The sequence below is a fragment of the Aequorivita sediminis genome, assembly GCF_032080575.2.
GTDB lineage: Bacteria > Bacteroidota > Bacteroidia > Flavobacteriales > Flavobacteriaceae > Aequorivita > Aequorivita sediminis.
Genome location: NZ_JAVLSO020000009.1, coordinates 57,672 through 100,336, shown reverse-complemented (window position 1 = coordinate 100,336; position 42,665 = coordinate 57,672). Strand labels below are relative to the sequence as shown.

Annotated in this window: 26 protein-coding genes (1 of these 26 only partly in view); 22 read left to right on the top strand and 4 right to left on the bottom strand. The window is 33.7% G+C overall.

Going from position 1 to position 42,665, the window contains the following annotated elements; genetic code table 11:
• The first annotated feature begins 447 nt into the window (after window positions 1-447).
• The 12 genes from RT250_RS12285 (at window position 448) to RT250_RS12230 (ending at window position 16,672) form a co-directional block, all read left to right on the top strand.
• Window positions 448-2,463, top strand: a complete 2,016-nt coding sequence (locus RT250_RS12285; protein WP_313115091.1) for a hypothetical protein — start codon at window positions 448-450, stop codon at window positions 2,461-2,463.
• Window positions 2,464-2,465: 2 nt separating this feature from the next.
• Window positions 2,466-3,401, top strand: coding sequence for a hypothetical protein (locus RT250_RS12280; RefSeq protein ID WP_313115090.1), 936 nt, complete (start codon window positions 2,466-2,468; stop codon window positions 3,399-3,401).
• A 13-nt stretch (window positions 3,402-3,414) separates the two neighbouring features.
• Window positions 3,415-5,958, top strand: a complete 2,544-nt coding sequence (locus tag RT250_RS12275) for an Hsp70 family protein (RefSeq protein WP_313115089.1) — start codon at window positions 3,415-3,417, stop codon at window positions 5,956-5,958.
• A 12-nt stretch (window positions 5,959-5,970) separates the two neighbouring features.
• Entirely contained in the window at window positions 5,971-6,657 is a 687-nt protein-coding gene (locus RT250_RS12270) for a hypothetical protein (protein ID WP_313115088.1), read from the top strand.
• A complete protein-coding gene (locus RT250_RS12265) occupies window positions 6,658-8,700 on the top strand; it encodes an Hsp70 family protein (protein ID WP_313115087.1) in 2,043 nt (680 codons plus the stop codon).
• On the top strand, window positions 8,684-10,459 hold the full coding sequence (locus tag RT250_RS12260) for an AAA family ATPase (RefSeq protein WP_313115086.1): 1,776 nt from the start codon (window positions 8,684-8,686) through the stop codon (window positions 10,457-10,459). The genes RT250_RS12265 and RT250_RS12260 overlap by 17 nt, the downstream gene beginning before the upstream one ends.
• A 2-nt stretch (window positions 10,460-10,461) precedes the next feature.
• Window positions 10,462-11,001, top strand: a complete 540-nt coding sequence (locus tag RT250_RS12255) for a hypothetical protein (RefSeq protein ID WP_313115085.1) — start codon at window positions 10,462-10,464, stop codon at window positions 10,999-11,001.
• Window positions 10,991-11,299, top strand: a complete 309-nt coding sequence (locus RT250_RS12250; protein WP_313115084.1) for a DUF6804 family protein — start codon at window positions 10,991-10,993, stop codon at window positions 11,297-11,299. Before RT250_RS12255 ends, RT250_RS12250 begins: the two co-directional genes overlap by 11 nt.
• Before the next feature lie 659 nt (window positions 11,300-11,958).
• Window positions 11,959-12,630: a hypothetical protein gene (locus tag RT250_RS12245; protein ID WP_221442765.1), complete on the top strand. Its 672-nt coding sequence runs from the start codon at window positions 11,959-11,961 to the stop codon at window positions 12,628-12,630.
• A gap of 580 nt (window positions 12,631-13,210) precedes the next feature.
• Complete coding sequence (locus RT250_RS12240) at window positions 13,211-14,080, top strand: DUF4238 domain-containing protein (protein WP_313115082.1); 870 nt, start codon at window positions 13,211-13,213, stop codon at window positions 14,078-14,080.
• A 106-nt stretch (window positions 14,081-14,186) separates the two neighbouring features.
• Window positions 14,187-15,062, top strand: a complete 876-nt coding sequence (locus RT250_RS12235) for a hypothetical protein (RefSeq protein WP_313115080.1) — start codon at window positions 14,187-14,189, stop codon at window positions 15,060-15,062.
• A 191-nt stretch (window positions 15,063-15,253) separates the two neighbouring features.
• Window positions 15,254-16,672: a DUF8370 family protein gene (locus tag RT250_RS12230; RefSeq protein ID WP_313115078.1), complete on the top strand. Its 1,419-nt coding sequence runs from the start codon at window positions 15,254-15,256 to the stop codon at window positions 16,670-16,672.
• Between the two features lie 250 nt (window positions 16,673-16,922).
• On the opposite strand, the gene RT250_RS12225 is transcribed toward RT250_RS12230, so the two are convergent.
• Complete coding sequence (locus RT250_RS12225; protein WP_313115077.1) at window positions 16,923-17,195, bottom strand: hypothetical protein; 273 nt, start codon at window positions 17,193-17,195, stop codon at window positions 16,923-16,925.
• A 400-nt stretch (window positions 17,196-17,595) separates the two neighbouring features.
• On the opposite strand from RT250_RS12225, the gene RT250_RS12220 reads away from it, so the two are divergent.
• From RT250_RS12220 to RT250_RS12175, 10 genes are all read left to right on the top strand, one after another.
• Window positions 17,596-18,597 (top strand): helix-turn-helix transcriptional regulator, encoded by a 1,002-nt coding sequence (locus RT250_RS12220; protein ID WP_313115076.1) that lies wholly within the window; start codon window positions 17,596-17,598, stop codon window positions 18,595-18,597.
• 60 nt (window positions 18,598-18,657) lie between these two features.
• Entirely contained in the window at window positions 18,658-19,920 is a 1,263-nt protein-coding gene (locus RT250_RS12215) for a DUF2130 domain-containing protein (RefSeq protein ID WP_313115074.1), read from the top strand.
• 12 nt (window positions 19,921-19,932) lie between these two features.
• On the top strand, window positions 19,933-22,956 hold the full coding sequence (locus RT250_RS12210) for a hypothetical protein (protein WP_313115073.1): 3,024 nt from the start codon (window positions 19,933-19,935) through the stop codon (window positions 22,954-22,956).
• A 4-nt stretch (window positions 22,957-22,960) separates the two neighbouring features.
• Entirely contained in the window at window positions 22,961-28,870 is a 5,910-nt protein-coding gene (locus RT250_RS12205; protein WP_313115071.1) for a DEAD/DEAH box helicase, read from the top strand.
• Window positions 28,871-28,936: 66 nt separating this feature from the next.
• Window positions 28,937-31,441, top strand: coding sequence for a restriction endonuclease subunit S (locus tag RT250_RS12200; RefSeq protein ID WP_313115070.1), 2,505 nt, complete (start codon window positions 28,937-28,939; stop codon window positions 31,439-31,441).
• 2 nt (window positions 31,442-31,443) lie between these two features.
• Window positions 31,444-32,334, top strand: a complete 891-nt coding sequence (locus RT250_RS12195) for a hypothetical protein (protein ID WP_313115068.1) — start codon at window positions 31,444-31,446, stop codon at window positions 32,332-32,334.
• A 16-nt stretch (window positions 32,335-32,350) separates the two neighbouring features.
• Window positions 32,351-33,832, top strand: coding sequence for a type I restriction-modification system subunit M (locus RT250_RS12190; RefSeq protein WP_313115066.1), 1,482 nt, complete (start codon window positions 32,351-32,353; stop codon window positions 33,830-33,832).
• Entirely contained in the window at window positions 33,829-34,941 is a 1,113-nt protein-coding gene (locus RT250_RS12185; RefSeq protein ID WP_313115065.1) for a restriction endonuclease subunit S, read from the top strand. Before RT250_RS12190 ends, RT250_RS12185 begins: the two co-directional genes overlap by 4 nt.
• A 2-nt stretch (window positions 34,942-34,943) precedes the next feature.
• A complete protein-coding gene (locus RT250_RS12180) occupies window positions 34,944-35,531 on the top strand; it encodes a hypothetical protein (RefSeq protein ID WP_313115064.1) in 588 nt (195 codons plus the stop codon).
• A 124-nt stretch (window positions 35,532-35,655) separates the two neighbouring features.
• Window positions 35,656-39,096, top strand: a complete 3,441-nt coding sequence (locus RT250_RS12175) for a DEAD/DEAH box helicase family protein (protein ID WP_313115062.1) — start codon at window positions 35,656-35,658, stop codon at window positions 39,094-39,096.
• 982 nt (window positions 39,097-40,078) lie between these two features.
• Here the strand turns inward: RT250_RS12175 and RT250_RS12170 are convergent.
• The 3 genes from RT250_RS12170 to RT250_RS12160 form a co-directional block, all read right to left on the bottom strand.
• Entirely contained in the window at window positions 40,079-41,398 is a 1,320-nt protein-coding gene (locus RT250_RS12170; RefSeq protein WP_313115061.1) for a type II toxin-antitoxin system HipA family toxin, read from the bottom strand.
• A complete protein-coding gene (locus tag RT250_RS12165) occupies window positions 41,352-41,669 on the bottom strand; it encodes a helix-turn-helix domain-containing protein (RefSeq protein ID WP_313115059.1) in 318 nt (105 codons plus the stop codon). Before RT250_RS12165 ends, RT250_RS12170 begins: the two co-directional genes overlap by 47 nt.
• 504 nt (window positions 41,670-42,173) lie before the next feature.
• Window positions 42,174-42,665, bottom strand: partial view of a P-loop NTPase family protein gene (locus RT250_RS12160; RefSeq protein ID WP_313115057.1) — the 3' portion only. It continues 246 nt past the right edge of the window; the window shows 492 of its 738 coding nt (coding positions 247-738); its start codon lies off the right edge, out of view — the gene reads right to left on this strand; its stop codon occupies window positions 42,174-42,176.

Below are 42,665 nucleotides of genomic sequence, written 5' to 3'. Positions count from 1 at the left end.
CGACTTGTCATCATAATGTCCTTAATTTCTTTTCTTATTATAATTATTTGTTTGTAACGTTTTTGGGGATTCTTGGTGTTAAATTCATATTATTTAGGTGTAATTGTTAATAAATATTTAATAAGATAAAGGTGTCCATAATGATATTTATTTTATGTTTGAAATCAAAATTGTTAAAATTTTATGATAATGATATGTGGAATATAAATGGATTCACTATGATTTACATTGATAGTTTCGATAAATAAATGTTATAGTTGTTATAACAAAAGCGAATTGTAAGAGCATCACATTTGGTTTTTGCCGAAACACAAAGCCAACGCTGAAAAAACCAAAAGAGCTGTTTTTTGCCAACGCTCGACCGAAAAATGAACAGAATGAGGAAAACCGTAAAAAAAGACATAGAATGAATGTTATTTTTAGGAACTTAAAGCCAACCGAAGAAATATGGAGTTAATACAAAATAACCCTTATCGAATTGCAGGTATATTGACAAATGCAACTTTAAGGGAGCTTGAACGGAATAAGAGTAAATTCCACAAATACATTGAAGTTGGTAAAGAACCAAAATCAGATTATGATTTTGAACTACTTGGTTCTGTTAAAAGAACAAAGGAAAGTTTAAAAGCTGCTTTTTCGAATTTAGAGCAAAGCCAAGACAAAGTAAATTATGCCTTGTTTTGGTTTTTAAATGCCAGTCCATTTGACAACACCGCAATTGAATATCTGAAAAATGGTGATGAAGAAAAAGCAATTGAAATTTGGGAGAAAGTAACAAAAGACAAGGATGTTAATTCCAAAAATTTCTCTGCGTTCAACAATTTAGGTACCTACAAACTTTTAAGCAGAGATAAATCTGATATTAAAACAGGGATTGAAGCTAAAATTAAGCTTATTGAATCAGAATACTTTGAAAGTTTTGTCCATTCTGTTGCAGATGAAACTTATACAATTGACAATCAAAAACAATCTGAAAAATTGATTGATGAATTGCTGACGCAATTCAAAAACCAGTATTCAAGTTCAGAAACATTGCAATTGTTTAGCGGATGCAACGGAACTACTCAAAAGTACCTTTCAAAAAAGTTTACAGAAGAACCATTACATAAAATCGAAAGCCAAATTGAGAGTTGTAAAAAGAAACGAAAAGCAGACAAAGGCAGAGCTTATGAATTTGGTTTAAAATTATTCACAAACACAAAGGACGATTTATCACTTCTCAAATCATTACTTGGCACAAGCGACTTAAAGTACAAGGCAATTGCCGACCAATTGGCAAATGAAATAATGCAATGTGGAATTGATTATTTTAATGAAAGTCAAGAAAATGACTCAAGTGAAGATTTCTTAAAACAAGCCCAGGAATTAAATAAGACAGCGTTGTCAATTGCGGTTGGAAAGTTAACAAGAGATAGGGCAAAAGATAGTCTTGCCACTCTTGAAGAGATGAAAGACCGAGAGGTCGCACAAGCAATTGCCTTATTACAATCAGTGAAGGATGCTTATGAAACTAATGAGCAACAAATCAGACAACAAGTTAAAGAGCTGAAAGAGAGTGACCCATTGATAAGACTTGGTCACAGAACTATTAACCAGTCCGCTGTTGAAGATAATATCAAGAATTCTATTGATTGGGGTAAAGTGAATGAATTACTAAAAGAAATTTTACCCGATGATAGTTTAGAACGAATTAAAGCAAGTACTAAAAACGAACTCAAATCTGAATTTACTGAACTAGCTATTTGGCTTAAAGAGTATTCTCAAAGTAATTCTGTGATTAGCAGAATCATTGATAAATATAAAAGAATACCACCGAAACTATCCTTCAAAATTGTATCGTCTGAAATAACTAACACCGATAGCAAACCACTTTACACTAAGTATATACGATACATTGGTTTGAACCTATATTTGGATGTAACAAGCGATATGTCTGTAACCTTTTATCTTAAATATATAAACCCAAATGGCAGTCTTAAAAGGAATTCCAAATCTTCTCCAAAAGGATATTCCCAGTCCGTAACAAAAACTATAACTAAGCAAACTAGCAAAGTGATTTTACCAGGATGGGGAAATTCAGAAGAATGTACTTATGATATCGGAGAACATCGAATAGAAGTTTATGTAGATGAATATTTGATTCACACCAAGAAGTACACAGTTGATTTAGCACCATCTGAAAGGTTAGAGAAAGAAATAGCTAGTGCAGAAAAGAAACTAAGGGAGATAAATCAAACTGAATACTACGAATCCGAAATCAGGTCTGCCAAAAATGAAATGAGCGAAATTCAAAAATTTAAATTGTTCAGAGGAAGCTCGGAAAAGCAAAATCAAATTCAAACACAACAGAATAAAATTGACAAGCTTACTCAGCAATCAAAAGACGAGAAGAAAAAAGATATCCGAATTCAGGAAGAAAAAATCTACAAACTAAAAATGGAGCTTTCAGCAGCTAAATATTAACTATGAAGAAAATTTTAATTATAGCGCTCTCTTTTGGAGCAACTAATCTTTTTGCTCAACAGCAACAAGATTCAACTCTAGTTAAGGAAATACCGACCATAAAAAACAACGTATTTCAGCAACGACAAGAGATTGATGCTTTAACTAAAAAGTTGAACAGCCAAAATTATACAATTGGAAAGCAAAGCCAAGCTATTTCAACTTTGCAGGAACAGAATAGCAGCCTTAATACTTCAATTGATAGTTTAAGTCAACTCATACAAACCAACAGCCAAAATATTGTAACCAATTCCAAAGAGCTTGGAACTAAAATCCAAGAAACAGGACAAAAAGCGGACACTCAAATAGCCCAATTGGATAGTAGTGTAGAGAAAAACAGACTGTATTGGATTATTGCCACTTTGGCTACACTTTTATTAGGTGGTTTGGTTTATTGGCTATTAGGCAAACGCATTAAATCAAGCAAGACAGATGTCGAAACCCAAATCAGAAATACCAAAGCTTCACTTGAAGAAGAAAGTGTGAAATTGGATAACAAATTGGTAGAAGTTTTAACCAAGCAACTAGAAGTAATTAAATCAGATCAATCAACTAATAAGCTAACAAATGAGAGTGACCATTCATTAGTTTTAAAAGTAGCAGACAGATTAACGGCTATGGAGACCAACCATTACAGAATGGACCCAAAAACAAAAGGACTAAAACAATTGGTTCGTGCTGTAAAAAGCATTAAAGAAAATTACCTGTCAAGTGGTTATGAAATAGTAGAAATGATAGGGCAAGAATATAAAGAAGGTCTTAATGTTACCGCTAATTTTATTCCAAGTGAAGAAATTGAAACAGGGAAAAGAGTAATTACAAGAATAATAAAACCTCAAGTAAACTTTAACGGAAAAATGATTCAAGCTGCACAAATAGAAGTTAGTGTAGGTGAATAAAAAAATAATAAGTATGAAAAGAACAACAGTTGATTTTGGAATAGATTTAGGAACCACGAATTCGGCCATTTCAAAAATGGAAAACGGGAACCCTGAAAGTATTAGAACACAAACGCTAAAAGACACAATGCCTTCTTGTGTTTACATTAATAGGAGAAAAGCAATTCAAGTTGGTGATGCCGCATTTAATGCGTTAAAGAACGAGAAGTTAAATGCAATGAAAAATTGGGATAGTAGTAAAGATAATTCTTTCATTGAGTTTAAGCGGACTATGGGTTCTGATGCTGTTTATGAAAGTTCAAATGCTGAACGCTCCTTTTCTTCTATTGAATTATCTGCTGAAGTATTAAAAACATTAAAATCTTTTGAAAAAGATGAGAATATTAATTCTGTTATAATTACTGTACCAGCAGCCTTTAAAAATAACCAAATTGATGCAACAAGAGAGGCAGGGAAAGAAGCGGGTTTTGACCAAGTAGGTATCATCACCGAACCAGAAGCTGCTGCCTGGGTATATGGAATGAATTCAGAAAACAAAGATGGTTTTTGGTTGGTGTTTGATTTTGGTGGTGGAACTTTTGATGCTGCCCTCCTGAAAGTTACAGATGGCATTAGACAAGTAATTGACACCGAAGGAGACAACTATTTGGGCGGTAAAAACCTAGATGAAGCTATTGTAGATGAAATAATTCTTCCTTACTTAAAAGAAAACTTTGTTATTGATGAATTACTTGAAGATAATAACAAAAGGAATATTTTACGAGCTGCGATGAAATTCTATGCGGAAGAAATAAAAAAACAACTTTCTTTTAATGCCGAAGCAAGCATATTAACCAATTTAGGAGATATACCTGGAGAGGACGATGAGGGCGAAGAATTTGAGCTAGACTTTACTGTAACAGAAACTGAGCTAGAAAAGGCCATTGGCCCTGTATTTCAAAAGGCTATTGATATAAGTAATAAATTGCTAGAAAGAAATAATCTAAGTGGAGATAAATTATCGGCTTTAATATTAGTAGGTGGTCCAACCTATTCACCAATCTTAAGAAGAATGTTAGAGCAACAAATTTGCAAGCCAGATACTAGTGTTGATCCTATGACAGTTGTTGCAAAAGGAGCTTCAATTTATGCTTCTACTATTAAAAAAGATGAAACAACCACTATAATAGATACTTCAAAAATACAGCTTGATGTTACATACGAATCTACTTCTGTTGAGGAAGAAGAATTTGTAACTATGAAAATACTTGCAGATAAAACCGAAGGAGAAATTCCTGAAAAAGTATTTGCAGATATTTCAAGAGATGATGGTGGCTGGTCTAGTGGGAAAGTAGAAATAAATGTTATTGGAGAAATCTTCACTGTTCAGCTTGAAAAAGGAAAATCAAATAGTTTTACTACTACTTTATATGATGATAAAGGAAATAAGCTTGAATGTGAACCTGCTAAATTTAATATTATACAAGGAGGAAAAGGTGGTAGTGCTGTACTACCTCATAATATTGGCATTGAAATACAAGACATATCTTCAGGACGCTTGCAATTTAAGACAGTTACTGGTTTAGAGAAAAGTAAGCAGCTTCCAGCCTCTGGAAATCTTTCAAAATTAAAAACACCCCGACAAATAAGGCCTGGGATGGATGAAGATTATTTAGAAATCTCTATTTACCAAGGAGAGCACGGATGTGAGAGGTCAAGAGCTATACACAATCATCACGTAAATACTATTTTAATCACTGGAAGTGATCTGCCTTCATTACTACCAGAAAATAGTGAAGTAGATATCGAAATGAAAATTGATATTAATCAAAAAATCACCGGTTTAGCTACATTTCCGCATTTAGCATTTACCTATGAGTTTGAATGTGAAACAAAAGTAGATTCTGTAAATAATTCAAAAGCAGATTATTTGGAAGCTGAGATTTCAAAGGCAAAGAGGGACATCAACAGTTTAAAATCAAAAGGCATAGATTCTTCGGATTTAAAAAATTCTGAAAAAGAAATAGAGGAAATAGAAAATCACTTTAATAAAAATAAAGAAGCAGCAGACACACAGCAACAAACCATTGAAAACTTAAGAAAAACATTAAAAACAATTGATAAACTAATTGGTGATAGAGAATGGCCTGAGCTTGAAAAAGAGTTAAAAGATGCTTTTCATAGCTTGGAAGAGGTCAATAAGAAAAAAGGAAATGAACAAACAACAAAATTAGTAGAGAGCATTCGCCCTCACGTTGAACAGGTTATTATAGAGAAGGATACAAAACACGCACCAAAACTTATCGAAGAAATTAATCAAATTTCATTTGAACTTGAAAGGCTCGAGCATTTAATAGGTTTTATATTTTATATGGATAGCGAATTTGATTCCATTAATTGGAGAGATAGAAATGCGGCTAGGCATTCTATTGAGAGAGGAAAGTCCGTTATTTCTGAAAGTCCGAGCATTGATAGACTACAACCTATTATAAACAATCTAGTAGATAATGGCGACTTTGGGAAAGGTGGTTCTGATGGAGGACCAAATGTTCCTGTAGGAGGAACTCTTAGAGGATAAAAATTCAAATTTATGCAATTAAAAACAACGTTATTCCTGTCGCTTTTTTGTTTCGCTATTTTTCTTTCTTCCTGCGAAAGTGATGCAGAAAGAAAACAGCGTTTAGCAAAAGAAGAGCAGCAAAGAATTGAATTGGAAGAAAAGCGAAAAGCAGAAGAAGCTGAACGTGCATTTCAATTAGAGCAAGAACGCATTGAGCAAGAGAAGCGTGAGGAACAAGAGCGTATTGCCAGAGAAGAGCGTCTTGAAAAAGAAAGAAAAGAAAAAGCCATCTATGATAAGTATATCAACAATTCTTTGAGTACAGGGGCTACGCCATATTCTCGTTATTATGGTGGCAATTCAACTTGTAATGATTACGGTTGTTCACAAATAAAAGTAAGAACGAGTAACTCTGATGTGATTGTTACCATAAAAAAGAATGATAAAGTTGTTAGACACGGCTACATTAATTCAGGAAGCAGTTATACGTTCTCATTTCCAAATGGTACTTACCAAACATTTTTTTACTACGGTAAAGGTTGGAATCCTGATAAAGAAATGAAAGGCGGTAAAATGAAAGGTGGTTTTATTACCAACGAAAGTTTTGGAAAGGATGACCCTCAATCTTTGAGCAATAATATTTTAGAATATGAGCTGATTTTACAAGAAAATGGAAATTTCAGCACTCGACCTAGTAACCCAGATGAAGCGTTCTAGATGAAACTAACCCACGCCATACATATAGGATTTGATTCCACTTCGATTGCTAAAATGAAAGATGGAGAGCCTTGTATAATCAAGTCTGACACTATGCGAGATGAGATTCCTATGTGTGTTTACGTGAACAAAAAAGGGGCAATTCAAGTTGGTGATTCGGCATTGAATGCTCACAAGAGAGATGCATTAAAATCTCAAAAAGGTTGGAATTCTTCATCACAAAATTCATTTGTAGAGTTTACGAGAACATTAGGCACCGATAAAACTTATTACAGTTCAAATGCCAATAAAGCATTTACTTCTGAAGAACTTTTAGCAGAAGTCATCAAATCACTTTTATCCTATGAAAAGGAAGAGGAAATAAATGCATCAGTTATTACTGTTCCAGATGACTTTAAATATAATCAAAAAGAGGCGGTGAGAAATGCGGGTGAATTGGCAGGCTTGCAGCAAATTGAACTCATTCAAGAATCTATCGCTGCATCATTATCCAATGGTTTAGATATAAACAAAAAAGACGGGTTTTGCTTGGTGTTAAATTTTAAAAGTAAAACCTTTAGTGCTTCACTTCAAAAAGTCTCTAATGGTATTATAAAAGTTATCGATACTGAAGGAGATAACTATTTAGGTGCTGTTAATTTAGATTTCGCTATTGTAGATAACATCATCTTGCCCTATTTACAAGAGAACTATAGTATCAATTCTTATTTGGAGAATGATGAAAAACTTCAATCGCTAAGACGGTCACTCAAGCATTATGCAGAAGATGCAAGAGAAAAAATGAATCTCGAAGAAACTCATTGGATAGCTTCAGATTTAGGTGACATTCCAGGAGAGGATGATGAAGGCGAAGAATTTGAATTAGACATTACCGTAACTCAAAATGACATTGCCAGAGCGGTATCGCCCGTTTTCCAAAAAGCAATTGATGTTAGTTTAAGTCTATTGGAAAGAAACAATCTTAAAGGTTCTTCATTAGATTCTTTAATTCTTGTTGGTGGTTCAACGTTTTCACCCGTTTTGAGGCAACTATTGGAAGAACAAATCTGCAAACCTGACACAAGTGCCGACCCAATGACAGTAGTTTCAAAAGGTGCTGCCTTGTATGCATCAACTGTAGATGTTTCAGATGAAGTTAGCGAACAAACCAGAGACAAAACAATGATTCAGTTAGAAGTTGGTTATGAACCCCTAACTGTAGAGGAAGAAGAATTTATAACGGTAAAAATTTTAGATGACAAAACCATAGGAGAAATTCCTGAAAAAGTTTTTGCAGAAGTTACCAGAGCTGATAAAGCTTGGTCAAGTGGAAAAATTGAAATTAGTAATGTTGGAGAGGTAATAGAAGTTCCCATCGTGAATAAAATGAAAAATTTATTTCACATTACTTTGTTTGACGAAACAGGTAAATCCTTAGAGTGTGAACCGAATAATTTTACAATACAGAAAACGGGGGGTATTAGAAGTGCAACTCTTGCTTATAATATTGGAGTTGAAGTTGAAGACAAAAAAACAGGTAAACTCATATTCAGAACTATTAAGGGATTAGAAAAAAACCAAACTATTCCTGCAATGGGAACCATAAATGGATTTAAAACAGAAAAAGCTTTTCGTCCAGGTGTAAAGTCTGATTTCATTAAAATTCCAATTTATGAAGGTGGACACGGAGCAGAAGGTACAAGAACTGTTTTCAATGAACACATCACTGACATAATCATCAGTGGAGCTGACTTGCCTTGTCTTCTACCTGAGAACAGTGATGTAGGTTTAACGATAAACGTTGATAGGTCGGAAAAAATAACAGTTATGGCTTACTTTCCATCTATTGATTTTTCAAAACAAGTAAACATTCAAAGACAATCTTCTTCTGTTTCTCTTGATAAAGTAGAAGACTTGCTTTTTGAGTTAACAGAAAACGAAGTTCTATCAAGTAGTGAATTTCAAAACTATTTTGAAAGGCTGTCCGAACTAAAGAATAGAAATGATTTAGACACACTTGTATTGATACAAGAAGAATTAAAAAACTATGGCAGGAAAGCATAACCACATACTATCCAAAGATCAATCCATTAATGATAAATACAAGGTGACTTTCTTTCTCAAAAAAGGAAGCTATGCCGAAACTTATCGTGTAAAAGACCAAGAAGGAAATACCAAACTATTAAAACTGTTTACGTTCTCAAAATTGCATAGAACTCAATTTGATGAAAATGGTGATGTTTTAGAGATTGAGGTTTTAAAGAAAATCAAGCATCCCAATTTGGTTAAATACTGTGATAGTGGCGAACTTCTTTTAGGTGGTCAAAAATATGCTTACGCAATTCTTGATTTCATCAGTGGTGAAACCTTGGCGGACAAATTAAAAAGAGAACAAACCATTAATCTGTATGAAGCTAAAGACATTATTTCAGGTGTTTTGAACGGATTAAATTATTTACACGCTCTTGATAATCCAATTATCCACAACGACATTACGAACTTGAATGTGATGATAGATTTATCAGGTAAAGTTGCGATTCCTAGAATCATTGACTTTGGATATGCTCGTTTTTTAAGTCAATCGAACAAGGACTTTTTAAAGGAAGGTTTAAATCCATTTTATCAAGCGAATGAAGCCTTCAATAAAGTATTTTCAATTCAAAGTGATGTGTTTTCGGTTGGTGCATTATATTATCACTTGTTAGAAGGTTTGCCGCCTTGGTTCGTTGAAATTTCAAAGTACAAAGCAGAACCCATAAAGTTAGAAGATGCTGTTATTGAAGAACGAAAAAAGCCTTTAAATTTTTCGTCAGTTACAGACCAACAAACCCAAAACATAGTCAGTAAAGCTTTACAGCCAAATGCTGAAAATCGTTTTAAGAGCGTTAAAGACTTTATTAAATCAATAAACGGAGAAATGGAAGTGCAACAACTTTCATCACCGCAAGAAGTGTCTAAACCGAAACTAAAGGAAATTAAAAAAGGAAAAGGGTTTTCGGCAATCGCAGGAATGCAGGAACTGAAAGACACTATCCAATTGGATGTAATTGATGCATTAAACGAAAAAGAACGTTATGCAGAGTATGGCTTGACCATTCCAAATGGAATGTTGCTTTATGGCCCACCAGGTTGTGGTAAAACCTTCTTTGCCGAGCGAATGGCAGAAGAAATAGGGTTTAATTTTTATCAGTTAAAGCCATCTGATATTCAGAGTAAGTATGTAAACGAATCTCAGGAGAAAATCAAGAACCTTTTTGATGAAGCTCGTGAAAATGCACCAAGTATCATTTTCATTGATGAGTTAGATGCAGTTGTTCCCAATCGTGATAACTCGAATGTAAATCATATGAATACAAGTGCTGTAAATGAGTTTTTAGCACAAATGAATAACTGTGGAGATGATGGCATTTTTATAATTGGAGCAACTAACAGACCTAATTCAATTGACCCAGCCATTTTGAGAGCAGGAAGATTGGACAAAGTAATTTATTTGCCACCACCTGACCTTGAAGCTCGTGAGTTAATGTTTAAACTCTACTTGGAAAAAAGGCCAAGAGAAGTTGGTTTAAACTACTCTGAACTTGCAAAAGCAACAGAAAACTACGTTTCAAGTGATATAAAATTCCTTTGTGATGAAGCGTCAAGAAAAGCACTAAAAATGAAATCAAGAATTTCCAAGGAAATTTTACTTGATACCATAAACAATAATAAGCCTTCAATTAAGCTAGATGAGTTGCAAAGCTATATCGCAATAAGAGCAAAAATGGAAGGTTTATCAGAAAATAATAATGACCGACCAAGAATCGGTTTTAAAAACAATTAGATATGGAAACATTACATTTCAATAAACTATTGCTCAAGACTGCATTTTCTTGTATGGCTTGTGATGGCGATATTGACAAACGTGAGGTCAAACTTATTAAGCAATTACAAAAGGAACGTAAAACCTTTGGAGAAATTGACATCAATGCCGAATTAGACACTTTGTTACTTGCTATCAATAAAGACGGTCAACAATTTTTAAAAGATTATTTCAATGAGCTTACAACTACTGAATTAACAGAAGCAAATGAACTGAAACTTATTGAAGTTGCAATTGACACAATTAAAGCAGACGATAAAGTTGAATACAGCGAAATCAAGTTTTTTAAAGTTATTCGTTCAAAGCTGAAAATTGACAACGAGCCAATTCTTGATAAACATCCAGATTTTGAAGATTATTTGGAACAAGATATTATTACTGCTTCATACTTATCAAGGTTGCAAGACGACTTTTTTGACACTCATATTTCAAATGAATTTGAGTTGATAAGTGAAATTGATGATGATATTTTTGATAACGTTAAAGACAAAAATGAAGAATAGTGATGCTTTGATAAAGATTGCTCTAGCAATTCTGCTGTTTTTGTGCCTATTGGATATGCCGTACGGATATTATCAATTTGTCCGTTTTGTTGCCCTAATTGGTTTCGGAATATTAGCATACAAAGCAAATGAACAGAAACAGAAAACAGAAATGATTATTTACGGTGGACTTGCCCTACTCTTTCAACCATTTTTTAAAATAGCACTTGGGAGAGAAATGTGGAATATCGTAGACGTGATTGTCGGAATTGGACTTATAGGAAGTTTGATTATGAATAGAAAGAAAAGCCCGCGCTAAAAGCCATACACATTTGCAATTCGCCCCAGCCGACACACAAGCCAAAAATTGCAAAAGAGTATGTCTTTGCCAACGCTGACAGACAGAAAAAAAGAAAGTACGACCGCACAACAATGGTAACCGTTGCACAACCCCTATAATTCTATTGTAACAAAATTGATTTAAGCCGCATTGAGCAGCTTTATTTTTTTATGGGTGTGAGGGAAACCTTATGTTTTTAATTGAAAGAATTTGTAAATTAGTTGGGTTGTTGATTGTGTTATGGTTGAAGGATGCTAAATCATCCTTTGGGAATAGTTTTAGAGGGATTACAGGAATAGGGAAGGGAACGCGTGGGGACTCGCACATTAGCAGGGGGCTTTTAAAGGAACTTATACGACAAATTACAATCAATTTATAGATGAAGATACTCGATTAAAAAGTAAAGATATGAACGATTTAAAAGTTGTTTGGACACCTGAAAAAATAATCTTTGCTGATGGAACAACTTTTGAATAAAATCTATGACAACAGTGGCGATAAGCAAAGTTAAGAGCTAACCCATTCAAGTACTCATAGCCGAGGTCTTTATAGGCAAGCTAAATTATTTGCCGGTCCTAAAATGAACAAACTATTATACACAGAAATCGATGATATTATTAAAATCCTTGTACCCTTTGTTGTCTAAATCAAAAGCTAGTGATAATAGAAAAGCTAGCGATTTAACAGACAAAACCGAAAATTATATTGGGTTGGACTCAAATAAAATTAAGTTATTACAAAAAAAATATAACTGTGATGACCAAGAAGAATTAGTTATTAAATTGCAGGAAAAGGAATTGTATAATGAGGAATTTACGGAAGAAGAAAAAATTTTTTATGACAATCCTGAATGGGAATTTATAAAAAGTATTGCGGAACTGGGTTTCATTCTATATAGAGAACATCAATACGGTAAGTCGGTAGCTATAAACGAATTAATAGAGGGCTATTACCAAATTCACTTAGATGAACATCAAAATCCTTTCAAAGAATTAATAAATTTTACTCTGAAGTATTTTGATAGGTTTTTTGTTGAAAACCCAATAGAGGCTGAGAAATTATTAAAACATTCATTTCCAACTATGCACTTATATATTAAGCGACAAATTTCCACCCAGAAAAGCGAAATAACAAGTAGGGTTCCCATTGATGAGCAAAGAGCATTTGATGAGTTTTTAATCTTTTGCAAAAACGCTTTTTGTTCGCATTATCCAGATAAAACTATTCGGGACGAACGAATAAAATATAATTTCAAAATTTTTCATAACAGCTTAATTCAATTTATCGATGCTGAAGAAGCAAACTTATAAAATGTCAGCCCACAACATATGTGTATAAACTTTAGCATTCAAATGTCGCATAAAATTTGCTTCTTTTTAGCCCATTTGTTGTCATAAAATATAAACATAGACACAGCTATGCTTAGTTTTTCTTCCTAAACTGAACTAAAAATAATTCAAATTTTTCATACAACTTTTAAAAGTTAAATTGGTATAAGTGCCGGAGGGGGTGTGTTTGATTATTAGTTTATCCTGTATTTGTTGTTTTGGATTGGCAATTATAAGTTTTAGGTGAAATTTTACCTACCCTTCCGAACTTTGATGTATTCACTACTTGTTGTTATAAAGTCCTTAATTTTTTTCTTATTATAATTATTTGTTCCTAACGATTTTTGGGTTTGTTGGTGCTACATTCATATTATTTAGGTGTAATTGTTGACAATTATTGGATAGGTTGTGGTTTCCCGTAATAAAGTTTAAATAATTTATGTTAAGTTTGAATGTGATAGTATTATAATATCTTGTATATGCGATATATACGCCATGAATTAATATAATGCTTCGGGTATACTTATGTTGGCAAACATTTGACTCACTCAACTCAATCTGAATGAAAAATCTATCTCGGAAACACCATTATTTACCTGTTTTTTACTTGAAAGGTTTTGCTAAGGAATCAAATAAATTTAAAATCTATAATGTTCAGGATAAAAGGTTTATTAAAAAAGGTAAGGAGTTTTCACCAAAATCTTACTTCTATGAAAAAGATGGAAACACAATAAACTTCACAGGATCTAAAAACGATTTCTTAGAAACTGAACATTATAGCCATTTTGATAATAATATTGCAAAGCTATTTGAAAAGATAAACTCATCCAGTAATGGCAATCGATTCAATATAGATGAAAATGATATGCCCGCTATAAATCATTTTGTCAGTTTAATGTATTGGCGTTTACCTCACAGAATGGAAGAATTGAAAAGCATTATAAAAAATAATAATTTAAATACTTTAGGTTTTGCAATAAAGGATTCCAATGGTATTAAGGATAAAAAGGTTGAAGAAGAGTTTAAAAATAGTGAGCCTTTTTTAAAAAGCTATAAGTATTGCAATTCATTAATTGATTCAATGAGAGGATTTGATTGTAGAACGCCATATACAATTTTAGAAACCACAGATAAATCTCCATTTCTATGTTCTGATAATCCTGTGATTTTTGAGATGGACATCCTGCCAAAAGTTTATGAAGATGATTACCTATTTCCGTTATCTGGAAATAGATTATTTATAAAAACTAATAAGACGAAAAATTTTCCGGCTTATTTAAGATTTATGGTAGATACTTTAGTCTATAAACAAGCTATGAAATATGTAAGCTGTACTGATGAAAGATATATTGATAAATTAGAGAATAACTTTGAAAAATCTAACATTTCTGTTAACGATTTAAGAGCAGATATATTTAACGTACTCAAATGAAAGGTTACAGAACACAATAATAACCGCAAATTTAGATGTATGGATATCTCCAATGCATTTACAACCATCTTTACTCATCAATTGATGAGAATAAACGCAAATTAAAATGAAAAATATAACACCTCTTCTTATAATAATACTTTTCACAAGTTGCAATTCTAACCATAAAGAAAATAAAGTTTCTTCTGAAATAAGGACTGATAATGATTTAGGCAAATTAAATTTAAAAGGAAGTGTAAAGTCCATCAAACAGATTCCTTATGACGCTTTTGATATTTTTGGTGAATTACAAAAGGGTGAAGTCAATAACGTTGGTAGTACTTATTTTTTTCTAGAATTCAATGAATACGGAAATGAGATCGAAAAACTATATTACAATTCAGATGGTACTGTTGACGATAAATGGATTACTAAATACGATGAGGAAGGAAATGAGATTGAAAATAATAATTTTAGTTCTGATGGGAGTCTCTTATTGAAGCTAATACATAAATTTGATAATAAGGGGCACCGTATCGAAAGTAGTACTTATAATTCAGATGGTCGTGTTAATAGTAACTCAACTCATAAATATGATGAAAAAGGAAATTATATCGAATCTATATCACATATTTCTGATGGTTATTCTGCTAAGAAAGAAACATATAGTTACGATGATAACGGAAATGTGATAGAAAAAAACGGTTATGAAGCGGATGGTAGTCTAAGATTTAAATTCTTATTTCATTATGATGATAAAGGAAATAAAATTGAAGATAATTACATCACGTCTGATCACACTAGAAACTCAACTTTTAAATATGATAATAAGGGAAATGTAATAGAAGAATTGGAAAGCATCAATAAAAGTGAGAGTATACTGAATAAATACACTTATGAATACGATGAAAAGGATAATTGGATTAAAAAAGTTGTTTATAAAAATCTTACTCCAACTGTTATATTGGAACGAGATATAGTGTATTATGAATTAAATGAGTAATATATGAAACTGTGAATATCCGTGTAACTAAAAAACGTTTGCCAACAAGAGTATAAACGCAATAGCGGAGCTAGTGCTTTACTAAAGTAATTTTATAAATTAAAAGACAGTTATAAACCCAAAAGCAAGTGTCAAAATCCCGCTACAGCGCTTATACCAAACGTTATGTGTAAGCCAAGAAAAATCGAGATATGCCAAGAAAAATCAGTAATTTATTAAATGTATCAAGCGAAGGTTTGAGCGAAAAAGGCGTTTTCGATGGTTTCATCGACATTGACAGTAGGTTGCACGTTGACCCAAGTTTGTTGGTCATTAGTAAAATTCCTGAATTTAAGAACTCACATAATACTTTTGAAAAATACTTCAATGACGTTTTAAAACTTGTTTCTCATAGCCAAACTCGGAATGACCGATTTTGGAATGAGGCAAAAAAAAAATTACAATTTAAGGAAATTGGAAATACCGCTTTAGGATATTCGGATAGCGGAACAGGAGGAAACGCAATCGGAGAAGTTTTAGCAGGTAGAATTTTAGACACCGTTTCACTTCTTTCAAAAGCAGGAGTTAATGACCCTGCGATTTTTGAGTTGGTGGGATTAATTGAAAAAGGTATTGGTGCTGACAGAATAAGCGATATGACTATCGAGATTTTAATTGATAATTTCTGTTTATATACCCAAAGGATTGCAAAAGAATTAAATGCAAAAACCAAAAAATTCATAGTCAAAAAAAACATGTATGAACTTCCTTATGACACCCAAAATGGTAAATTCATAATTTTAGTTCCAAAAGATTTGCTAAATAATTTACCAATTGCTGTTGATTGGGATGATATAGATAGAGTTTGTAAATACAACGAAGAACTACGAGAAAAAATCAATGAATTAATTGGAGCTTCTTGGAAAAAAGCAATTCGACTTCCAAAAGCGGAACTAAAAAAATTATTTTTAGAATATCCTGAAATATTAAAAGACTTAATTAGGCAATACAGAGAAAAACCGAGAAAGGCATACGACTTCATAAATGACCCGTTAGGAGAAATAATTTGGGCGGAACTTTCCGAGAGAGCATCGGAAGAATATCCAATGAATTTAGCCAAATATCGACCGATAACAGCAAATAATATTTTAGTGGTGGTAAAGTTGATTTGTAATCAATTCGGTTCGTTAATTGAAAATAATGGTTGGTTCGACTACTTATATAATGACAAAGGACTATTAAAACCCGAACGAGCACCTCAATTACTTTTCTTCGGTATAGCGGAAGTTTATTGTATTGCCAATAATTTAGATTTAAGCAGGGAAACAAATGCTGGAGTTGGGTCATTAGACTTCAAGGTCTCACATGGCCACAACGCAAAAGTTAATGTAGAATTAAAATATTCCACCAATCCTAATTTAGTAAGCGGATTTGAAAAACAACTGCCAACTTATAATAGAGCAGAAAAAACCGATACAAGCATTTACCTTATCATAAAAACAAAGGGAAATATGAATAAGATTAAGGAAATTCAACAATTAGCGGACAAACAAAAAGCAGAGGGAAAAAGAATTCCCGAAATTATTATAATTGATGGAATGAAACAAGTGTCTGCCAGTAAACGCAAGTAATGCCTACACATAACAATGGTAACCGTTGCCCAACCCCTTAATTCCATATAAAACGAACCTATATAAGCTGTTTTTAGCGGCTTTGTTTTTATGGGTGTGAGGGAAACCTTATATTTTTCATTGAAAGAACTTGTAAATTAGTTGGGTTGCTGATTGTCTTATGTTTGAAGGATGCTGAATAATCTTTTGGAATTAGTTTTAGAGAAATAAGAGGGATTTGGAAGGGATACAATCGTGCACCAGTTGCTGGCTATTTATGGTCCCGACAAGGGCAGCTATACATTTTTAATATAAAGGAATAGCTGCTTAGTATACCCTTTTCGGGATGTTTTGCGAAACAAAGCGGAACGACTGACGAACACCTATTTTCCAATAATAGCTCTGGGGGTAGTTGTTTGGTGATGTGTTTTAATGAGGTTTTTGAGTTTTCTGTCATTTTATAGGCTTGTCTTCCTGTGATTTGTAAATCTTTTACGTTTTTAATGGTGGTTTCCATTGCCACTATGTTTAATAGTTTTCTCATTTAATCTGGGTAGAGGTTCGGGGCTTTTGACTTTAAAAAGCTACTGAAATATTTTATGTGTTTTATTTCTTTGATTTCATTCAATAATATGGAGTGTTTCTAACGCAAGAAAGCGAGGAATTGAGTTAAAATGAGTTTGTTTATTTAATATCATAAAAAAATATAGGACAAATTAATACTATTAATGGTTATTTGAATTGGATTGAGGTTTCCCGTAAAGATGGTTTGATTATGTTTTTTTATATTTGGAAGAATAAAATTAGAATTATTCACTTTAAACTATTATTCCAATGTGTAGTGTAATCGTATGTTTTGTTTGAATGATTTATACCGTTCAAGCAAAGTTTTCTGATTTTAACTTTTCCCAACAGTAAATCAAATAATTATTTTATTAATATTTATGGCAACCAACCGACATGCCCAAATTCGCTACACTATATTAGATCGCTGTTTTAGTAATTTCAATCGATTATACACTTACGATGACTTGTTAGATGCAGTTAATGATGTTTTGTATGATCTAGGAACTGAAGGCATAAAACTTCGTCAATTGCAGTATGATATCGAGCATATGAAATCTGATGCGGGATGGGCTATCGAATTAGATGAGACCATAAAAAATGGTCGTAAAAAAGCATTTCGTTATGTGGATAAAGATTTTTCAATAGCGAATCATCCCTTAAATGTTAATGATTTGGAGCAATTGGAAACCACCATCGCCATATTATCACGATACAAGAATCGAGCAGAGTTTAATTGGTTGGAAGAGCTTATTCCTCGAATGGAGCAAGCTTTTAAGTTCGTTGCAAAGGGTGACAATGGAATTGTAAGTTATCAAGAAAATTTAGATTTAAAGGGTCGTGAGCATATTGGTACACTATTTAATCTCATCTTAAAGCGTAAACAAATTAGAATTTCTTACGAGCCTTACAGAAAACCTCAGTTTTCTGTGGTTGTTTTTCCGTATCATGTAAAGCAATTTAACAATCGGTGGTTTTTGTTTTGCTACACTAAAGAGTTTCAGTCGATTTCAAATTATCCTTTAGATCGTATTTTGAGCATAGAGGAATTAGTAGATGGCTTTGAAGCGAGTACCATTAATTGGTTAGATTATTTTGACGATATCATAGGGGTTACAAAACCGGAAGTGGGTACGTTAGAAAAGATCCATTTGAAATTTTCTGAACAACGTATTGATTATGTATTGACCAAGCCGTTACACGGATCCCAGAAACAAGATAAATCTGACAAGGATGGACGAACGGTAACGATTGAAGTTTTTCCTAATAACGAGTTGTATCAGTTGTTGTTGTCATACGGTGCTGATGTTGAAGTGTTGGCGCCTGACGTAGTTAGAGAAGAAATCGCTTTAAGAATCAAAAATATGAATACTATTTATTAACACGCAAATGTATTGCATGGTTGGGTTTCATCTTTGTATGGAATTTAAAAATGATAATCTATGAAATCACAAATCACATGTCCAAATTGCGAAACTTCTATCGATGTTAATGATGTTTTAAAAAATCAGCTAGAACACAGTATCCGGAAAGAATTTGCACTCAAAGAAGTTGAGGTTAAAAAAGTATTGGATAAAAAGGCAGAGCAATTAGCTCAAGAAAAAACAGAGTTTTTAAAGCAAAAGGAACAAGCTGCCGAAATTTTTCAAGCGCAATTGGATAAAGAGCTTAAAACCAAGCTTGCTGCAAAAGAAGAGGAGCTTAAAAAGAAACTACAATCTGAAAGTGATGAGCAACTACAGGCTTTAAATAAGGAGTTGGATGAGAAGTCCGAAAAACTCAAGGATTTTAATAAGAACATAGTTGAAATCGAACGTCTAAAACGTGAAAAGAGTGAACTAGCAGATTCCATAAGAGCAGAGCAAGAAAGGGTATTTAATGAGAAATTGGATGAAGAGCGTAATAAAATTAAAAAACAAATTGATGACTCCAACGAATTAAAAATAAAGGAATTTGAGAAGAAATTAGCCGACCAGAAGAAGCTAATGGAGGAGATGCAACGGAAACATGAGCAGGGATCTATGCAATTGCAAGGGGAGGTGATGGAGTTGGCTATTGAGGAATGGCTAGCCAATCAGTTTCCATTAGATACCATTGATGAAATAAAAAAAGGGGCTAATGGTGCTGATTGTCTTCAAATTGTGAACACCAGGGAATTACACAACTGTGGTACTATATATTATGAAAGTAAACGTACTAAAGCATTTCAACTAGGTTGGATTGAGAAGTTTAAAAATGATATCCGCGATAAGAATGCTAATATTGGTGTTTTGGTTACAGAAGTAATGCCCGCAGATATGGACCGGATGGGGATGCGAGATGGAATTTGGATATGTACTTATGAGGAGTTTAAAGGGTTAAGTTCGGTTTTGCGTCATGGAATAATACAATTGAGTAGCGCTCTAGTATCTCAGGAAAACAAGGGTGATAAAATGGAAATGCTTTATGATTTTTTAACCAGCAATGAATTTAAATTGCAAATGGAGGGGATTGTTGAAGGTTTTTCGCAAATGCAAAGTGATTTGCAGAAGGAAAAAAACGCTATGAAACGCATTTGGAAACAACGAGAGAAACAAATAGATAAAGTGGTATCAAATACTGTTCACATGTATGGATCTATCCGCGGCATTGCTGGAAACGCCGTGCAATCTATTCATGCGTTGGAATTAGATAGTGAAACTTTAGAATTAGATACTAATATTTAATAACCTGAAATTATGAGCTTTTTTCCATCACTTCTTACTAAGAATGAATTGTCTTCTCATGATGGCCGGCCTTTATGGCGGTATTTTTTAAATGAGCAAGATTTCGAAAATTTACGTGAGACGTTGCAGTTCGCAAAACCATATAATATAGATGCTAGAGATGCAGCTTTATATTATGCCGAATGGTGGAAACGTAATTATGATGGAGGAATTCCAAAAATAGAAACTGTATTTGACTCAATAGGTGGTAATTTTCAATATCTCTATGATTATAATAAATTTTACAAATTAGCAAAAAAAGGGGGTCAAATGCTAGGCCTTAAGTGGATTGTTAAGCAAAACACTTTACGTTTTAAAACGCTGCTGCTCCAGGGTGGGCTGCCATTAACACATATTAGTAAAAATGAAGGTGGCTATTTAAACTTTTTATTGGCAGTTCTAGAAGAACAGCCAGAAACTATAGAAGATTTCATTTTTCAACAACATATTATCAGCCATTTACCTGCTTCTAGTCAAAATGATACTGTTTATGAAAATTGTTTTGAGATTGTTCGCTCGATACTTAATAAGGAAAGTGTTTATGATGATTTATTAAACTCAGATGATACGTTAAAGACTATTTCTGGTAAACTTAAGATACGTGCTAATGAATTAGAAAGAAAAACCAGACTTACAAAACCGAAAAATTATTGGTTGATGAGGAAAATTGATGATGCGGTAAATATTCATTTAACGCTTGGTCTAGCCTCAACTTATACAAAAGAAGCGCTTGGTAGTATTTTAGGTCTTGACATTAAGGAAGGAGAATATCAATTCTATCTAAATGACAAATTAATCTGTGTTTTTAGAAAATTATACTCAGGTAATTATAAAACGGATTGGTACAATCACGATAGTCATAATTGGGATGGTGATGACGCACTTTCAAACGCTTATGTGATAGTTGATGGTAATAAGTACGAGGTTCCAGATTTTATTCAAATAACACCTTCACTTGACGAGCCTTCTCTCTGGTCTCGATACTCTGAAAATGAATGGCGTTTAATAAAGGGAAATGGTAGTACAGACAAAAGTGCAGCGGTTTTAATGCCTTTAAGTTGGTCTTCAGAAGTTGAGAGTGGAAGGGTCAAGGTTCTTGATGGATATATGAATTGGTTAGAGTTTGAAGGGGAAGTACTAATCCAAAATAGTGAGGAAGAAAGAAAATATTTAAGCGATGTTGAATCCTTTGATTGGACAATTGAAAGTAAAAAACCTAGATGGATGCAACGTTCTAACATGCCGGTGGTTCGAGATTCATTTAGGATATTTCTATATGATGCTAGTAATAAAATAGTTCCATCTTCAAAATATGAAGTTTGGGTAAAGGCTCATAAGTTTAGTATGGACTGGGAGAAATTATCTGATGTGAAAATACTACCAGTAGGCTGTATCAATGTTAAGATAGAGATGAATGGTTTAACCGCTTATGATTTAGTTTATAATATTGGAAACTTGACTTTAGAGCTCATAGAGGCTGCTATTGATAGTGCAGAACTTGTAGTAAATGGATTAAATACTTTGGACTTTAAGCTATATGAAACTCCATTGTTTGATGTCAGTTGTAGTTCAAACAGGTTTGCTCTAAGAGTAAACACGGAGCATTTTAAGATTCCTACTTTAGTAAAGGGGGCTATAGGAATTCGTTCTCAAAGGAAGCTTCATTTTCAGATGGTATCACCTTTTCGAGGAATGGCATTAGTCGATAGGGAGGGTAACATAGTAGAGGAATACGAAAACCTTTCTTTAAAAAACTTATATGGGTTACGGCTCTTAACAACCCCAGGGAAACAAACAATTCTATCAATAAGAAATAAAGTGAATTCGGATGTAAAGATTTCTAAAGTGATTACACAAACCTATCAACCTTTAATAGCGTATAGAGATGAAATGGTTCGATTGTTTTATTTAGGCGATGCTATGGATCATAAAAACAGGGTGTGTTTAGAGCTAAAGGAAGGTAGCAAGCAAAAGAGCTATGATATATCTGGTTTTTCACATAGGTTAGATTTAAACGAAGAAGATGGAACGATTCAACTTTCACATTTAGAAAACACTTTAGAATTATTGGCAATTCCTATAAAGGATTCATTAATGGATATCACTACTGTTCCTTTATTTAGAGAGGGGCTGTGTTATCAAATTCCTCAATACCAAGATGTAAAACAATGGATTGTTATTTCCTCAAAGGAAGATGGAAACCAATTGATGCCTAGGTTTGTAAATACTGATCCGAATTATGCTGGTATGGAAAAGGAAGAAAGAATTAGAAACTATGGGGAACAACTTCTTAATAGTTTTTTTGATGCTATTATTTGGCAGCAGCTTTTGGCTTTTTATACAATTTGTTCTAAAAATGGCTATGACATACCCTTTTCAACTTTCGATCAATTTAGAGCGTTGGTTTCAAATTCGAAAGTAGCCGCGAAAGCATTTTTATTTATTAGTGTAAATCAAGTGGATCAGGAAACTCTGTTGCAAAAGGACCTTCCAGAAATGGAAAAAGACCTAGGGATGTGTTTCCATTGGATAGCAAGGGGAGATTGGGAAAGCGCTTTAAATGATATAAGCGAGTTCTATGGAGGCGAATATTTTCAATCTTACCTAGAGTTAATTTCTAGTTATATGCAAGAGAATGGATTTGGAGAGGTATTTAGTGTAATGATGGGAAATAATAATCAAGTTGGAACTATTTCTCATATGCGAATTAATGAACTCCGGTCTCGTCTAGGGCAAAGAGTTCTTGAAGAACTTCCAATAAACGTGCCTAGAGTAACAAGCGAATATAATATTCCAATCAAAGAACATAGCCGGGTACAACTTTTAGTAAACTCCCCGATAGCGGTAGCCGAATCCATAAAGGATGTACCAACTCAATACCCCATATGGGGAGTTAATACACTAGTAAATACCATTAGAAGAAATATCCAATACAGTCAATTTATAAGTCCTGAATTTTATAAAGAGACAATTTTACACGTACTAAACACTAACTAATCTGATGAATTTTAAAGAATTTTATACTAAAACAGAAAATCGATTAACAGATTCTATTCTATCGCTTTGGGCAACTGGTGATAAGGAAATGCAAGATTATTTTAAGTTTTTGTTGGAAGAGGAGCCAATAATGGCGGAAGCTGTTTTTCAAAATACATTCCCTTGGGAGCCAGGTGAAATTACTTTTGGAGAGTCAACCTCAACTTTTAAACAGGAGTTTATCGATGCATTAGATAAAATTAAAGACGAAGATTTTAAATTTCCTAAAGATAGGAGGCCTTATAAGCATCAACTAAAAAGTTGGGATGCCTTATTGAATAGGAATAAATCTATAGCTGTTACTACTGGAACCGGTTCTGGTAAAACTGAATGTTTTATGTTGCCGGTATTGCAGGATATTCATGAAAATTGTAGAGAGCAACAAGGTGTTAATGCTATTTTTCTTTATCCATTAAATGCATTAATTGCTAGTCAAAGAAAAAGAATGCATGCGTGGTGTTCTGCTCTGGGAGGAATTAATTATGCTTTATTAACTGGGGAAACTGAAAACACTATTAACTACAATGTTGGCGAAAGAGCTCTACCTCAATTACTTTCAAGATCACAAATTAGAGAAACACCGCCTCAAATTTTATTTACAAATCCGACGATGTTAGAGTATATGTTGGTGAGAAATGCTGACGTGCCGATTCTAGAAAAATCGAAAGGTAAATTACGTTGGATTCTTTTGGACGAGGCGCATACATTAACAGGTTCAAAGGCAGCAGAAACGGCTCTTTTAATTCGTAGAGTTGCAGATGCTTTTGATGTAGATATAGATAATTTAAGATTTGCAATTACTTCCGCCACTGTTGGAGATGGTAATGGTGAGCAATTAAAGAAGTTTATGTCAGATTTGTGTGGTATTGAAACGGATCAAATAGAGGTGATTTCTGGAGAAAGAGTAAACAATCAAATAAAGGATACGGATATTCAAGAACTTTCCCCAGTACTTACTAAAAATAACATTAAGATCTTAAGGGACGAGATATTAGAAAAACAAGCTTTAAGGCAAACTGAAATAGGCGACAAATTAGGAGTTAAGGATCCAATGCAACAGTTAGAAATTATAGATGTTTTAGCAGAGCAGAGGATAAATAATCACAATTTGCTTCCTGTAAGAGGCCATTTTTTTACACGAGGTATTGGTGGTGTTTATGTATGTACAAATTCTGAGTGTGACAAGCACAAGGAGAATAAGCCTAAGAATGCTTTAGGAACCATGTACACCATTGCAGGAAAGAAATGTAGTTGTAATTATCCTTTGTTGGAATTAGTTGCATGTAGATCTTGCGCTAATTTAATGCTAGAGGGTGAAAACGTTAAACATAAAAATGGGAAAAGCGAAATTAGGCAGAAAGCAGGAGTTGGGCACGAAGCCTTTCATTTAGATGATGATAATCATGAAGATGAAGTAGAGTCTGACGAAAATGATGGAAAGTCAGATGGGATAGTGCATATAGTGAGGAGAAGAGAAAACCAGAAACTGCACAATATTGAATTATTACCATGTGGTATAGATAAGGATAGTCTGATACTATCTGGAGAAGACTGGTGGGTTGCTGATAATGGTAGATGTCCACATTGTAATTCACAGAATGGAAATCCAATTCATTTTCGTGTATCATCAGCATTTACCAATAGGATTTTAGCGGATATTATTTTAGACCAAACACAGACTTCTAATAATAAGACGCCACAGACGCTCCATGAAGGAAGAAAATACATTTCATTTACAGATAGTCGACAAGGCACAGCTAAAATTTCTGCATTTATAAATATAGATAGTGAAAGTGATTGGATTCGATATCAGGCCTATCATTTTTCATTGAATAGATTAGCATCAAATAAGCTTGATGCAAGTCAGGAGGAACTTCTTAAGGCTAGAGCAGCGCTTATAGAGCAATTGGACAACGCAATGCCTTTTATGAAAAAAGGATATCAAGAACAACTTAATACTATAAATAATGAACTTGATAAAAAAGGAACGACTTCAAATATAGAAAGCAGGTCTTCCTGGAGTGATGTGATTGATTATATAACCCCAAAGAAAGACTTTAAAACCTTATTCGATAAGGCTGCAAGAGGCGAAGATATTAAGGATAATAACCGCACTTATGCCACTTCCTTATTGTTTGATCAATTTGCAAGAAGAAAGCCGAGAGAACGCTCACTAGAGAATTTGGGATTATTAAATTTAGTTTACCCAGCTTTAGATAATGTGACTTTGCCAGAAGCCGCAGAAAGATTGAAGATAACCATAGAAGAATGGAGAGACTTATTGAAGATAGCTGTAGATTATTCTATTCGCTATCCCTTTCATATTATCTATGATGATTCATTAAGAAATTTTTCTTCTGCTTTTCATCGTTCATTTCCTATATATCCTAGTGATTCTGATGAGCCAAATGCTAAAACATGGCCGCAGTATAATTCTAATAGCATTACTCAGTCACGTTTAGTTTTATTGATATGTGCTGGCTTAGGATGGCATTCAAAAGAAGATATTACAAAAGATAGAGAAGATGAAATAAACGAGTTGTTAAAGGCAATTTGGGTAGTTCTCCGTTCAAATTTGTTAACCTTTGATAATAATGGATATAAACTAAATCTTGTAGAGAAATCTAAATTTGAAATTGCAGGTGTTGAATATTTGTGTCCGGTAAAACGAAGACTGTTAGATAAGGTATTTAGAGGGTATTCGCCATGGTTAAAAGGACATTTGACTCCTGAAAATATAGCACATTATCGAATTGATACTATTTATAATAATCAGTTTCCCATTTATCCATACCCTTATCATTTAAGCGAAAATAATGAACCAGTCGGTAAAGATCTTGTTGATAAATGGCTTGAGGAAAATAGTGTTATATCAAGAGATAAAGGTTTGTGGAATAACCTTCATGAACGAATTTTTTCTTCCAACTCCTTATTTTTAGCTGGAGAGCATTCTGCTCAACAAGATGATAAGCGCCTGAAGCAATTGGAAGCTCAATTTGAAAAAGGGGAGATTAACGTTTTAAGCTGCTCAACAACTATGGAAATGGGAGTTGATATTGGTGGGATTTCTGCTGTGGTTATGAGCAATGTACCTCCAATGCCCGCAAATTATTTACAAAGAGCTGGGCGTGCTGGTAGGCGGGCTGAGAATAAATCTATGGCATTTACATTTTGTGCTCCCAACCCTATTGGACTGCGAACTATGAATAATCCGAAATGGGCATTAGATCATAAAATTGCTTCGCCCAATCTAAAATTTGACAGCAAGAACATAGTTGAGAGACATGTTAATTCTCTCATGTTTGGAATCTTTGTTCGTCAAGGTGTAAATGAGCAAAGAGGGCTTAATGTTATTGAGAATTTAGAAAATTTCTTTATCGCGGGAGCTCCAACCGTAGGTCAATTATTCCTTAATTGGTTAGAGGCTTTAAATCCAGAAGACTATAAAATGTCATTAAATAGAATAGTAAAGGACACTCCTCTAGCAGGTATAAATGCAAAACAATTAACACGCTTGGTTTACGATAACTTTAGAAAATTATCATTTGATGTTAGAAAACAATTAGAGGAGTTTGATCTAAAGTTAATAGAATTAAACGCGGAGTTTGGAAATAATAGTCCGGCATATAAAGCGGTGACCTATCGTAAAAAGCAGTTTTTAGATAAATTTGTTTTAACCTATCTAGCAGAAGAAGGCTTTTTGCCAAATGCAGGATTGCCAACAGGCATTGTAGAATTTGATAAAATAACAATAAAAGATCTCGGTAGAAATCGAAACAGGTATGCAAGTAATCCAAGTTATACCATTGAAAGGGCTTTGACAGAGTTTGCACCTGGAAACAATATCTTAATTGATGGTCTTAACTATAAGTCATCGGGAATTGTAATGAAAAATAATCGTGGACAAACAGGTAATCGCACCTTGATTCAAGCTTGTACTAATTGTGGTTATCAAAGAAGTGTCGATTCCTTTAGAGAAGATGAGGCCTGTCCAGAATGTCAGGAAAAACATACATTTTCGGGAGTTGATTTAGATGGTCATAAAGGACGTTTTACGGAATTGGTAGAGCCGGCAGGTTTTGCTGTTGATTTGTATCAAACACCAACTAGAGTTATTTCAGAAAAATCCAATGCACAATATTTAGAGCCTTTATTACTAAACATTACCCCTTGGAAGAAAGATCAAAGCAGTTATTTAGATTTCAGGTTGAGTAACGATGAAGAGCATTCGGAAATATTGTTCTATAATATGGGGGTAGGAAAGGGGTTTAGCTTGTGTTTAGATTGTGGTCGCGTAGAGACTTCGCATGAAAAATTACAAGGCCATAGGCGTTTAAGAGGAGGGAGAAATGAAAGGGATGAAAGTTTTTGTAGCGCTAATACTGTACGTGACGACATTATTTTGGGAAACAGGTTTAAAACTGATTTCACGGAGATTCGATTAAAAAATAAGAGTGGGGCTTTTGTTAATGATGAAAAACTCGCATATTCTTTAGGTGTTATATTTACTAAAACCTTATCTAGCTATTTGGCTATTAATGAAAATGAGTTGGGGTTTGGAGTTAAACGTTATAAAAATTACCGCACAATATTTATTTATGATACTGCAAAAGGCGGGGCTGGCTATGCTTCGCAGTTTCCTATGTACACCGATGAAATTTTAAATGAAGCGTTTAAAGTTTTGTTTAATTGTGATTGTCAATCGGCTTGTACAAAATGCTTAGTGGATAGATCAACTCAATGGCACATAGAAAAATTGGATAGGGATATAGCAGCTTCGTGGATTGCGGATGCATTAAAAAGTAGCATTCCGCAAGACCTAAGGGATATTAGTCCTGATGTTAGTGGAATATTCGGAAATCTTGGAAGTGAAATTTCTCGTATGGATTATCATTTTGGAATTAAGGAAATGAATATTCACGTTAATAATGAATTAGGTAATTGGGAACTTGACAACCTATCATGGTTGGAAAATGTGAAGCGAAATGGCACTAAAATAAATCTCGTTATTGAAGGAGATATAACCTACTCTAACAACCAAGATAAAATATCTGCTTTCCGGTTGTCTCATTATTATGGATTGAAACAAGCGTCTAAAAATGCAGGTTCAAAATATCAAATTCATTTATCCCTGTTGTTGAATGATGGGAAGGTGATTAGTTATGTTTCTGAAGCTGATTTTGCAAATCTTGATAGTGCCTGGGCAGTTAATTTAGAAAGTAGCTTTTACAAATTATCAAAAAGTGAATTGCCAGAATATGAATGTTTAGAGCTTCCTGATTTATCTAGCTTAAGACTTTTTGAGGCTCGATTAAGTACAATTCCTCTCCATACTAAAAGTAGTGATCTTGCTAAACTCATGTTGGAAAATTTAGATAATGTTTCAGAGTTTTTATCTAAAATTAAGGGCAAGGAATTTACAGTTTCTTACGAGGATAAGTTTAATCAATCTGAATTTTCGTTGCGATTATTATTGCAGTTTATTGAGGAATTTCAGAAACAAGCTGATATCACTGTTTCAAATTTAATAGTACATTTTGAAAAAGGAGCTTTTGAGAAAAATAGATATCCAAGTTCTATTACTCATAATTATGCTGATTCAGAAGATTATAAATATGATCTTCAGGAACTTTCAAAAACGGGTGGTTTTGAAGTTGACTCAAAAGAGGAGTTGCATTTACCACATTACAGAGTTTTTAGTTTTAAATCAGGTAGCTTTTCTTTTGAAATTAGGATAGATGGAGGGATTGCTCATGGTTTAAGACCTGTAGATTATTTAAAGTCAGAAGAAATGACTTATGAGAACACTTCTTTTAAAATTCGAAAATATGTTAATCACGATATTATCTATAATATAAGTTTAGAAAATAATTAAACATGCAGATATGTTGCATAGATTAGTGTTTAATTTGCAGAGTAAATAATTTAGGAAAAGACAAAGATGACTTTACACGAAGCAATAGAATTCATATTACAAGAATCTGGACGTCCTATGTCTTCTAGGGAAATTGCTGATATTATAAATAAAAGTAAACTGTATTTACGTAGAGATGGCAAATCGGTATCAGCATCTCAAGTAAGTGCGAGGGTTGGCAATTATGAAAAAGTATTCGTAAAAGATTCGGGTAAAATTAAACTGCTGAAAGATGATTATGTAAGCTTAAAATTACAAAACTATAAGAACAAATTGAAGTACTTAGTTGGTTCTTCCAATCATCATAGTATAGGCGGGAAAATGGCAATTCTAATTGATGCATTAGAGGCTTTAAAATTTGAATCGAATAAGGAGAGTGATTATGATTCAAATGACTCACAGGTTTCAGAACCCGGTGCAACCTATAGATCTGCTTTAAATAGAGATAAATTTAAAGTGGCATTTCGACTTTGCAATTGGTACTTATCGCAGGACTCCAGTTTTAGAGTGATTTTGACAGCACAATTTGTATCTGTATTATCTGGTCTGAATTGGTTTCAGAAAGGAAATCACATCTTATCTACAGAAGTCCCAAACAGTAATCATTTTCTTTTAAAAATAGTTGGTGATAATCCTAAATCAAACTTTAAGATTGATAATAAACAATCTCAAACACACGAGTTTAATGAGGATCTTATCGATAGTAAGCTAAATTGCCAAGTTGAGGATTTTATTAATGAAAACAACGTTGATTTTCAGGTTAACTCGAAGTCTTGCGAAACAAAAATTATTATTCCATCTTTTAATAAACGATTGAAAAATAATGGCACCAGCGTGTTTGAATCACTGTTTACCCATTTTAAAAACTTTAAAACTCAATATGATAAAATAATTTTAATAATTCCAGCTTCTGCACTTACATCACTTCGGAAAGATGATTTATTACTGAGAGAAATAATAGTAGAGTCAGGATATCTAGATTCTGTTGTACTTTTTCCCAATAAGATGATGGAAAATTCTGGTGTGATTTTATCGGTTTTGATTTTCGATTTTAGAAAGCCAAAAAAAGAAGTCTTCTTTTTCGATTGTTCAAATACTTTAAAAGAGAATCCAAAGTCTATTGCCGAAATAATTAACGATAAAACTCAAATAACAGACGTCTCAAAAAGTATATCAACAGAGCATATTGATTATAAAACCTGTAGTCTATTTCCAAGGGAATATGTTTTTAACCCTTATGATATAGAGGTTAAACCGGGTTATAGTCAATATTCATTAAGTGAGCTAATTACAAACAAAAAATCTGGCGGACGTTTTAAAAGTAGAAATAGCTTATATTCAGGAGGTGAATACAAACTCATTAGAACTAATGAAATAGATAATGATGTTATTCATTTCCAGCCAAAGGAGAATATGATTGGTATTGATCATGATGAGCTTATGGATGTAGAAAAAAGCTTAATAAAAGGGGGAATTGTGGTTAGTGGATTTAATAAAAAACTAAAAGCCTCAGTTTTATCAAGTGAAGAAACGTATGTTCTAGGGCAGGACGTGTATTGGTTAAAACTAGATAATGAGTTAATAATTAATGAGTATTTAGTAAAGGAATTTTCTAAAGCCTATGTAACTAAACAAGTTATTTATCATTCTAAAGGAACAACGATTTCGAGGTTATACTTAAAGGATTTGTTAAATATACAACTGCAAATTCCTAGTATCGAAAAGCAGAAGGAGATCTTATTTGCTGATTTAAATAAAGAAGATAAAGTCTCTAACGATAACGGAGTTACTGATAAGGAGCTCGATTTTATAAAAACATTAAAGCATACTCTAAAACAGCCTGCATCGAGTCTGGGAAATGATTTTTCTTCATTGAGTACATTCATCAAGAACAAAATTATTGATAAAACTCCTTTACAAAGTGACGAGACGATCGTACCAATATTTCCTTCAGACACCCCTGAACAAATTTCTATACACACATTAATGAATACCCTGGATAGAATGACCCGCGCTGTTACCGATATAGATTATATATTGGATCAGGCAGTAAAAGTCATTGAAATTTCTAAGCCGATTAATAAAGAGAATATTAACTTAAAAACATTTTTACAAAACTTTATTGCAGAATACCCTAGTATCGCAATTAAAGTTACTGGCCCACAAGTTGATATTCTTGCGGATAGAAAGCAATTACGTATTTTGGTTCATAATTTTATTAATAACGCCATTAAACACGGGTTTAGCGATCTAGTTGAAAATCCAATTATTTGGTTAGAGATAAAAACAAAAGATACATTGTCTATTCAGCTATCTATAAGAAATAATGGTTTAGCCCTTCCATCAGAGTTTACTCTGAAAGACTTTCTAGCTAAAGGAGCTACAACAAATGCCGATGTTGGCAGTGGCTTTGGAGGCTTTTTGATTGGAAGAATTTTAGAAAATCACAAAGCAGAAATAACATTAACAAAAAAAGAAGATTTTGGTATCTTACCACATACTGTCGAATTTATAATAACATTACCTAAATAGCCATGGAACAACCAATAAAAGTCCTACTGGTGGATGATAAAGAAGATTATTGTAAGTCACTATCGGGTGTTGCACGACATAAAAATATCCAAATTGTTTATAGTTTGGATTGGGAAACTGGTTTTGAAATTCTCAAAAACGATGCTAATATTGAATTTGTTATCCTCGATGGAAAAGGTAAAGTTGAAGCAGATCAAGCCATTGAACATGAAAGTTTCGCTTTGAAAGCAATGAAAGATATAGATGCTTACGGTAGTGAAATTAGTAGAGATATTCCATACTGCTTGAACACAGGTTATATTGAAAGTTGTGGAGCATTTACACTTAGTGTGAAAATTTTTGAAAAGAGCGATGAGCAAAGAGATAAAATGTTTGAATACATAATTTCAGAAGTGAAACAATCAAAATATCGTATGTTAAGAATCCCTTTTGACAATGCTTTTAAAGCTTTTGACCTGGGAATTATATCTAAAGCTTATGAGGGGCTTTTTATTGAAATAATTGAATCTTTAAACAGTAATGATTATAGAAAAAAAAATATGAATGTCCAGCGTGATTTGTTTGAAGCGATAATGAAATCACTCAATAATCCCATTCCTTGCATCCCATCTTCTTTTTTTAAAAATGGCGCGCCAGTTCAGGAATGGTGTACTCGATATATGGAAGACCGACCTACACGTGATGGAAACCAGACAGAGCATAAAATAAACCTTCCTATTCCGCAAAGAATTAAATCGTCTTTTAGAAAATTAAAAGAATCGACTAATGAATATTCACACCTATCTGACGAAACTATTGTGAAAACTCCATTTTTGGCAAATACATTTCTATTAATGGAAATACTCGAATGGTTGCCAGAATTTGTAGAAACAAATTATAAAAACTATATATAAAACTCAATTATAATATATGATCACCGGAGAAACTAAAAGTAAAATAGATAAAATTTGGAACGACTTCTGGACAGGAGGAATATCCAACCCATTAACTGTCGTAGAGCAGTTTACCTATCTTATCTTCATAAAACAATTAGACGACAAACAGATTCTAATGGAAAAACAGGCCAACCTATTGGGTGTGCCTATTGAAAAACCTATATATACCAAAGAACAAAGTGCATTGCGTTGGTCTAATTTTAAGAATAAGGATCCAGAAACCATGTTTGACTTGTTCACCAAGCAACAGCGTGAACTAAATGACATTACAGCTTTTGATTTTATGAAAACCATCGGAGCTGAAGGTGGTGAGTTTGCTAGGTTTATGAAGGGGGCTATTTTTATGATTCAATCGCCTAGGTTGTTAGATAAAGTGGTGCAACAGATAGATGAGCTACCTCTAGACAACCGAGATACCAAAGGTGATTTATATGAATACATGCTTTCTAAGATTGCCGAAGCAGGTACCAACGGACAGTTCCGTACGCCGCGCCATATCATTAATATGATGGTGGAAATGACGCAGCCTAAAAAAGATGATATCATTTGCGACCCAGCATGTGGAACAGCAGGGTTTCTAGTTTCTGCGGGTGAGTATATTTATCATAACCACAACGACTGGTTTCAAGACAAAACCTTTAGAGAACATTTTAATACCAAGATGTTTAACGGGATTGAGTTCGACCCGTCTATGTTGCGTATTGCCGCTATGAATATGCAATTGCACGGTATGGAAACCCCAGTGCTTATTGGTAAAGATGCACTGAGCGAAGCGAATGCTGATATAGAAAACGAATACACCTTAATTCTAGCAAACCCACCGTTTAAAGGAAGTTTAGATTATGATGAAGTAGAGAGTAGTTTATTACAAACCACCAAAACCAAGAAAACAGAATTGTTGTTTTTGAGCCTGATGCTACGTACGCTTAAAGTAGGAGGGCGTGCAGCAGTTATTGTACCTGATGGTGTTTTGTTTGGTATTTCTAGAGCCCACAAGAGCATAAGAGAAGAATTGGTAAATAACCAAAAACTAGAAGCGGTAATTTCTATGCCTTCTGGGGTATTTAAACCGTATGCCGGGGTAAGTACAGCGGTATTGTTTTTTACCAAAACCAATTCTGGGGGAACAGATAAGGTGTGGTTTTATGATATGAAAGCCGATGGGTATAGTTTAGACGACAAACGCTCTGAGATTAAAGACAATGATATTCCTGATATTATACAACGTTTTAAAAACCTAGAAACCGAAGCCGATAGAGCACGTACCGACCAAAGTTTTATGGTGCCTTTTAAGGAAATAAAAGAGAACGATTGGGATTTGTCTATTAACCGTTATAAGGAAATTGTGTATGAGGAGGTTGAATATGATGAGCCAAAGGTTATAATAAATGAAATACTTGAATTAGATAAAGTAAGATTAAATTCTTTAGAAGTTTTAAAAGAGATGCTACAATGATTGAAATAAAAAAAATTTCTGATGTTTTCGATGTAGGTTCGAGTAAAAGAGTTTTTAAAAGAGAATGGACAACCGAAGGCGTTCCTTTTTATAGAGCAAGAGAGGTTGTAAAGCTTTCTAGGGACGGGCATGTCGATAACGAACTTTTTATTTCTGAAGAGATGTTTAAGGAGTACTCTGTTAAGTATGGAGTGCCTGAGCCTGGTGATCTGTTAATAACAGGAGTTGGTACTTTAGGAATTTGCTATCAAGTTAAAAACCATGACAGATTCTACTTCAAAGATGGAAATATAATTTGGTTGAAGAAAAAAAAGGAAGTTTCTTCAGATTATATAGAATATTGTTATAAATCTTCATTTGTTAAGAGGCAAATAGAATCTACTGCAGATGCAGCTGTTGTTGGAACATATACGATTACAAATGCAAGAGAAACCAAAATCCCCCTTCCCCCTCTAGAAACCCAAAAGAAAATAGCGGCCATTCTAGACGAAGCAGATAAACTGCGCCAACTAGACCAACAACTCATTGAAAAATATGACGAGCTAACCCAAAGCCTGTTTTTGGATATGTTTGGGGATCCTGTGATGAATCCAAATGGATGGGAAGTTTTCCACTTTGAAGACTGTTTAGAAATTAGAAATGGTAAAAACCAAAAAAAGGTTGAAAGTATAGATGGAGTATATCCAATTTATGGTAGTGGTGGGATTATGGGTTATGCTACTGACTTCATTAGTGATGAAAATTCTGTTATAATCGGTAGAAAAGGAAATATTAATAAACCTATTTTGGTACGTGAGAAGTTTTGGCATGTTGATACAGCCTTTGGATTAAATCCTAATTCAGATTTATTATCTTATTTTTATTTATATTATTTCTGTGAAAGATATAATTTCGAGCAACATAATAAAACAGTAACTATTCCTAGTCTTACAAAAGCCACTCTATTGAAAATTAAAATTCCCATTCCACCTTTAGATATTCAAAATAAGTTTGATGAAAGGGTTTTGGCTATAGAAACCCAAAAAGCACTAGCTCAAAAAAGTTTAGGAAAAAGCGAGGAACTGTTTAATAGCTTGTTGCAAAAGGCTTTTAAAGGAGAATTGGTGTGAGATTGGTAAAGTTTGTTTTCATATTAGTTCTTATTGCTTTTACACAATCCTGTAAAGAGAAAACTTCAAGGTCAAATAGTTACTATAACGACTCAGAAAGTAATTATTACTATGAAGATGAAGAAGCATATCCGGACGACACCTATTGCGCCGATGTAGATTATTATAATCCAGATACAGGAACCAGAAGTTATTATACTTTAAATGTTGAAGTTGAGGATAATGAAGTTACGGTTATCCATTTTTCAACGGGTTGGTTAGATGGTAGCGAATTTTCTTCTGAAGCCTTAGATGAAGACGGGTATTGCTCTATTAGGCTTTATGATGGTAGGCAGTTTGATATTCAAATTACCGGATCAGAATGTTCATTCAGTGATGGATTTAGAATTGAAAGTGATATTGAAGATGAAATAGCTGCAGTTACCTGCCCGAGATGTGGATCTTCTAAGTATAGTTATGATGATTATTGTGATTCATGTGAAGATGAGATAGAAAATACTTGTTCCAGATGTGGCGGTCATGAGTATTATGTAAATGGAGGACTCTGTACCGACTGTAAGCGTGATGACGAAGAAAATGATGATTGGTAGAAGCTAAAATTAGTTAGCCCAAGTTGAATTAATATATTTTTCGTGAAAAGCTTTGGTTTTAGTTCAATAAATATGGTTATCAAATCTTTTCTTAGTAATTTAAAACTTTAATTGGCCAAAAGTTATGCAGAGCAACTTTGATTTTATTAAAAATGACTTTCCAGAACTCTACCTTGAGGCAGTAGAGGCAGAGAAATATGTATATAAAGCACCCAAGTACGCTGCATTGCAAACTAGGGTAGTCCTAGAGCTTACGCTGAATTGGCTATATGACAACGATCCTGACTACGAAAGACCTTATGATACCACTTTAGCAGCTTTAATGTATCATGAAGATTTTAAAAATGATATAAAAGAAACCTTACTTAATGAGTTAACTTTAGTTAGAAAAATAGGGAACAATGCGGCGCACGGTAAAAGAGTCAATAACAGGGAAGCACTAATTTGTCTTAGAAGTATCTTTAGATTGCTTTCTTTTATTGGAATTAACTATAACGAGAAAAGCCCAGATATTCCACCTTTCAATGAGGCATTAATTCCTACAGGGGAACTTAAAGATAAAACGGTAAAAGAGCTTCAGGAGAAATCGGAAGCTGTTGAGAAGTTATTAGCAGAGAAGAAAAAACAACTTGAAAGAACACTCGAACTTCAAAAGGAAAATGATCTACTAAGGTTACAAGTTCAAAAGCATGAAAACTTACTAAAAGAGCGTAAAGAAGAGCGCCAAGTAAATGTAGATTTTGACGAGAAGATTCCAGAACTAACTTCTGAGCTTGAAACCCGCAAATTATTCATTGATGTGTTACTTAAAGAAGCGGGTTGGGATAATCTAAAACTACATAGGGATTTAGAATATAAAGTGACTGGAATGCCCAAAACCGTTAACCCTTCTGGCATTGGTTATGTAGATTATGTACTTTGGGATGATAACGGAATGCCATTAGCTGTTGTAGAGGCTAAAAAAACGCTACACAGTCCTAAAAATGGTAAGCATCAAGCATACCTATACGCTAACTGTTTAGAAGAAATGACAGGGCAAAGACCTATTATTTTTTATACTAACGGATTTGAAACGCATGTATGGGATGATACTTTTTATCCTGAACGGGAGGTTAGTGGTTTTTATACCAAAGATGAGCTTCAGTATTTAATAGAGCGCAGAAGCACTCGAAAAGATTTAAGAGATTTTCAAGTCAATAGAGATATAGCTGGCCGCCCCTATCAGCTAGAAGCCATAAAAAGAGTTGCCGAAGCCTTGGTAACAACTAACCAAAATGAGTTAAAAGGGAAAGGCAGAAAAGCTTTATTAGTGATGGCTACGGGTAGTGGTAAAACAAGAGTATCAGCTGCTATTGTAGATATGTTAACCAAAAGCAATTGGGCTAAACGCGTGTTGTTTTTAGCCGATAGAAATGCTTTGGTCACACAAGCCAAAAATGCTTTTAAAGAACATGTTCCGCATTTAAGTGCTATAGACTTAACTAAAGAAAAAGAGGATAATGGAACTCGACTTGTGTTTTCCACATATCCAACCATAATGAACCGAATAGATAGTCTTAAAAATGAGGATGGTCGGTTTTATGGTCCAGGACATTTTGATGTGATTATCATTGATGAAGCGCATAGGTCTGTTTATCAAAAATACCGAGCAATTTTTGAGTATTTCGATGCTATTTTAATTGGATTAACGGCTACGCCTAAGAAGGATATAGATCATAACACCTATTCATTATTTAATATTGAAGATGATAACCCAACTTATGCTTATGAACTTAATCAAGCTGTTCAAGATAAGTTTTTAGTGCCACCAAAGGCTATTAATGTGCCTGTGAAATTTGTCCATGAGGGTATAAAGTACAGTGAGCTTTCAGAAGAAGATAAACTAAAGTTTGAAGAAACTTTTGCAGATGAAGTTTCAGAAGATGATGAAGATATAGAAATTAGTAAATCTGCTATAAATTCATTTTTGTTTAATAATAAAACAATTGATGATGTCCTAGATTATTTAATGAATAACGGGATTAAGGTAGAAGGTGGAGATAAATTGGGGAAAACCATCATTTTCGCTAAAAATCATAAACATGCTGTATTTATAGAAGAGCGTTTTAATAAAAACTATCCTGAGTATTCTGGAAAGTTTTTACGTGTTATAGATAATTATGAATCTAAAGCACAGGATTTACTTGAAAAGTTCTGTGAAGACAAAGTAGAATTAGAACCGCAAATAGCTGTATCTGTAGATATGATGGACACCGGTGTAGATGCACCAAGAGTGGTAAATTTAGTGTTTTTTAAACAGGTAAAGTCCTATGCTAAGTTTTGGCAAATGATTGGTAGAGGGACGCGCTTAAGGCCTGATTTGTTTGGTCCTGGTATGGACAAAGAACACTTTATGATATTTGACATTTGTGATAACTTCAGCTTTTTTAATGAGTTTCCAGACGGAATTAAAGGAACAACCACTAAAACCTTATCTCAAAAAGTATTTGAAGCCAAATTAAATATAATTATGGCTGTTAGAGATAATACCGAGTCATCACCTGAAGAGGATGAGTTGGCCGAAAATTACACCAACCAACTTCATGAAATAATTAGTAGTCTAGACCAGGAAAGATTTGAAGTTAGAAAGCACTGGGCTCTTGTAACTGAATTTAGCAGTCGAGACCGCTGGAATAATTTAAGTGTTGGCGATGTGCTTGATTTAAGTACTAACCTATCTGGATTGGCACCATATAATGAAGGTGATGATGAGCTCGCCAAACGATTCGACCTCATAGCACTTAACTTACAACTCATGATTCTCTCAGGGAATAAGAAGGGAGAAGAGGTTTACGTGAAACAAATTTATGGGATAGCACATAGCTTGGAGAAGAAAAGGAATATTCCAAAGGTTAAAGAAAAACTACCATTGATTAGACAGGTCCAAGAAGTAGAATTTTGGAAGAACACCAATGTAAAAGTGGTTGAACATATTAGAATCGAGTTAAGAGACTTACTAAAGTTTATAGAGAAACAAGAAGTTAAAACTGTCTACACTGATTTAGCAGATGAAATTCAAATACATAAAGTGGCTGAGGTGGATATAATGCCAACGTATTCAAAATTAAAAAGTTATAAGGACAGGGTAGAGGCATTTATACGTAAAAATAAATCTCATTTAGTAATAGATAAACTTCATAAAAATATTCCTATCACTCCTAAAGAATTAGAGTTGTTAGAATCGTTTTTGTTCACTGACGAATTAGGCACAAAAGAGGAGTACGAAAATGAATACGGTGCTCAGCCTTTAGGTAAGTTTATTAGAAGTATTGTAGGCTTAGACATTGAAACTGTGAATAAGTTATTTTCAAATTTCATTGAAGATAAAAACCTAAAGCCAGTACAAATTACATTTATTCAAACCCTAATTAATTACCTCAATAAAAATGGTACTCTAGAGAAGCAGCTTCTAACTCAACCGCCATTTAACGAGGCTAGTGATAATGGTATTATTGGTTTGTTTGATGATAATAAAGTTCGTGAAATAGTTTCAATAATTGATAGCGTGAATAAGAATATTGGTTAAGTTATTAATTAATTTTTATTAACTACGCGATTAATCTACATAGCGCCATATTAAAACCGTCAACCATGGCGTTAAAGAATTATTGTGATACAAACTCTAAAGAGCTGTAAAAATCATTTTGAATTGAGAGAGTATTATTTTATAATCTATTAATATTTCCAAGTCTTCATTATTATTCACAAACGTTATAAACGATTTAGAATTATCAAGAAAGGCATTAAGTAAGGGCTTTACTTTATTGAAACGCCTTCTAAAAAATAAGAAAGAATTCAACGTAATTATAATTTTTATTAGGAAGCTAGAAAAGATGTAGGGTTTTACTACTGGATGAAAAATAAAGCTTAAAAAACTTCGGATAAAAAACATACACTTTACGAAATTCTTAAAGCCTTAAGAATTTTTATTGGTGAAATTCAAAAAGGGAATTACGCAGAACTTTATCTAAAACTCAAGGAAAGATTAAAATATGTAGATGATGTAAAAGTTGCAATTACTACGCTATTAAAAATTAATTCTTCAATAGGAAAAATAGACTTGAAAGCTACTGAAATGACAGTATTAACGAAAGAATTAAAAAGCTAAAACGATTTATTCATTCTGATATTGATTACAAAAGATGGGATTTATTTAATTATAAAGGGAGTAAAAAACGCTTACGTTATGATTAAAATTTCACTGTGACTCATGAAGGCTTGGATAATTATACAAGAAGTATTAATAGCTGTTTAGCGCCTTATTTCACAATAAATAGACTTTCTGAGTATTTTTTTTATTAACAGAGGGTAGTTGCTTTCCGTGATGAAAAATTCTTTGATTCCGCTCAGGGACTTTCGCTCGGGGAAATAGAAATCGGAATCGACCCTTCGGCCCTTCGATAAGCTTAGGACAGGCTTACGCTCAGGACAGGCTGCTCAGAAAAGGCGTGCCTAGGGCAGACTCAGGAAAGACAAGCTCAGTAATCATAGGGAATTTTGGTTTTAATTTATTTGGTTTTAAAAGCTATTGATTTTAATTCTTGTTCAGCTCTTGATATTCCATATTTTGTCGCTATTTCTTTCCAGTGTCCTACAGCATTCAATACCTCTTCCATTATTTGTGTTGCTCTTTTTTTTGAAAGTCTGAAAAATTCAGCTACTTCCAGGGCTAAGTTTAAATCTAAGGAGTTATCCTCATCAGAAATGTTCAGTTTTAAACCTGTGCCAGTTTCGATTGGATTAATATCGTATGCTGGGGATAAGATCCATCCTTGGTTTGTTAATAAAAACCCATGGTTTCTAAGATGATCGTCTGTATTTGTGACGCAAATACTAAATACGATTCTTCGCCAAAGTTGCTCTAGATCCTGGTTTACATTGGCTCCATTGTTTTGTATAAACTCAACAAGTTCTAGATAACTCGCTCCATCGGCGTGGTCTTGACCATCGGTATATCCAAGCATTGTCATGGCAGAAGCAAAATGTATTCGCTCTCCATTGGTTCCACGATCAAATCTCTTGGTGAGAAAAGTATAATAATTAGAAGAGAATTTTTGTGCTTTAGATTCTGCCATATTAACTCCTGCAGCAATGGCTAGTTCATAGGTTACAATTTCCCAACCTCCGATATCTCCCTGATCGTTTCGGCTAGGGAATTTGGCTATCCACAGGCCACCCTCATTGTCTACTATGCTCGCTTTAGGTCTTGCTCCACCTAAGGAAGCTCCAGGAGCGATTAACATACTTAACCATTTTATATAATCGGGATCGTCTATTACATTATCGTCTTCTAATCTCAAACTTATTTGTTCTAATTCTCTAAGAGAGGCCCAAGGTGGACTGGCCATTTTTTTATTGTCGTTTAAAAATGGACCATCTTCTTCCAATTTATATCTTAGTGCGCCCATTCTGTGGCCATCATATACTCCAAGAAGATAATCTGTTTCGAATAATTTTTTTTCTTCTCTCTCTTCTATTCGGGCAAGGGCAGCTTCTCTTCTTCGCATTAAAATACGGCCCCAACGATCTGGTGAGGAGTCAAGGAATATTCCAAAATTATCTTTATCATCGTTTAGATAATGTAATCCGGAATATAATTGCAAGCTAGGATCTAATAACTGCGCAGGTCCATTTTGTAGCCATTCATCGAAATACTCGAAAGAAAACACTTCTTTACCTTTTAATCTGTCTGTATATAGGGTGCCCATTAGCGAAGGCTTATTCATCCCTGCCCAATGTGCATAAACACGTATTGTCTTTTTAAAGTTTTGTTTAGCCATTTTATTCTTTTCGTTTTGGTGCTCTCTCATTTGTACTGATACGAGCATCTTGTAATTTTCTACCTAATTCATCATCCTTGGCGAGAAGGAGAAAGTCCTTTTCTAAACCCAACACTTGTAAAACTAGGAGGTATGAACCAATACTTACCGTAGGTTTTCCTTTTTCAATTGCGGATAAAGTGGGTCTGCTAATATTTGCCCGTTCCGCTACTTGTTGGGAACTAAATTTTCTTCTCAAGCGTGCGAGCTTAATATTTTCTCCCAATTCGTCGAGAATCCTTCTAGTTTTCGGTAGAATCATTAATTTCTTTTTATTCATAACGTAAAGTATATTTTACAAATATAGTGTAAATTGTAAAATATATTTAACATTAATTCGAAAATTTCTTTAGATTATTGAATGTATAGACAGATAATGATTTTCTGGAATTGGATTAAAGCCCTCCAAATATAATTTAAGCACGTAGGTCTGAAAGGGTTTTATGTTCTCTGGAATGTGTGCGTGGATGTTAAATTGATGTGTATATCACTTGGATAAAAATTCTCTCAATGTGTCAATTATCAAACTGTTTACGATTTGTTGTAATATATCAGGAGTAGTTGAGGTAATAGGGAAGTCGGGTATGATTCCTTAGGTGAGCTTTTCTGTTTTTTAATCGCGATTCGCGATATGCAAATCACGTTAAGTTAATTGCGATGAGGTCTTCGAAACATATTGAAAGGAATGAAATTTTGAAGCGCTATTGCATTATCTTTTCAGCTTTTAAAACACTCAAGCACATGGCACTGGGTTAATTTGAAAATAAAATAGGATTCAGAGTTTTTATTTTCTTTTGTCTTTAGTGTTTTTGTCGAAGCCAATAACATTAACCATTTCACGGAGGCGACTGCGGACGCGGTTGCCGTAGCGGTCTTCTATTTCTTCGGCGTTGAGGTTGGTGGTTATGTGGGTCATATTATTAGCAATTGAAGCCTTTCGGCTCCTCTTCGACAGGCTCAGGACAGGCTGCTCAGGATGACATTGTGTGTATCTTTCGTATCTGGAGAGGAGGATTTCTCCCATTACGTTGCAGTCGTTTCCGAAGTGTTTGCCTTCGGGTTCTACGCCTAAATCATCAAAACAGAAGAAGTGGTTGTCACCATATTGTTCGATTATGGAATAACCGATATTGTTGAATGCGAAAACAATATTTCTCGTGGGTATTATTTTATAGGGGCGATGGTGAGGAACTAAGTGGCGCATTAATTTCATTAATGTAGTTTTCCCGCAACCTACGGGGCCGCTGAGTAAAATACCTTTGTTGATGTCGATATT

Coding starts and splice junctions, on each gene's coding strand:
- RT250_RS12240 (WP_313115082.1), top strand. CDS start 13,211: ATGAAAAATCTATCTCGGAAACACCATTATTTACCTGTTTTTTACTTG.
- RT250_RS12175 (WP_313115062.1), top strand. CDS start 35,656: ATGCAGAGCAACTTTGATTTTATTAAAAATGACTTTCCAGAACTCTAC.
- RT250_RS12260 (WP_313115086.1), top strand. CDS start 8,684: ATGGCAGGAAAGCATAACCACATACTATCCAAAGATCAATCCATTAAT.
- RT250_RS12200 (WP_313115070.1), top strand. CDS start 28,937: ATGACTTTACACGAAGCAATAGAATTCATATTACAAGAATCTGGACGT.
- RT250_RS12205 (WP_313115071.1), top strand. CDS start 22,961: ATGAATTTTAAAGAATTTTATACTAAAACAGAAAATCGATTAACAGAT.
- RT250_RS12210 (WP_313115073.1), top strand. CDS start 19,933: ATGAGCTTTTTTCCATCACTTCTTACTAAGAATGAATTGTCTTCTCAT.
- RT250_RS12235 (WP_313115080.1), top strand. CDS start 14,187: ATGAAAAATATAACACCTCTTCTTATAATAATACTTTTCACAAGTTGC.
- RT250_RS12215 (WP_313115074.1), top strand. CDS start 18,658: ATGAAATCACAAATCACATGTCCAAATTGCGAAACTTCTATCGATGTT.
- RT250_RS12195 (WP_313115068.1), top strand. CDS start 31,444: ATGGAACAACCAATAAAAGTCCTACTGGTGGATGATAAAGAAGATTAT.
- RT250_RS12170 (WP_313115061.1), bottom strand. CDS start 41,398: ATGCTCGTATCAGTACAAATGAGAGAGCACCAAAACGAAAAGAATAAA.
- RT250_RS12225 (WP_313115077.1), bottom strand. CDS start 17,195: ATGAGAAAACTATTAAACATAGTGGCAATGGAAACCACCATTAAAAAC.
- RT250_RS12285 (WP_313115091.1), top strand. CDS start 448: ATGGAGTTAATACAAAATAACCCTTATCGAATTGCAGGTATATTGACA.
- RT250_RS12185 (WP_313115065.1), top strand. CDS start 33,829: ATGATTGAAATAAAAAAAATTTCTGATGTTTTCGATGTAGGTTCGAGT.
- RT250_RS12220 (WP_313115076.1), top strand. CDS start 17,596: ATGGCAACCAACCGACATGCCCAAATTCGCTACACTATATTAGATCGC.
- RT250_RS12280 (WP_313115090.1), top strand. CDS start 2,466: ATGAAGAAAATTTTAATTATAGCGCTCTCTTTTGGAGCAACTAATCTT.
- RT250_RS12265 (WP_313115087.1), top strand. CDS start 6,658: ATGAAACTAACCCACGCCATACATATAGGATTTGATTCCACTTCGATT.
- RT250_RS12270 (WP_313115088.1), top strand. CDS start 5,971: ATGCAATTAAAAACAACGTTATTCCTGTCGCTTTTTTGTTTCGCTATT.
- RT250_RS12275 (WP_313115089.1), top strand. CDS start 3,415: ATGAAAAGAACAACAGTTGATTTTGGAATAGATTTAGGAACCACGAAT.
- RT250_RS12250 (WP_313115084.1), top strand. CDS start 10,991: ATGAAGAATAGTGATGCTTTGATAAAGATTGCTCTAGCAATTCTGCTG.
- RT250_RS12190 (WP_313115066.1), top strand. CDS start 32,351: ATGATCACCGGAGAAACTAAAAGTAAAATAGATAAAATTTGGAACGAC.
- RT250_RS12255 (WP_313115085.1), top strand. CDS start 10,462: ATGGAAACATTACATTTCAATAAACTATTGCTCAAGACTGCATTTTCT.
- RT250_RS12230 (WP_313115078.1), top strand. CDS start 15,254: ATGCCAAGAAAAATCAGTAATTTATTAAATGTATCAAGCGAAGGTTTG.
- RT250_RS12165 (WP_313115059.1), bottom strand. CDS start 41,669: ATGAATAAAAAGAAATTAATGATTCTACCGAAAACTAGAAGGATTCTC.